The sequence below is a fragment of the Roseimaritima multifibrata genome, from assembly GCF_007741495.1.
GTDB classification, from domain to species: Bacteria; Planctomycetota; Planctomycetia; order Pirellulales; family Pirellulaceae; genus Roseimaritima; species Roseimaritima multifibrata.
Window position 1 is genome coordinate 288,358 of the sequence record NZ_CP036262.1, and the last position, 57,671, is coordinate 346,028.

At 53.6% G+C, this 57,671-nt stretch carries 47 protein-coding genes (2 of these 47 only partly in view); 21 read left to right on the forward strand and 26 right to left on the reverse strand.

Annotated features, from left to right (window positions below; translation table 11 throughout):
* On the forward strand, positions 1 to 778 hold the 3' portion of the coding sequence (locus tag FF011L_RS01115; RefSeq protein WP_145349559.1) for a zinc-dependent peptidase. It extends 215 nt beyond the left edge of the window; only the last 778 of its 993 coding nucleotides appear in the window; the start codon falls outside the window, past its left edge; the stop codon is at positions 776 to 778.
* 194 nt (positions 779 to 972) lie between these two features.
* On the opposite strand, the gene FF011L_RS01120 is transcribed toward FF011L_RS01115, so the two are convergent.
* From FF011L_RS01120 to FF011L_RS01130, 3 genes are all read right to left on the reverse strand, one after another.
* On the reverse strand, positions 973 to 2,529 hold the full coding sequence (locus FF011L_RS01120) for an SBBP repeat-containing protein (RefSeq protein WP_145349560.1): 1,557 nt from the start codon (positions 2,527 to 2,529) through the stop codon (positions 973 to 975).
* 6 nt (positions 2,530 to 2,535) lie between these two features.
* On the reverse strand, positions 2,536 to 3,519 hold the full coding sequence (locus FF011L_RS01125) for a DUF1559 family PulG-like putative transporter (RefSeq protein WP_145349561.1): 984 nt from the start codon (positions 3,517 to 3,519) through the stop codon (positions 2,536 to 2,538).
* A gap of 236 nt (positions 3,520 to 3,755) precedes the next feature.
* Positions 3,756 to 4,697, reverse strand: coding sequence for a PepSY domain-containing protein (locus FF011L_RS01130; RefSeq protein WP_145349562.1), 942 nt, complete (start codon positions 4,695 to 4,697; stop codon positions 3,756 to 3,758).
* Positions 4,698 to 5,031: 334 nt separating this feature from the next.
* Between FF011L_RS01130 and FF011L_RS01135 the strand changes: the two genes are divergently transcribed.
* Both FF011L_RS01135 and FF011L_RS01140 read left to right on the forward strand, forming a co-directional pair.
* The gene (locus FF011L_RS01135; RefSeq protein WP_145349563.1) at positions 5,032 to 5,241 is read left to right on the forward strand and encodes a carbon storage regulator; all 210 of its coding nucleotides are present in this window, start codon (positions 5,032 to 5,034) and stop codon (positions 5,239 to 5,241) included.
* Between the two features lie 466 nt (positions 5,242 to 5,707).
* A complete protein-coding gene (locus tag FF011L_RS01140) occupies positions 5,708 to 6,637 on the forward strand; it encodes a DUF6268 family outer membrane beta-barrel protein (RefSeq protein ID WP_145349564.1) in 930 nt (309 codons plus the stop codon).
* A gap of 19 nt (positions 6,638 to 6,656) precedes the next feature.
* Here FF011L_RS01140 and FF011L_RS01145 read toward each other — a convergent pair whose 3' ends face one another.
* The 8 genes from FF011L_RS01145 to FF011L_RS01180 form a co-directional block, all read right to left on the reverse strand.
* Entirely contained in the window at positions 6,657 to 8,282 is a 1,626-nt protein-coding gene (locus FF011L_RS01145; protein ID WP_246109654.1) for a TolC family protein, read from the reverse strand.
* 26 nt (positions 8,283 to 8,308) lie between these two features.
* Positions 8,309 to 9,655: an HlyD family secretion protein gene (locus FF011L_RS01150; RefSeq protein WP_145349566.1), complete on the reverse strand. Its 1,347-nt coding sequence runs from the start codon at positions 9,653 to 9,655 to the stop codon at positions 8,309 to 8,311.
* 55 nt (positions 9,656 to 9,710) lie between these two features.
* Positions 9,711 to 11,813, reverse strand: a complete 2,103-nt coding sequence (locus FF011L_RS01155; RefSeq protein ID WP_145349567.1) for an ATP-binding cassette domain-containing protein — start codon at positions 11,811 to 11,813, stop codon at positions 9,711 to 9,713.
* Between the two features lie 113 nt (positions 11,814 to 11,926).
* The gene (ppc, locus tag FF011L_RS01160) at positions 11,927 to 14,644 is read right to left on the reverse strand and encodes a phosphoenolpyruvate carboxylase (RefSeq protein WP_145349568.1); all 2,718 of its coding nucleotides are present in this window, start codon (positions 14,642 to 14,644) and stop codon (positions 11,927 to 11,929) included.
* A complete protein-coding gene (gene cysN / locus FF011L_RS01165) occupies positions 14,641 to 16,527 on the reverse strand; it encodes a sulfate adenylyltransferase subunit CysN (protein WP_145349569.1) in 1,887 nt (628 codons plus the stop codon). The genes ppc and cysN overlap by 4 nt, the downstream gene beginning before the upstream one ends.
* A gap of 105 nt (positions 16,528 to 16,632) precedes the next feature.
* Positions 16,633 to 17,571, reverse strand: a complete 939-nt coding sequence (gene cysD / locus FF011L_RS01170) for a sulfate adenylyltransferase subunit CysD (RefSeq protein WP_246109655.1) — start codon at positions 17,569 to 17,571, stop codon at positions 16,633 to 16,635.
* Positions 17,572 to 17,662: 91 nt separating this feature from the next.
* Entirely contained in the window at positions 17,663 to 20,170 is a 2,508-nt protein-coding gene (locus tag FF011L_RS01175; protein ID WP_145349570.1) for a YbcC family protein, read from the reverse strand.
* A gap of 51 nt (positions 20,171 to 20,221) precedes the next feature.
* Positions 20,222 to 21,784 (reverse strand): proton-conducting transporter transmembrane domain-containing protein, encoded by a 1,563-nt coding sequence (locus FF011L_RS01180; protein ID WP_218932926.1) that lies wholly within the window; start codon positions 21,782 to 21,784, stop codon positions 20,222 to 20,224.
* 260 nt (positions 21,785 to 22,044) lie between these two features.
* Between FF011L_RS01180 and FF011L_RS01185 the strand changes: the two genes are divergently transcribed.
* Positions 22,045 to 22,356, forward strand: a complete 312-nt coding sequence (locus tag FF011L_RS01185; RefSeq protein WP_145349572.1) for a helix-turn-helix transcriptional regulator — start codon at positions 22,045 to 22,047, stop codon at positions 22,354 to 22,356.
* Here the strand turns inward: FF011L_RS01185 and FF011L_RS01190 are convergent.
* Positions 22,353 to 23,063 carry a ZIP family metal transporter gene (locus FF011L_RS01190; RefSeq protein ID WP_145349573.1) on the reverse strand — a complete coding sequence of 237 codons (711 nt, stop codon included), beginning with the start codon at positions 23,061 to 23,063 and terminating at the stop codon, positions 22,353 to 22,355. The two genes, FF011L_RS01185 and FF011L_RS01190, sit on opposite strands and share 4 nt — an antisense overlap.
* Positions 23,060 to 23,644 carry an antibiotic biosynthesis monooxygenase gene (locus tag FF011L_RS01195; protein ID WP_145349574.1) on the reverse strand — a complete coding sequence of 195 codons (585 nt, stop codon included), beginning with the start codon at positions 23,642 to 23,644 and terminating at the stop codon, positions 23,060 to 23,062. The genes FF011L_RS01190 and FF011L_RS01195 overlap by 4 nt, the downstream gene beginning before the upstream one ends.
* Positions 23,645 to 23,873: 229 nt before the next feature.
* Between FF011L_RS01195 and FF011L_RS01200 the strand changes: the two genes are divergently transcribed.
* Together FF011L_RS01200 and FF011L_RS01205 are read left to right on the forward strand one after the other, a co-directional pair.
* Entirely contained in the window at positions 23,874 to 24,764 is an 891-nt protein-coding gene (locus tag FF011L_RS01200) for a copper homeostasis protein CutC (protein ID WP_145349575.1), read from the forward strand.
* A 172-nt stretch (positions 24,765 to 24,936) separates the two neighbouring features.
* Entirely contained in the window at positions 24,937 to 25,203 is a 267-nt protein-coding gene (locus tag FF011L_RS01205) for a zinc-ribbon domain-containing protein (protein WP_145349576.1), read from the forward strand.
* Between the two features lie 149 nt (positions 25,204 to 25,352).
* Here FF011L_RS01205 and FF011L_RS01210 read toward each other — a convergent pair whose 3' ends face one another.
* From FF011L_RS01210 to FF011L_RS01220, 3 genes are all read right to left on the reverse strand, one after another.
* Entirely contained in the window at positions 25,353 to 25,610 is a 258-nt protein-coding gene (locus FF011L_RS01210) for a hypothetical protein (RefSeq protein WP_145349577.1), read from the reverse strand.
* A 312-nt stretch (positions 25,611 to 25,922) separates the two neighbouring features.
* Entirely contained in the window at positions 25,923 to 26,783 is an 861-nt protein-coding gene (locus tag FF011L_RS01215; RefSeq protein WP_218932927.1) for an alpha/beta fold hydrolase, read from the reverse strand.
* Between the two features lie 240 nt (positions 26,784 to 27,023).
* On the reverse strand, positions 27,024 to 27,638 hold the full coding sequence (locus FF011L_RS01220) for a TetR/AcrR family transcriptional regulator (RefSeq protein WP_145349579.1): 615 nt from the start codon (positions 27,636 to 27,638) through the stop codon (positions 27,024 to 27,026).
* Between the two features lie 512 nt (positions 27,639 to 28,150).
* On the opposite strand from FF011L_RS01220, the gene FF011L_RS01225 reads away from it, so the two are divergent.
* The 4 genes from FF011L_RS01225 (at position 28,151) to FF011L_RS01240 (ending at position 35,396) form a co-directional block, all read left to right on the forward strand.
* Positions 28,151 to 31,978, forward strand: coding sequence for a CHASE domain-containing protein (locus FF011L_RS01225; protein ID WP_145349580.1), 3,828 nt, complete (start codon positions 28,151 to 28,153; stop codon positions 31,976 to 31,978).
* Positions 31,979 to 32,022: 44 nt separating this feature from the next.
* Complete coding sequence (locus FF011L_RS01230; RefSeq protein ID WP_145349581.1) at positions 32,023 to 33,087, forward strand: HD domain-containing phosphohydrolase; 1,065 nt, start codon at positions 32,023 to 32,025, stop codon at positions 33,085 to 33,087.
* A 59-nt stretch (positions 33,088 to 33,146) separates the two neighbouring features.
* Positions 33,147 to 34,853, forward strand: coding sequence for an HDOD domain-containing protein (locus tag FF011L_RS01235; protein ID WP_145349582.1), 1,707 nt, complete (start codon positions 33,147 to 33,149; stop codon positions 34,851 to 34,853).
* A 75-nt stretch (positions 34,854 to 34,928) separates the two neighbouring features.
* On the forward strand, positions 34,929 to 35,396 hold the full coding sequence (locus FF011L_RS01240; protein WP_218932929.1) for an Hpt domain-containing protein: 468 nt from the start codon (positions 34,929 to 34,931) through the stop codon (positions 35,394 to 35,396).
* Between the two features lie 130 nt (positions 35,397 to 35,526).
* Here the strand turns inward: FF011L_RS01240 and FF011L_RS01245 are convergent, their stop codons facing one another.
* Positions 35,527 to 35,958: a response regulator gene (locus FF011L_RS01245; protein ID WP_246109656.1), complete on the reverse strand. Its 432-nt coding sequence runs from the start codon at positions 35,956 to 35,958 to the stop codon at positions 35,527 to 35,529.
* Between the two features lie 318 nt (positions 35,959 to 36,276).
* On the opposite strand from FF011L_RS01245, the gene FF011L_RS01250 reads away from it, so the two are divergent.
* Entirely contained in the window at positions 36,277 to 36,486 is a 210-nt protein-coding gene (locus FF011L_RS01250) for a carbon storage regulator (protein WP_145349585.1), read from the forward strand.
* A 677-nt stretch (positions 36,487 to 37,163) separates the two neighbouring features.
* Here FF011L_RS01250 and FF011L_RS01255 read toward each other — a convergent pair.
* Positions 37,164 to 38,132 (reverse strand): metallophosphoesterase, encoded by a 969-nt coding sequence (locus FF011L_RS01255; protein WP_145349586.1) that lies wholly within the window; start codon positions 38,130 to 38,132, stop codon positions 37,164 to 37,166.
* 621 nt (positions 38,133 to 38,753) lie between these two features.
* Positions 38,754 to 39,017, reverse strand: coding sequence for a hypothetical protein (locus tag FF011L_RS01260; protein ID WP_145349587.1), 264 nt, complete (start codon positions 39,015 to 39,017; stop codon positions 38,754 to 38,756).
* A gap of 172 nt (positions 39,018 to 39,189) precedes the next feature.
* On the opposite strand from FF011L_RS01260, the gene FF011L_RS01265 reads away from it, so the two are divergent.
* From FF011L_RS01265 to FF011L_RS01275, 3 genes are all read left to right on the forward strand, one after another.
* On the forward strand, positions 39,190 to 40,272 hold the full coding sequence (locus tag FF011L_RS01265) for an exo-alpha-sialidase (RefSeq protein ID WP_218932930.1): 1,083 nt from the start codon (positions 39,190 to 39,192) through the stop codon (positions 40,270 to 40,272).
* 115 nt (positions 40,273 to 40,387) lie between these two features.
* Positions 40,388 to 42,628, forward strand: coding sequence for a transglutaminase family protein (locus FF011L_RS01270; protein ID WP_218932931.1), 2,241 nt, complete (start codon positions 40,388 to 40,390; stop codon positions 42,626 to 42,628).
* A 171-nt stretch (positions 42,629 to 42,799) separates the two neighbouring features.
* The gene (locus FF011L_RS01275; RefSeq protein WP_145349590.1) at positions 42,800 to 43,447 is read left to right on the forward strand and encodes a DUF502 domain-containing protein; all 648 of its coding nucleotides are present in this window, start codon (positions 42,800 to 42,802) and stop codon (positions 43,445 to 43,447) included.
* A gap of 179 nt (positions 43,448 to 43,626) precedes the next feature.
* Here the strand turns inward: FF011L_RS01275 and FF011L_RS01280 are convergent, their stop codons facing one another.
* Entirely contained in the window at positions 43,627 to 46,260 is a 2,634-nt protein-coding gene (locus tag FF011L_RS01280) for a GDSL-type esterase/lipase family protein (RefSeq protein ID WP_218932932.1), read from the reverse strand.
* Positions 46,261 to 47,122: 862 nt separating this feature from the next.
* Here FF011L_RS01280 and FF011L_RS01285 point away from each other — a divergent pair.
* The 5 genes from FF011L_RS01285 (at position 47,123) to FF011L_RS01305 (ending at position 50,391) form a co-directional block, all read left to right on the forward strand.
* Positions 47,123 to 47,800 carry a response regulator transcription factor gene (locus FF011L_RS01285; RefSeq protein ID WP_145349592.1) on the forward strand — a complete coding sequence of 226 codons (678 nt, stop codon included), beginning with the start codon at positions 47,123 to 47,125 and terminating at the stop codon, positions 47,798 to 47,800.
* 2 nt (positions 47,801 to 47,802) lie between these two features.
* On the forward strand, positions 47,803 to 49,224 hold the full coding sequence (locus FF011L_RS01290; RefSeq protein ID WP_145349593.1) for a sensor histidine kinase: 1,422 nt from the start codon (positions 47,803 to 47,805) through the stop codon (positions 49,222 to 49,224).
* Positions 49,225 to 49,383: 159 nt separating this feature from the next.
* Positions 49,384 to 49,605 carry a hypothetical protein gene (locus FF011L_RS01295; protein ID WP_145349594.1) on the forward strand — a complete coding sequence of 74 codons (222 nt, stop codon included), beginning with the start codon at positions 49,384 to 49,386 and terminating at the stop codon, positions 49,603 to 49,605.
* 83 nt (positions 49,606 to 49,688) lie between these two features.
* Positions 49,689 to 50,165, forward strand: a complete 477-nt coding sequence (locus FF011L_RS01300) for a PepSY domain-containing protein (RefSeq protein WP_145349595.1) — start codon at positions 49,689 to 49,691, stop codon at positions 50,163 to 50,165.
* A 7-nt stretch (positions 50,166 to 50,172) separates the two neighbouring features.
* Positions 50,173 to 50,391, forward strand: coding sequence for a hypothetical protein (locus FF011L_RS01305; RefSeq protein ID WP_145349596.1), 219 nt, complete (start codon positions 50,173 to 50,175; stop codon positions 50,389 to 50,391).
* A gap of 187 nt (positions 50,392 to 50,578) precedes the next feature.
* Here the strand turns inward: FF011L_RS01305 and FF011L_RS01310 are convergent, their stop codons facing one another.
* Positions 50,579 to 50,821 (reverse strand): RNA 2'-phosphotransferase, encoded by a 243-nt coding sequence (locus tag FF011L_RS01310; RefSeq protein ID WP_145349597.1) that lies wholly within the window; start codon positions 50,819 to 50,821, stop codon positions 50,579 to 50,581.
* A 255-nt stretch (positions 50,822 to 51,076) separates the two neighbouring features.
* On the opposite strand from FF011L_RS01310, the gene FF011L_RS01315 reads away from it, so the two are divergent.
* Positions 51,077 to 52,033 carry an acetyltransferase gene (locus FF011L_RS01315; protein WP_145349598.1) on the forward strand — a complete coding sequence of 319 codons (957 nt, stop codon included), beginning with the start codon at positions 51,077 to 51,079 and terminating at the stop codon, positions 52,031 to 52,033.
* Positions 52,033 to 52,407, forward strand: coding sequence for a hypothetical protein (locus FF011L_RS01320; protein WP_145349599.1), 375 nt, complete (start codon positions 52,033 to 52,035; stop codon positions 52,405 to 52,407). The genes FF011L_RS01315 and FF011L_RS01320 overlap by 1 nt, the downstream gene beginning before the upstream one ends.
* A 102-nt stretch (positions 52,408 to 52,509) precedes the next feature.
* On the opposite strand, the gene FF011L_RS01325 is transcribed toward FF011L_RS01320, so the two are convergent.
* From FF011L_RS01325 to FF011L_RS01345, 5 genes are all read right to left on the reverse strand, one after another.
* A complete protein-coding gene (locus tag FF011L_RS01325) occupies positions 52,510 to 52,731 on the reverse strand; it encodes a hypothetical protein (RefSeq protein WP_145349600.1) in 222 nt (73 codons plus the stop codon).
* A 134-nt stretch (positions 52,732 to 52,865) separates the two neighbouring features.
* On the reverse strand, positions 52,866 to 53,471 hold the full coding sequence (locus tag FF011L_RS01330; protein ID WP_145349601.1) for a MarC family protein: 606 nt from the start codon (positions 53,469 to 53,471) through the stop codon (positions 52,866 to 52,868).
* Positions 53,472 to 53,675: 204 nt separating this feature from the next.
* Positions 53,676 to 55,013: an APC family permease gene (locus tag FF011L_RS01335; RefSeq protein WP_218932933.1), complete on the reverse strand. Its 1,338-nt coding sequence runs from the start codon at positions 55,011 to 55,013 to the stop codon at positions 53,676 to 53,678.
* Between the two features lie 251 nt (positions 55,014 to 55,264).
* Positions 55,265 to 57,115: an AI-2E family transporter gene (locus tag FF011L_RS01340; RefSeq protein ID WP_145349602.1), complete on the reverse strand. Its 1,851-nt coding sequence runs from the start codon at positions 57,113 to 57,115 to the stop codon at positions 55,265 to 55,267.
* 51 nt (positions 57,116 to 57,166) lie between these two features.
* Positions 57,167 to 57,671, reverse strand: partial view of a hypothetical protein gene (locus FF011L_RS01345; protein WP_145349603.1) — the 3' portion only. Its footprint extends 80 nt past the window's final position; only the last 505 of its 585 coding nucleotides appear in the window; its start codon lies beyond the right edge, outside the window — the gene reads right to left on this strand; its stop codon occupies positions 57,167 to 57,169.

Consider the following 57,671-nt stretch of genomic DNA (forward strand, 5'->3'; position numbering starts at 1 on the left):
CTTGCAGGCTCAGGTCCCTTACTTTCGCATGCTGGATGAAAGCCAGCGTGAAGGTTTTCGCAATCGCATGAAAATCTTCTTGGACGAAGTCGCCATCACAGGGATTCGAACCGATGTCGACGAGGCGACGCGTGTGTTGGTCGGGGCCAGTGCGGTCATCCCCATTATGGGGTTGGAGGGTTTTGAATATGCGGGGCTGGGAGAGGTCTTAATTTATCCAGGAGCTTTTGGCGCCGATTATCAAACCGACGGTGTGGGAGATAAAAATACGTTGGGGATGGTCGGAGTGAATCACCTGAGCGGCGTGATGATATTGTCCAAGCCCTCTTTGCTCGCGGGCTTTGCCAATCCGGGTGACAAAGAGAATGTGGGGATCCACGAATTTGCACATTTGGTCGACAAAGCGGATGGCGAAGTCGACGGGGTGCCTGTGTCGGCTTCGCTTGAGGTTGCCGAGCCATGGTTGAAATGGGTTGGCCAAGAACTGAAATCGGAGGGGACGCGTGCGGGGATTCGCGATTATGCGTACACCAGTGAAGCCGAATATTTCGCGGTATTGTCGGAGTACTTTTTCGAAAAACCAGCTCTGTTGCAGGCGAAGCATCCAGAGTTGTACACGATGCTTCGCAAAATGTATCACCAAGATCCAAAGCGTCTCTTTCGCGGACGCTCAATGCGTCGAGGCCGAGTGCAACGCAACGCCCCCTGCCCCTGTGGAAGCGGCAAAAAGTATAAGAAGTGTTGCCTCCGCCGCTCAAAGCAAGGGCTGCCCAAATAAAGACAGGGGCGGCGATTGTCGCCTTTCGCTCGGGACGCAAAATTTATTGGCGACGTATTATCGGTCCAGTATGTTTCCGCTGGGAAGTAATCACTCGCACGAATCGCAAGCGGGTAAATAAACTTCCTTCCTTCCGCGAGGAAAACCGCTCACCGATGCCAAACGAGATGGTATTTAGCGGTAGCCGCCGTCATTCAGTCTGGCTGCCTTTTTAGTTTGGCTAGGATGACGTCACCGGCGTAGCAGCCTCCTTCATAGCAAAGTTCCTTGCCGCCTCCGCCGCCTGCGAACTGGGGTTGGTGGGCTCGCTTGACTGGCCAGCCAGGTCCATTGGTTGAACCGGTGAGGTAGAGATTGCCCTGCTTGTCGAGGAAACCGGCTCGGCCGTAGTCGTAGCTTTGGCCTCCTAGGTAACTGCTGAATTTCAATTGAGAGAAGTCTGCAGAAAGGAGCGTCGCGGTTGCGTCGTGAGGTTTCGCGTGCAGGGACTGCAGGGCTGTGGCGGTGATCGGGAAGTTGGCAGAGGATGTCTTGCCGGCAAAAAAGACGTTACCGTTGTGGTCGATGCCGATGCCGTCCGGTTCCTCTTCGCCGCTCCCACCGACGTACGTGCAGGCTAGCAGTCCTCCCGTGGACGTTGAAAATTTTGCGATCGCAATGTCGCTCTTGCCACCGGCAAACTTGCGTTGGAACGCCCCTTGGGTGACAGGCAAGTCGTCGCTGGTGGTCAACGTGCAGAGGTAGGCATTGCCATCCTGGTCGAGTGCCATGTTGTGAGTGCTGTTCCCCTCTTCGATTCCGCGGCTGCCAAAGTAGGTGCCGAACAGCAGTTGTGAGCCATCGGAACTTAGTTTGGCAATGAAGGCATCCCCTTCCCCGCTGTAGCTGCGGCGATGAGCTTGATCGGTCGTAGGCACGTCAACGGAGTGCGTCGAGAAGTTCAGGTAGACGTTATTGTGCTTGTCGGTGCGAAGCCCACAGTTTGGCGTTTCGTTACCGGAGCCTCCCAGCCACGTTGCCCAATGGACTCGGCTTCCATCGCCCGCGATCTTCAAGGCTCCGATTTCAACGCCGCCTGCAGGAGTCGGTTGGTAGGCGTTCGAAAACCAAGCTGCCGGTGGCAGTGGGCCTTTAGCGGTGTAATGGAGCGCGACATAGATATCGCCTTCTGCGTCAACGGAAAGGTCGCGGCAGAGCTGTCCGACGCCGACGTATGCCGCCCACTCGATTGCCGATCCATCTGGCTTTAGCTTGGCAACGAAGCCATTCTGGAGTCCGTAAATGCCATTGTCCGTTCCCTTGAATTCCGATTGGAACGAACCGTCGGTGACCGGGAAACCTGGCCCCGAGCGTCCGCTGATGTAGACGTATCCCGCCGCGTCCACTTCCACCGCATAAGCGCGATCGTAGTTGGGGCCACCAAGAAGAGTCGACCAGAGCAGTTGTCCATCGGCGTCAAATTTACTGACAAACGCATCGCAGTAACCGCCGCTTCCAATCTGGTTTCCCGATTGATCATGCTGCCGCTGAAGAACGCCCTCGGTTGTCGGGAAATCAGCGGACTGGGTTCCGCCGGTGATGTAGACACTCCCCGCTTCATCGACGAACACGTCTCGCGCGTGTTCCCAGTCGGATCCGCCCAAGTACGTCGAAAAGGCAAGTTCGTATGAATCCGCCGCGGCCGCACTGGGACCAAGCATCGCGAGAAAAGCGAACGCAAAGCAGGACGTGTAAAAAGCGATTCGTTGCATGGCCGCCTAGTAGTCGCCAATGACGTTATGGTCGTTTTTGCGACTGAGGTTCGAGAAAATATCTGGTGAGACGGTTTCGCTTAACGTTCGTGTGGAACCGTCCGCCAAGACAATCATCACGACGCCAGGGTGAAACGCGTAGGGGGATGCCTCATTATCAACATTGATGAATCGTTCGCAGGTGTCACAGCCCTTCGTCGTTCCGTCTTGCGACCAGTTGTAGATGCCGACGCCGTTGTTGCCGGCCCATGGTCCGTAGGCATAGAACTGAGCGTTGGTTGGGTCGGGTTGCTGCTTTCCTTGATTCCAGTGCTTCGGTTTTCCTGCCATTTCGAAAAGCAGAATCGTTTGGCTGGTCCCGTCAAGGATGTCAGCAAATCGGCTTCCTGTTTCATTCAGGATGCCGCAGTCCTCATCCCATACGTGGACCTTGCCGCCCGACGTCGACTGTTGCAGATGATGCAGTCCGCGAACGCCTTGATAGTCGCTTGCAATGGCCGTGATGTTTGGAAGTGCACTTACGTCGGTCGTCCAGCCAACGTTCCATCCGGAGTAGATCGGCATGACGCCATCGCTTGGTGAGGATGGGCAGGAGAAAGAGGGTACCTGTTGATTGACGGCGGGCTGGTTGGCGATGTCATCGAAGCCATAATGTTGGTTGTAGATGTCATGCAGATTCGATCCTTCCATGAAAGGAAGGACCATCGCCAAGAATCCTGTCACCACCTTGGTGGGATTACCCGTTGAGCCGATTCCATCGTAGACCAGCCTGCCCGGTGGCAAAGTGTTCAGCGAGCCGTGGTAAGTGTGGCAAGCCAAGCCCACCTGACGCAGGTTATTGCTGCACTGCATTCGGCGGGCTGCCTCTCTAGCCGCCTGCACTGCAGGTAATAACAGCCCGACCAGGACGCCGATAATAGCGATGACGACCAGCAGTTCAACCAACGTAAAAGCGTTGCGATTCGATGGTTTATGGTTGCCAAAGTGCATGGATTTCCTCTGCTATAGAAAGTTGTCAACATTAGTTGTCGCGTTCCTGGCTGGCGGAGGTGAAAGCGGGCGAACCCGACAATCCCAAGCTGGCTTGGTGCTGAAACTGAGAATTAGTCTCAATAGTAATTCCGTTGTCGCCCATTCGGCAAGCCCTTACTGCCTAAAAAGTGCTAATCAGCTAAAAAAGCGGCAATTAGCGGCTGGCAAGGGCGCAAAGCAGGCGACACGGTGCACTACAGCTTGGTGGTGGCATAGAAATGCATCATGCCGTAATACATGGTCGCCGCGGTGACCACGCTTAGCGATAGGACGATTCCTCCCAGCAGGCGCGTTCGCTTGATCTGCCACCACATCAGCAAACCGGTGACGCCCCAGGTGACCATCGCGATCGCCATTGCATCGATAAACAGAGACCAGATCCTGCGGAAATTCCAATGAGGGGGCTGGCCATGCGAGGTGTGCAGTCGCACGAAAAACGCACGAGGTGAATACCCGTCTTCGCCAGTGTATTTGGTGATGTCCACGTGCCCATCCCGAAGGACATAAGTGACGCGGACGGGGGTGTCGTCGACCTTCGCAAGGAAATTCAACTTGCACCAGCCGAGCGGTTCGATCTTTCCGTTCGATTCGATGCCCGTGTGGTTTAGGGCTGTTGGCACGGTCTGCTTGGCAATTTCGAACGGATTGGGGGCGATTTGGAGTCGATCGATTTCTTTCAGGGCAGGTTCAAAAGGTTCATGGTTCTCAGGGAATTTGGCAACCCAGGCCGACTTGTCGACGGGGTTTAGATGAACGGCATGCCTCGTTCCCCCCTCCTTCAGTTCGAAGGCGATGTCGTTGGTGAATTCGGGGGCTTGGTCGGGATTCACTTCGATAGTGGAATCGGGGGCAGCTTTGCGCATGGCCGCGAGGACTTGCTCGGCCAATTCAGCTCCGTCAGGAAAGTTCGCCCATGCGGAATCCGCCAGTTTACTCGCCTCCACCCGCGATATTTCGGCTTCAGGAAATAGCCCCGAATGATTGAGCATGGCTCCCGTAGCACCGTAGAGGAACACCCAGGGAAGGAGGAACAGGCCGATGTACAGGTGCACGCGACGCAGGATCATCAGGGCTTTACTGCGACTCTTCCGCGGCCAGCGACTTTTGGTACGCGGTGGGGCTTTATCCGTTGTCATTCACTTATCGCTCGGGTGGTGTCAGAAAAATCCAATCGCAGATAACAAGGGTTTTGCTGCGTGCAAAGTGCAAGCGGTTGGTCCCGTTTCATCGAAAATTCGCGTTTGGATGCGACGTTTCATGCGAACAAACAAAAACCCAAAAACCCAAAAGAGTTGCTGCAAGCGATTGGAGTATGCACGCCGCGAAACACATGTCAATGTTGGGAGCTCGCGACCGATTCGCGAAGCCTAGGACCTAAGTTGTCACGCCGCTGCTGATACTAATTGTGTTGGGAGGCGGCAATCCAACGAAATCACTTCGCCGCAGCAATCGAAATCAAGGAAGAATCCAATGCTAGTACTAAGTCGCAAAATTGGTGAGAAGTTGGTCATCGACGGAAATATCACGGTCCAGGTAGTCCGAGCCAAAGGAAACCGAATCACCCTGGGAATCGTCGCACCCGCCGAAGTGAAGGTCCTTCGTGGTGAACTGGAGCCATACCCTGCCAAGGAATCGTCGATCGAATTCGAACTTAACGATGAACTGTTGCAGACCTGCTAAAGCGATGGCTCGCTGGATTTGCCATTTGGCAAATTGATTTCCTGGCAAGCTGGCATGGGGCCTTTTCTCCCTGCCACACTCGCAACTTATGAATCGCACGCCCCGGAGGGCTAAAAGCACTGCACTCAGACTCGGATGGACAGGGTTGAAATCGTCACCTAGAAGTTTTTTACGTCCCGCAGGGATAGCCCATTCGCAATTCCCCTCACTCGCGAGCCACTTTCTTGGCGGGCAGTCCCGTCCTAACCTGCCCAGCTATCGACCGTGGAATGATTTTCATCAGGCCACTCCGGGATAGCACGGCCAAGTCTTTGCCCCTGTCTTTGTGTCGGGCCTGCAGGCTGTCGATTTGGAACTTCTTTTGTCCTGATTGGGCTTGTTTCCGCAATAGAATGGCATGGAGTTCCTTGGGGACTTTGGTGTACTGTTCTGCTGTTGTTTTAAGGATGCATCGCAAAGGATTGGAATGCGTCGGCTTTTTGCCTGTTTAATGGTTCTGCTAACCGTTTGTTGCTTTGCGCAGCAACCGTTGATGGACCTACGCAGCGATGACGGAATGGTCTTTGATGAAAGCGTGAACTATGACCTTGGCGATACCGAAGCGGAACTAGCCAAATTTAAGAAACAGGCACTGCAAAGCATTTCGCTAACGACCGGTTTTCTTGCCGACACGGGCGATGGCGGGCTGAGCAGTTCTTATTTGGATGCGTCGATTGGAAGTGGGATCCCCTTGGGGAGTCTGGACAATATTCTAGGCATAACGCCTCGTTTCCGAATCGATTGGATCGACGCCGATCCGTCGATCGATATTCCCAGCCAGCTATATCAGTTCGAGCTTCAGTTCTTTTATCGACGAGTCATTCACGAACGGCTTTCGGCGATCGTCGTCTTCAGCCCCTCCATTCGCAGTGATTTGACGACCAGCGACAACGCTTTCCGAATCTTCGCCCTGGGGCTATTGAATTGGGAGTGTGTGCCCGACCGTCTGACCCTTTCCGGCGGGGCCGTTGTGTTGGGGCGTGCCGATCTTCCTGTGTTGCCAGCAATCGGGCTTACTTGGACTCCCAGTCGTGTTGTCCAGTTGGATTTGCGTTTCCCCAGTTCAATGCTCGCCTACCGTTTCGCCAAAGATGGCCGCCGCAGCGAAAAGTGGGCTTATGGATCGATTGGCCTGGGGGGAAACACCTGGGCCGTTACGCGGCAGTCTTTTCAACCGGACGAGCTGTCGACGCGTGACATTCGCCTGACGCTAGGAATCGAAAAACGGTTGGATGGCGGCGGCGGTTGGTTTGCCGAGACTGGTTATGCTTTCGATCGACGTTTAGAGTACGAAAGCGACGGATCGGAACTGAATCTTGGCGATGCACTGTTCTGTACCGCTGGCTGGCGGTACTAACGTTTGAGAGGCTTGGGCGTTAGAAGCCTTCGCGTTCGTTTGGCGGTAGCTCGGCAACCATCATCGCTTGATCAAGCGGATCCAGTCCCAGGGCGTATTGCATTTCCGCTAATGCGACAAACCAAGCTCGCTGCGATTCGACAAGTTTGATTTTCGTTTCGTTTGCTTTGGTTTCAACCAAGTTAAGGTAGATCAAATCTGCCTTGCCTCTTTCAAATGCGAAACGATACAGCTCAAGCGTCTTGGTCGCTGCACGTAACGAAATATCGGCCTGCTCAACGACCTGTTGGGAAAGGACCAACGCGTTGTGCGCGGTTCTCAGTTCGGCTCCGATTTTGTCTTGAACCAGTCTCAGTTTTTCATTCAGTTGAACAATCTTCGCCGACGTTGATTGAATCTTGCCGCGTGCCTTGCGGCGTTGAATGGGTATCTCGCTCTGAAAACCAATCACTAGCTCGAATTCACTTTTGTCATCTGATTTAGTCGCCGGTGGTCCGATATCCTGCGACGCTTCGGCGACGAAATCGAATTGTGGCAGCATGTCGTTGCGAGCCAGTTGAGAATCGAGTTCCGTTTGCCGCAACGCGAACCGTATTAGCTCGGTCTCGGGACGCCGAGAAATCGCTGCCGCATAATCACTTGCGAAACTGTTCAGGTCGGGGCGTTCGATGAGCGGAAAGTGTTTCGGGATCCAGCGATCATCAGGCAACATTGGCTGACCGTTTTCATCGCGTAAAAAGAGACTTAGTTTAAAAGATGTCTCGCGGTACTTCTGTTCGGTTTCCAATCGCTTTGCACGGCGCTCCGCAATCAGTTGCTGGTTAAGAATCAAGTCGATTTCTGCAAATTTGCCTGCGTCGACACCCACCTTGAACTGTTCGCCTCGTTCTTCCGCCAAGTCAAGTAACTCGGTCTGTGCTCGTAAGACGGCCCCTGCTGCGACCCACTGCCAATAGATTGCAGCCGCGTCGAGTGACGAATCGAGAATCGTTTTTCGGACCAGAGGCTGGGCGGCTTGTCTTGCCAAAGACGCTTGGAAGACGGCGACGCGTTGCGCGTCGATTGCACGCCCCCGCAGCAGCGGTTTCGAGAATCCCAGCTTGAATTCGCCCGCTTCGTCCGTTTGACGTTCTTTGTACCAGGGTTGAAACGACCCGCGGCCTATGCGGTATCCGGCTGCCAGATATCCGCCCCACCAAGTCTGCCTAGCGACGCCGATCCCCTGCCGATAGTTCCTGTAGAAACCTGTTGGCTCTGAAAGCGAGTGGGCGTCTAGCTTCGTATCATACGCACCGTAAGCCGATAGCAATTGCCCGTCTGCGACGCGTGACTCTTGACGAATGCGGGTGATTTCCGGGTAGGATCGGTACAAGCTGGCCACGACGTCGGCAAGTGTTAGCATGTCCGAATCATCGCTCGGTTCCTCGGCTTGCTCCGATTTGGCAAGCTCTCCCAGCGGCAATTCCTCCGCGGCCGTGACGGTCGATCCCTCATCCGACTTCTTCGCCAATTGTTTGCTGAGCGAACTTTGGAATTCTTCTTGGTGTTCGATTTCACTTAGAAATTGAGAGAAGGATCCCGAGGCGTCGTTGTCGATGGCTTGCCCACTGGCATTGTGGCAACAGAGAGCAAGCAAAATGAACACGAAGCATTTGACAGGCTTGCTAGCAATCAAAGCTTGGGCAATTTCATTTTGCTTTCTTTCGCTTTCCCGTCGGGTTCGTTGGCGGCCACAACAGGTGGAAATCCGTTTAATTGTCGCCATATCTCGTAGCCAAGAGGGACTTGTTTTAGCAGTACCCAACCATTCGTGCGTACGCCCTGTCGTAAATATCGGTCGTCCGGCCATCCTGTCTCCCGCGCAAAGTGATTATCCGGAACAACTACTACTCGAAAGTTGCCCATCCCATCATCGGTTGGGAAGACTCGGTTAACTTTACCGCCGAAAGTGCCAACCGCTACGGAAGGCCATCCCACAAACTGCACCGCGGGCCAGCCCTCGAATTGCAGGCGGACGCGGTCCCCTTCGTGGATTAGGGGCATGTCATTTCCACTGACCTTCAATTCGACCGCCAAGTCCTCGGTGTCAGGGACAATGACGAACAACTGATCACCTTCTTTAATCGTGTCACTTCCTTCCAGTCCAAACCATTGTTGGATGTAGCCAGACCTGGGGGCTCGGATCTCTAGTCGATCCAATTCGCCACGCTTATTTCGCAGATCGATGATCTCTTTTTCGATGGTGTTGATTTTCTGCATCGACTCCAGCACTTTTTGGTTTGCCGTGCGATTTTTGATGTCGATATCTTGTCTCTTCGATTCAATTTCTTCCTCTTTGGAAAGCAGTGCCGCGTAGAATTCTTGCACCCCGTTTTCGGCTTTTAGGACTTTTGCTTTTGCAGATTGAACCGCTTGCCCCTTGGAGAAAAGTTCTTCGCGAGAGATCAGTCCTTTGGCGGCAACTTCTTCGGCGATCCGCAGTTGGTTTTCTTTGTCCTGTAGTTCGGCTTGCAGTGAGGTAACTTCGTTCTTGGATTGTTCCCACTTTTGTTTGGCCGCTTGATAGTCCTGTTTAAGCGATTCGGCCAAACTCTCGCCACTTAGTTGTTGTGAATTGGCGGCTTGTTGAGCCACTTCCAGACTGGACATCGCAGAAGCTTCTTTGGATTCCATCGCGATGATTTGGGTTTCTAACTGTAGAACTCCGTCGGCCGCAAACGGGGTCAGACGAAGCACGATGTCATCTTTCTCTACGAATGATCCTTCTCGCAGTCCTTCCTTGACATAGCTGACGACCCCTTTCGAAGGGCTGCGTACACGTTGTGGGCGTTCCTGAGGATCGAGGGCAATCACCGTGCCGATCCCTCTAGCCGTTTGCCGCCACGGCAAAAAGACCATCGCGATAATCGAAACCACCAACATTATGAATGTCACGCGAGCAATCAGACGAACCAGTCGCCCGGTGCGTACCAACTGCATCGCCGGAAAGTCGTCGAGGGTTTCTTGATTGTTAAGCACGTTTACACTTTGAAGAGAGTTGGTTCTGGATTCCGTTCGGTCGTGCGTTTGCCAGTTAGATTTCGATTCGTTCGTCGCAGAGTTCGGCGATTTCTTTATGATCGGTGAAAATTAGCAATGTCCACGGCGCATCGGGCTGGGCTAGGTAAATCCAGAGTTTGGCTCGCACTTGCGGAGTCAGTTCGTCCAGCAGACCATTGATGACGATCGCTTTTGGTTTGGTCACGATCGCGCGGGCGATCAGTAATTGGGTGACTTGGCTATCCGTGAGCGGGTAGCCATCGGATTGCAGGGGTGTTTGAAGCGCGTCGGGCAATCGCAGAATCGCTTCGCCCAATCCAACTTCACTTAAAGCCTCGCGAACATGGCTTGGACCGATGCCCGATCGTCCCAGGTCAATGTTTTCGCTGAGGGTTCCGTTGAAGATTTCGCGATCTCCCGCATACCCAACGATCGGGGTCTGCCGGCCGCCAGCAGCTAGGAAGGAATCATGTTCGCCAACCTGAACATAGCCATGTGATGGTTTGCATAGGCCAGCAATCGCACGAGCCAAGTCTGATTTTCCGTCCAGGTCGTTGCCTCGAATTGCGACCGTCGATCCAGCTTGGATGGTTTTAGTTGGGATTTTTGAAGTCGATTGTTTTCTCGCAAAAACCAAGTCGCTCCATTGAACCGAAATGGGACCGTCGGGCAGTTTTCCTGTCTCGCTTCTCGGGTCGGTAGGTAGGTCGATCAATTGCCCGACCTTGTCCATCCCGGCCATCAAGTCATAGAACTTCTCCAGCGACTTGCCCGCTTTTGCAAAGGCTCCCACGACAATGGTTACGACCAATTCACTGGCAACCAATTGACCAAGCGTCAATTGTCCATCAATGACCAGCCAGCCTCCAAGGACAAGCAGTGCGGTCGATGCGATCACTTGCAGACAAATCGCAAAGGCGACTTGGCGCAAAACAACGCGAAACTGACGTTGTCGCGCGGAAAGGTATTCCGCGGTCAACAGGTTCGCACGCTGGACCGCCAGCAGTTCGCCACCACCTGTTTTAAAAACGCTTGGGCAAGCCAACACGTCTTGCAACCAATGGGCGGCTTTGTACTTGATTTTGGATTCTTCGATTGCGGTTCGAATGCCTCCGCGACCAAGGATCCAGGTTATCGAAATCATCGCGATTACCAACGCGATATCAAAACCTAGTAGAAACGGGTGATAGAACGCCAAAAGAATGGAACCAAGGATCGTCGTCAGCACAATCGAAACCCCGTCCAGCAACAGGACCGCGGTCGATTTTTGAATCGTCATTATGTCGAACACGCGATTGGCAAACTCGCGGGGAAACTTACCCTTCAAGGCATCTTGGTTGGCCCGTGGGAATCGATGGGACAGATCGCTAACAATGCGGACAAATTGTCGACGTTGAATCATTTCGACAACAACGGTTTGCAAGACTCGCAACACACCCGCGATTCCCAGACAGGTTAGCAAGATCAAACCGAGCGCCAGCAATGGCTGTAAGTAGGTCCCCCAGCTAACGACATTCACTAACGATTCAACGGCAAGCGGTGTCGCCAGAGTTAAAATTCCAGCAACAAAAGCGAACAGGAATACCGTCCAAATGTCACGGCGTTCCAGCGCCAGTAGCGCAATGAATCGACGGGTCGGTGAAATGGTTTCAGATGGATGGTCATGATGACTATCCGTATGAGCCGCCGACAGGGAATCACACTCAAGCTCCTTCTTGGCGACAAAAAAGCGTTTCTCGCTGTCGTTCAAAATCCATTTTGTTAGCGTTCGCTTGCTGACCGTCTGCTGCTTAACCTGGTCCGAAATGGTTGTTGTTTCAAAGTGCTTTCCGGACATGGAATCAATGACGATAAATTTGCCGTCCCGCTGCGCAATGATGACGGGATAGCCCTCTTCAACGAACCCGATCGCTTCGCTGACCTTTTCGAATTTCGATTCCTGGATAAAGATGCCTGATCGTTTGGCACTGGCAATAAAGCCACCAAGAGGATCCGCCGGAAACGCATCGGCCGATTCTTCCGGATCCAGGATCGTCGATTGTTCGACTGAGATTTCGAACGTAAGCCCAATCTGAACAAGCAGCTTAAGAATCGTTGATTCCGTCGGAGTTTCGGCTGGGATTGAATCGTCCGGCACTGTTTTTCTTAGATAAGGATGCGTTGCTGGTCAGTGGAAACGAAATCCACCGAATCATTCTATTGAGGCGACAAGTTCGCCGCGGGTAAGCGGAGGGCGAGGTTCCGGGCACTTTACCCACTCGTTCGCAAGCCTGATGCGATACCGTTGATCGACAGTCGCGTTAAATGTCGGTGTTCTACTGAAGTGTCTTCGGATGCAATTCCTTGGTGTCGACGAAGTAGTTCCACTTGGATCAGGTTCAACGGGTCGATGAATCGGTTTCGGATTCGAATCGATTCTTTTAACCACGGCGTGCCATCAAGAAGCTCTTGTTGCCCAGTAACCGCGAGAACAACCCGGCACGATTCGTGAAACTCATCAGCGATCATGTTGGCTAGTTGCTGACAAGATTCCCGATTGGTGGCCAACTTCAAATATTCATTCGCAATTTCTAAATCCGACTTAGCAAGTGCCAGTTCAGCGTTGTCGACCAGGGCGCGGAAAAATGGCCAATCCGAATACATCGAATGCAGTTCAGCAAGTTGCTGATCACTATCGATCGTTTTACCTAAAGCGGTCCCGATCCCATACCAGGCAGGAATTAGGCATCGTGATTGTGTCCATGAAAATACCCATGGGATCGCTCTCAGGTCGCTCAGCCCACCATTCGGTTTGCGTCTTGAAGGTCGCGATCCAATTGGCAATTGTTCGATTTCCGAAATCGGCGTGACGCTGCGGAAAAATTCAATGAACCGTGGTTGCTCAAGCAGTTCGCGATATTTTACGAGCGAAGCCTTTGACACCGTCTCCATGCGTTCGTACCAACGCTGTGAATCCGAATCCTTGGGAGAGCCGGTCGCCAAAAGTGACGACCAAATGAGTTGTTCTAAGTGACGGTGAGCGATCGCGGGATCATCGTATCGGTCCGCCAGGACCTCGCCCTGTTCGGTTAATCGTAATGAGCCATTAAAAGTTCCTCGCGGCAAAGATAGGATGCTCCGTGCTGCGGGACCTCCGCCTCGGCCTAGTGATCCACCGCGACCGTGAAAGAAGGTTAGTTCAATACCGTTCTTCTTAGCGGTGTCTACCAGTGCCTGTTGGGCTTGATGCAATGCCCAGCATGCCGAGAGGTAGCCACCATCTTTTGTGCTGTCCGAATACCCCAGCATGATGACTTGTCGGTCGTCTTGTCGGCGAAGCAAGTTGCGATACGCCGGGATCGCTACCATTCCTGCCAAAATTTCGGGGCCGGCGGTCAGGTCGTCAATGGTTTCAAGCAAGGGGACGATCGGGACGCAGTCATTTGAATCTGCAGAATTGGGTTGTGTAAACTCCCACAACCACAACACGGTTAGCACATCACTCGGTGCGTTTGTCATGCTGATAACAAGCGTGCCAATTGCAGACGGAGATTCCTCTGTGGCGACTTGGTGGAGCGTACGAAACAAAGCAAGGGTTTCGGTTGCAATGCTTGACAGACTGGATTCATCGACCGGGAAACTGCGCCCCAAGGTTTTTGACAAAATGTCGACGCGCTGGGCTTCGGTCAATCGATCTGGATCAAGGGTCGCGTCCCTTTTCTGTAATAGTTCGCCCACCACTTGCGAATAGACACTTGCGTTTTGCCTCACATCCAGTCGTGCCAAATGGAAGCCGAAAGTTTCGATTTGCGTTTGCCAGACACTCAGTTCGCGAGCGATGTAATCATTGGACGGAAAGACCTCGGTCGCTTGGTGCAGGAGGTTGACGTCATCCGCTAGTTGGGATGCCGACCGATAGCCGTTCGCTTTGGTTTGCGAATCGGTTGACCGTTGTGACTGTTCTAGCTTCCAACGAATAATCGAAAGCCACCGACGAATCCATTCCGTGGGGGGAAGCGATGCTAGGCGTTCTTTCAAGTGCGGCCATCGCTTCACGGCTTTGTCGATTGCATTGGCAAGCAGATCGTCGATCGACACCTGTCGCGTTGAAATGCTTAGTGAATCGAACAACCGATCGCAGGCATTCAAGTGGAAAGTGAGCGCTTCGCGTCGGAGCCATTCGAAAGTGTTTCTGGTCACGTCTGCGGTGACGCCTGGATGACCGTCGCGGTCGCCGCCAATCCATGAACCGAACGTAATGACCGGCCGGTTGGAGCGAACCTTGTCGCCATAGTTCTCCGAGACCGCCTGAGCGATTTCATCGGCGATCCGAGGGACTTCGTTCCAGAGGACTGGTTTAATCGATAGACCGCGTGCTACTTCTTGCATTACCGAAGGTCGCCATGGCCGGATGAAATCGGTGTGCCACAGCTTTGCAATCTCGGCTTGAATCAGTCGCCTGGTTTGATCTCTTGATTCTGGAGGTTGACCCTCGTTGTCGTCGTTTAGCAGGCGCCGAATCGCTCGTAGTTTACTTCGTACCGACCGACGTTTGGCTTCGGTCGGGTGGGCAGTAAAGACAAGATCGATGTGGAGCGTATCAAGAATCTTTTGAACTTCCTCAGCCGATTTTCCTTGTGCCTTCAATTCGGCCAACGCGGCCCGAATCGATTCGGTACGCGGGTTCGGATAGACCTGCCTCGCACGTGTGTCCAGGACTTGGATGCGGCGACGGTCCTCGACCAAGTTAAACAGGTCCAGCATGATCGTGAACGCCCGGATGACGATCTCCAGTTGGTCGGGATCCAAATCCGCAATCAGCTTTTTTAGAGCCTCATCGGCACGCTCCGAACCAACTCGCCGATGCCAGGCAGCAAGCCGAATTTGCTCCACGATTTGAAACGATTTTTCCCCTGCAAACTGTCGAATCGTCTCGCCCAGTTCGGTACCAAGGAACCCAATTTCTTCTCGCATTTCTGTACTATTCATATCTTTTTCAAGATCTCCTTTACCGCTTCGTTGATGGAAGTCACGCTGGTGTCAAAGACCAGGTCTGCTTGGTTTGGTGATTCATATTCAAAGGTGACGCCTGGAAAGCTTGTGATTTCACCTGAATCGGCTGCCTGGTACTGTCCGGTTTGGTCGCGTTGGCGGCAGACCTCCGCACTGGTGCAAAGGTGGACGTGCAAAAATCGTTCTTCGCCAATCAGCTGTCTGGCTTTTATTCGGACCCAGTCACTTGGAGCGACGAAAGCGGCGATACAGATTTGTCCAGAATCGTTGATCAGTTTGGCGATCTCCGAAGCGCGGCGGAGATTCTCGGATCGTTCTTCGGCTGTGAATCCAAGATCGCGACTGATTCCCAGACGCATTGTCTGACCGTCCAAAACGATCGCGATTCGATTGCTCTCGAATAATCGTTTTTCAAGCGCCGTCGCGATGCTTGTCTTGCCGCTACCACTTAGCCCCGAAATGAGGATCGTTCGTGGCTTATTGCCGTAACGCTGGGCACGTTGATCCGCTGACACCAGGCTCTTCGCCAGTTGGGGGCGGACTACCGACGACGCGGCATCCCAATTCCCCGCTGCAGGTATTTCCGGTTTTACGACGGTCAGCATCCCTGCTGCGACGGTTTCATGATTGATTCGGTCGACTACGATGAACGATCCCGTCGCACGATTTTCGTGATACGAATCAAAGGCGAGTGGATCCCGCAAGAGGATTCGACAGCAACCGATTTCATTCAGCGACAGCGACGACGCGGTGGTCCGTGAAAGGGTATTTACGTCAACACCATAGTGGATCGTCTGAATTTCACATGACGTTCGCCGCGTAGTTTGTTTCAGCCAGTACTGTCTGCCCGGCACCAATGCGGTTTCAGACATCCACAAGATCGTTGCATCGACCCGTGTGCTGACGGCCGGAGGGGCTTTGTCATTGACAAACATGTCCCCCCGGGAGACGTCGATTTCATCGGCCAGGGTGACAGTTACGGCGTCCGTAGCGGCGGCCTCGTCAAGGTCGCCCGCCATGGTCACAATCCGCTCCACGCGTGACTTCTTTTGCGACGGGAGCACGGTGATGTCGTCGCCTACTCTCAGATTTCCTGACAGGATCGTTCCGCTGAAACCACGGAACGAAGCGTCGGGCCGGTTGACCCACTGAACCGGAAATCGAAGGGAGTTGTTGGATTGGGTGTTGGTCACGGGAGCGTCGTTTAACTGCTTCATTAGCGTGGGCCCATCGTACCAATCCGCTCGCTGGCTCGGTTGAACGATATTGTCGCCATCGAGGGCTGATAACGGGATCGCCCAGATCGTTTGGATATCCAGGTCTAAGGCAAATTTGGCAAAATCGGCTTGGATTTCCTCAAAGGTCTCTTGGTCAAAATCAACCAGATCCATCTTGTTCACCGCCAGCACCACTTGTTGAATGCCCAACAAGGAAACAATAAAAGCATGCCGGCGCGTTTGAGTGGAAACACCTTTTGTTGCATCGATCAAGAGGATCGCTAGGTCTGCGGTGGAAGCACCGGTTGCCATGTTGCGGGTAAATTGTTCATGACCGGGTGTGTCCGCGATAATGAATTTTCGAGTCGCCGAAGTGAAGTAGCGGTAAGCTACGTCGATGGTAATACCCTGCTGACGTTCGTCCTCCAGACCATCTAGTAAGAGCGCCGTATCCAGATGACTGCCAGCAGTTCCGTGCTTGGCCGATTCGGCCTGCAAAACTTCGATTTGGTCGTCGTAGATCGCGCCCGATTCAAGTAGAAGTCGCCCGATCAAGGTGCTCTTGCCGTCGTCAACATTTCCACAGGTAATGAAACGAAGCAAATCTTTCGTGTTCTGGTTGGACATCGTTTCGGCGGTCATCGTTTTTCCTGTCGTGTGATTAAGACCGGGGAGTAAGCTGCCGCATTGGGGGCGACGTGCCTGATGGAAGTAAAGCGAATTAGTTGCGACGTTTGGCAAATCGGTCTAAAAGTACCCTTCCCTTTTCTTGCGTTCCATCGCCGCCGATTCCTCGCGGTCGATCGCCCTTCCCTGCCGCTCCGAGATCCGAGTGGTCAGCATTTCCTCCACAATGTCTTCGATGGTTTCCGCGTTGGATTTAATCGCTCCGGTTACGGGATAGCAGCCAAGCGTCCGGAAACGGACTTTCATTCTTTCCGGCCTTTCGTCGGGCTCTAGTCGCATCCTTTCATCGTCGACAACGATCAGGTCTTCGCCGCGCCGCACCACGTCACGTTCTTTGGCAAAGTAGAGCGGCACAATCGGTACTTGCTCCAGCATGATGTACTGCCAAACATCCAGTTCAGTCCAATTCGATAACGGAAAGACGCGCATACTCTCGCCGGCGTGCTTCCATGTGTTAAACAGATTCCACAATTCGGGGCGTTGGTTACGCGGATCCCAGCGATGGTTGGGGTCTCGGAAGGAGAAAACGCGTTCTTTGGCCCGTGACTTCTCTTCGTCACGCCGTCCTCCACCGATGGCCGCGTCAAATTTGTAGTAATTCAACGCTGCTTTCAGAGGTTGGGTGCGCATGATGTCTGTGTAGTTGCGGCCATGGTCGAACGGATTGATGCCATCCCGCACCCCTTGGTCGTTTACATGGGCAATGACCTTCAGTCCCAGTTCTCGTCGCGCGTATTGCTCGCGGAATTCGATGACCTCGCGGAACTCCCACGTCGAATCGATGTGCACAAGCGGCATCGGTGGTTTGCTGGGAAAGAACGCCTTGCGCGCTAAGTGCAGGATGACCGACGAGTCTTTGCCAATCGAGTAAAGGATCGCCGGGTTATCGAACTCGGCAGCAACCTCGCGGAGGATGTGAATGCTCTCGGATTCCAAACGCTTGAGGTGCGTCGTGGAACCGGTTGTCCGTTGCATTGAAGCGGTAATCGAGTTTGCCATCGGGGACCTTCGTCTGTAATGTGGCCGCGATGTGCGATTCAAATCGCACATCGCGGCAAGGGAATCATTGAGCTACGCAAAGGTGAACAGGTTATGCGGCAAGTTGCTTTTCTCCCAAGACCTGCCAATGATCGCCGCCATACCGGTATTGGATTCCGTCTTCGATGACGATCAGATGAAGCCATCCGTTATCGACTAGGTTCCCAAGCAATTCATGTTTCTTGATCACTCGATCCACCGCGTCCCGTGGTGCCGCAATCACACTTTGCAGACGCATCGGTAAGTGCTGCAATTCATGGCCGGTGTGCAGCGACTGCCAGGGTAAGCCGATCATTAAATCGCCACTGTTACCCGACAGAATTCCAAACCGGCCCACTACATTGTGAACCGTTTTGGTGCCGCTGCCGAAATGATCGTTGTCGACCGTCGAAGCGTAGTACTGCATGTTGATCCAGTGGGCGACCACCATCGGTGCCGTCATGATCATTTCCAAGACGGTTCCATCGGGGTCGGTCTTATGGTCGTAACTATGTAAGAAGGATCGACCCTCCAGGTTTGCACTTTTGGTCATCGATCGAGGGCCAGCGACAAAAGCTGCGTTTCCTGCCAGTCCCCATTCAGGCCGTACCTCGGACCAGTCAGTGGCTTTTCGCATCAAGTTCGACAAGCTTTCGCCGGCCGTTGTCTTTGCCCGTTCCGAACCGGTTTGGCAGGCCGCGGCATTCGCATGAACGATTAACTGGGCAAGTTCCTGTTCGTGCGAAGCGGGGACGTCATCCAGGTCAAAAAAGGTAAGCTGATCCGTCGCCGTGTTGTGCAGTCCCGCGAGGAAATGTGTTTCCTCGGGAATCGAAATCCCGCGACTGGCCAGACCTTCGCGAACGTCTGATTGATTGAGCAACAGCGCGGCCAGTCGAGCGTTCGGTTCACCGGAGTGACCACCACAAGCGCCACAGTCAAGGCCGGCCGCCAACGGATTGTTCTCTGTTTGACTGGCGTGACCGCAGAAAACCACGATCTTAGAAAATTTGCCAATTAGACCAAGGTTCGTAAGCATTGATTCGCAGAGGTCCACTTGGTCTGAGACCGTTACGCCCTGGCACTTGAGGCTCCTCAGCGTGGGCTTTAAGTGATCGTGTTCATGTGCAGGGACGCCATCAAATTTGCTGCTGGTTTTTCCAAAATTCCAACCGACCGAATTAGCGATTAGTTTCCATCCGTAAAACAACCCAAGCGTTTCTACGAATGAGAAACAACCGACAGCCGACGTTTGAAAGTGCTTCCAAAGACTTCGCCGTGAGCGGGCGTCGGTTCGCTGTTTCAACGAATGTTTTTCCGCTTCGGCGGAGGCTCCATGCAGTCCCTCGTGCAATTGAAACTGGGGTTCCAGCAACACCGGGACATGGGAATCGCCGCAGGTCTGGCCCATCGGTACGAATTCGATTGGCATTCCAAAAAATCCTGCAAACCCAAAGGTTTCAATCCCAGCGGATTGTGATTCCAGTTGGCATCGAATCCTCTCGCTGCGAACATCGATACAGAAAACCATCTGAGCGAAGGTTTCTTGTGTGGAATCCTGTTCGGATGAGTCGGTTGATAGCGAGCCCAGCAGTTGTTCTCGGAAGGCGATTTCGCTTGCTCGAAGCAGAACGTATCGATAGGTCGTTTCCGTTTCGATGGAAGCGTCAAAGCTGGCGGATTCATTCTGGCAGATCGAATTCCAGTCAACTTGGATTCCAAAGTTCTTGCTGACGGCGACGTCGTAGGCTAACCGAATCGCAAGCAGTCCAACGAAGTCGTTGTGGTCAGCCGCCTCCGCGTCGGTCCACTGCGATTGGTAGTTCGTCCACGCACTCCACCCCAGATTGGAGAACGCTTGGCATAACAAGAACGACTTCCAAAGCGATTCAGGAACGTCTAATTCCTTCAGCAGCCAGATGATTGCAGCGTCTGCGGTATGAGGCATTTTCGCCACGAAGGCACGGAAGTTCTCCAGGCCACTCGCCTCGGGATTTCGATCGATGATCGCCATCGATCGCCATGCTTGGAACAACGGCAATCCCTTCCACGGACTCTGCCAAACCGCCTGCCCGTCATCGTAATGCGCGGCGCAAACCTTTGAAATTTCGTCACCGATTTTTTTAGACCAATTCTCCGACGCGTAAGCATCGACGATCTCAGCCATGGTTCGGACCAAGCGTTGCCGCGGTTCCGATTTTGTCTGGCCGATAAGAATAGCCTGCACGATTGACGAAGCCGTGACCGTTGAATTCAGCTCAAGTTCGGTGATTGCTAATTCAATGTTCTCTTCGGTGAATTGCTCTTGTTCGTATTGCGCTGCGTAGTATTCGATCGGCATCAGGGTTTCGCAGTCTGAAACCAGTCGTAAAAACGATCGCCCGGCCAAGAAGGAACGTGAAGAGATTCCCGAATATGGATTGACAGCGACATAGTCTTTTAGCGGCCAAACCGGAGCGACTGCTTCGGCGACTTCCGCAAGTAAGTCATCGATTTGGCGACGAACGTGGGGAGTCGAATAGGGGGCTGGAATCTCTTGCAGCGATTGGATCATGTGGTCTTCAACTTGCGGTAAAGTCATTGGAATACTCACAGAGAAAATGGCGGATAGCGATGAAGAGATGCTGGGGAACTAGTTTTTGGCCAAGGGGGCAAAGACGCGTTGCTCCCACTTTTCAAGATAGAAACCGTTGGTCGCATGGACATAAAATCGGTTCAACAGCGGGGATGTTTGACGCGATGAAAGGCGCATCTGCAGTAGGAACATTCCCGCGAAACCGGCGGCGATAATCGATCCTGATAACCACGCCATGGTTGGAACCGAACCTTCCGGTAGGCTGGCAGCGATCGTTTTGTCGACTGCGAGGAATCCGATCGCATACACAAAACAGATCATGGCTGCGGTCGCGATGACGCGGATAAGCATCCTGTCGGTGCTGATGCGGATTGCTTGGCTGACCCAGTGCGTCAGGGCTAAGCAGAGGATAGCGCCGAGCACTAATCCGCCCGGCTTGGCAGCGATGTCGATTCCGACAGTTGCCATAGCGAGTGCGAAGCAGGCAACGATGGCCAATGAAGCAAACGCCAGCTTGGGCCACGGCACCGGTTGGCTTTCTGAGGAAGTTGCCAGCGTGGAGGTGCGCTGGGCCATCACGTTGCCGCTGTTTAAGAACGCGTGTGCTTTGTACAGCGAATGGGCAAGGATGTGCAGCATGGCCGCCGAGAACGCGCCCAGGCCGCACTGCAACATCATGAACCCCATTTGCGCGATCGTTGAATAGGCAAGTTGCTTTTTCACGCTGGTTTGGGTCAGCATCACGACCGCACCCAAGCAAGCGGTGATGGCCCCGACGACTGCTAATCCCGTCAGTGCCAGAGGAGCCATCTGCAGCAAGGGACTGGTCCGGATAATGAGGTATCCCCCAGCGTTTACGATCCCTGCGTGCATTAAAGCCGACACAGGCGTTGGTGTTTCCATTGTCTGTGGAAGCCAGGTGTGGAACGGGAACTGTGCGGACTTGGTAATCGCCCCGAGGACCAGCAGGCTTCCAGCCCAGATCATGGCCGGGGATGCATCACCAACCGATTTAGATAGGGTGAACAGTTCAGAGAAATTCAGTGTCTTGAACTGCGAGTAGATCAGGGCGATCGCTCCCATCAACGCGACGTCGCCCAGCCGGCTGATCGCAAACTTGGTCCAGGCAGCTCGACGCGCTGCGCTCCGGTGACCGTAATGCATCAATAATTGGTGAAGTCCAAGGCTGGTCGTTACCCAGCACCCGAAGAACATCAGAAGGTTTCCGGAAACCACTAGCAGCGACACCGCTCCGATCGTGAATCCGGTCCACCGGAAGTAACGTCCCTGACCCGATTCACCGTCCAGGTACCGAATCGAAAATCGACAGATAACCCACCCGACCGCACTGACCATGGCCAGCATCAAGGCGGCGACCCCGTCGTAATAGATTCCAAATAACGTTGGCAGCGGTTTGAATTCGACGGCGATCGTCGGTGAGATCCCGGACGCGATGAAAACCGCCATCAGGGTTACAATTACCAATTGGCAAGCGACCAAGCCCGTGACCGCCTGTCGAAACAGGCCAGCGCGCTGATTGGCGATGCGGGAAGGAATCAAGCCCAGGGCAAGTAAAGCGAGTGCGGGAAGTACGATCGGTACGGCAATGAATGCAGGCATAAGAGCGACCCTTGTTTCGCGATTGGTGACACACGAAATGTAATGCACGACAAATGTGTCGCCAATAGCTTTTCGTGCTTTTGGCCCGGATTCTTGAGCTCCAAAGGGCGAAAGTGTTGAAAAAGCTAGTAAATCGCCTGTTTGAAGCACGAAAATATTTTCGCGAATACTTTCTCGCATCTGCTGTGTTACATTGAGTTATTGGCGAGAGGGCAGGCACGGAGCCTGCGGAATGCACTGTTTAGGCGGACGAGGGCCTTATGAGCGAAACGCGTACTTCCGCTGCTGAGACGGCAACGGCGAATCACTGGACTTTTCTTACCAATCACGCGCACGTGCTGATCGTTTTGCACGCTCAGCCCGATTTAGTGCTGCGTGAAGTTGCCGGTCGCGTGGGGATCACCGAGCGAGCGGTGCAGCGAATCGTGCAAGATTTAGAGAAGGAGGGGTTTCTGCAGCGTGAGAAAGTTGGTCGCAAGAACCATTATGAAGTCCGTACGACCGAATCGCTGCGTCACCCGATAGAGGCTCATCGCACGATCGGCGATTTGTTGAAGCTGATCACCGGTTAACCCTCCATCAGTTTTCCGATTAGGCCGAGAAGGAACCCGGCGACGGCACCCAAGGCGGGGAAGCTTTTGCTTTTCAGTTTAGCTTGAGGGGCGACATCTTCAAAAACCAAGTACAGGATTCCTGATGCGGCAAACACTTGCATCCACCCGAGTATTCTTGGTGAATCGAAAAGGAACCAGAATCCGACCGCCCCAAGAATGGGGCCCATCAGGGCAGCTGCGACGAACCAGGAGAGGATCTTTGCCTTCCCCATGCCTCCCTCGTTCAGTTCGCAAAACGAGTTAAATCCTTCGGGCACGTTTTGTAGAGCGATCAATCCTGCCAGCAGCATCACACCTCCTTCGCCAGTGGCGATCGTGGCTCCCAGTGCGATGACTTCAGGGATGAAATCCGAGAGCATCGCGACCAGCTGCGACATGGAAGACTTGCTTCGATTGAGCAACGTTTGAAGTCCCCAAAACGCTAACCCCCCCGCGGCGAAAGCGGAGATCGTTTCCCAGGTTGCGATCTTTTTCACGCTTTCAGGAATTAGCACTAGTGCGACCGCCGAGATCAACGCACCCCCACCAAAGGCGATCACGGTGTGGCGGAATTCGTCCTCCAGCCATCGCGACCCTATGTGTTCGATCGACGCGAGGAATCCACCCAGCGGAATCGCACCGCCTGCGATACAGGTAAAAACAATCAGTTCGATGATGGGACTCATGATGCTACTTTTTTCTTTGGATACAACCAACCGCGAAAACACCAAGTCAACGCCGGCAGCACCACCCAGGTCATCGACCCCACGCTGATCGCCGCCAAAGTCGCGTTGGCAATCAGCGGCGGCAAGGCGGTCATCATCGGCTTAAGGGTCGCAATTAGTGGCAGGACCGTACAAAAGACTGCGATCCAGACGACCACGAACATCTTGTACTTGGGGGGAGTTTGTGTGGATGCAAGCGATTCCGGAGCCGTGAACCAAGTTTCAAAGCCGGTCAGATGTTGGATCTCTGCAGGCTGTTGTTGAAACGGTTCCAGGTGCGAAACTTTTTCGCGTCGCTCCGCCGAATCATACCAATTTCGCATGTTTTCGACGGTATCGAATCGGGTAATCACGCGGTAATGCGGTTGATCTTCGGACTCCGGTTTCAAAACGATCGAGCCCTGATGACCAGCAAAGGACATGGATGTCCGAATCAGGTCCCCAATCGCTTGCTCCCACTGTCGCTCTTTGCCTGCAGCAGGAAACGCTGTCGCAAAAATCGTCGCCCGCAATGCTTGGTCGTTATCGATAGGCGTGTTCAAACGAAGGTTCTCCTTTCTCGTATTCAATGTCGCCTTTCGCTCGGCGAAAGAACGCCCTCTTATAGCTACGTTCGCATAGCGAAAGGCTACAGTCTTACCCCGCTTTCGATTAAATCGACAGCCCATCACGCCGCCGGCAAGGATCTGCCGCCCGCTGGGTTTGAAAATATTCCCGCGCCGAGTGTCCAATGATTTGGTCGTATGCGTTTAGGACAATGAAAGGAGAGCGTTGAACCGTCGCCTACAAAATGGAGACAAAAAGCAGGGTGAACGGAGCGGAGTGCTTGCCCACGGAGATTCATCGTCCATCGACCAGATGGTACCATTAAAATTCGCCTCGCCAGTTCCCTTTCCTGGCAATCAAAATAGCACGAACCCTACGGGGGCTACATTGACCGTCAAGAATCCGATCACGCTGGAAGTTTGTATTTCGTCGGTAGAAGACGCCGTTGCCGCCTGCGCAGGGGGAGCGGATCGTCTGGAACTGTGCGTCGCAATGGAATTGGGCGGGCTGACCCCCAGCGTTGCGCTGCTGGAGGAAGTTCTGTACACGGTGTCCGTGCCTGTTGTCGTTATGGTCCGGCCTCGTGCTGCGGGGTTCCGCTACACCCAGGTTGAGCGAAGTTTGATACTGCGAGATTCGCAGTTGCTCTTAGCGGCGGGTGCTGACGGGATTGTGTCGGGCGCTCTGCGCGAGGATGGAAAATTCGATTTGGAATTTTGGCAGGAGCTCCGGCGAAAAACCGGCGAGTGTCCCCTTATCTTTCATCGAGCGTTGGACGTGGTGTCCGATCCATCGGAAACCCTTCGGCAATTGATCGATTCTGGGACGATTCGAGTGTTGACGTCCGGCGGATGCAAAACCGCATGGGAGGGGCGTCAGCAAATCGCTCGCCTGCAAAGTCTTGCGGATGGCCGGATCGAGATACTTGCCGGGGCGGGAATCACCCCAAGTAATGCCGTTCCGTTGATAGAGGCAACCGGATGCCGCCAGTTGCATGGCTCCTTCAGCGACGTTCGGGACGACCCTGCCAGCTGCGTTGCGGCCAGTACCTATCCCGTTACCAGTGAACCTTTGGTAGCCGCAACACGGGCGGCACTTGATGAGTACCAGTTGTAGTCAGGATCGGTTTGGCGTTGGGCGTTGAATGCTGGATTACCCGTTCCCTTGTTTCAAGAGTGAGGGTGAAGGATAATTGGAGAAGTCCGCAACGTCACTCGATTCATCGTTACGCCGCCGGCCTACATTTTTACAAATATTTACTAAGTTCTCGCTGTTGGAGGTTGTTGCTTTGGGTGCACCCGGGGTTGTGGAGATGGTGTTCATTGGACTGTTGGCGGTGATGGTATTGGGGGTCCCAACGGTCGCGGTCATCGTCGCAGTGATCTTTATGAATCGCCATGGTGACGAAACGCAGGCTTTGCCTCCTCCGCCAGCATCCAGCACCTGCCCGAAATGCTTGGAACCCATTCAGCCCACCGATCAATTCTGTGCTAACTGCGGAGCTAGCTTGCAAGACGCGGGCAGCCACCCTGGCTCGAACGGCAAAGACGCTTAGTCGCTCTGGACGAATCGGTGCTGGTGGCAAAGTGACGCACACCTGCCTCGGACGACAACGCTTCCCTTTCAAACCCTGCCCCCCAGCGAACGGCGACGCGATTGCGGAGAACCGCTGAATGATCGTGTCGCAAGCAATGGGTCGCTGCGCTATTTCTTCTGTTTTGCTTTTTCGATCAGGGTTTCGATTTCCAAAACGTGCTCGTAAGGCACTCGATGGCGTCGGTACTTATTCGAGATAAGTTCATGCAGTGATTCCAGATCTTCCAACGGGATGACTGGCAATTGAGTCCACTCGACGTCAGATTTCAGGCGGTACCGAAGTTGCCACTTGCCCGCATGCCGCGTGGCGGTGACCAAGCGAGTCTCTCCCGCTTCGGTGTTCTCACGCCATTCGTGTTTCTTCATGATTCGTGTAGCCAGCAGGTCTGCGACTCAGGTGCGTCGGCGCAGTATTGGGATAATTTTTGAAGCGGATAGGATCAACGTGTCGCCAGAAATCGTATCAATCAGAGGCTTCAAAAGCTAGGCTCTTGCCTATTGGCTTGTGGCAAGCAAGGGATCGCGATAAGGAACAAACGAGCGACGGGCCCATCGCCACACGTTCCTTTTACGCTGCCGAGTCCCAGAGAAACGCTCTGCGATGGCCGGTGGAGCCGCGTACGTTGCCGCTCCATCCGGCCCTCTCTGTTTGCACCGCTCGCCTGGGCGGGCAAGAGGTCACACTGCGACCGTTGCCGATTGTAAAAATTGAAGAGTCGCTTCCGCGAACTCTTCCGGATTGTCTTGCGGTACCCAGTGAGAGCAATTCTTCATCGGATGCAGTTGCGCGTTAGGCAGGTCCTGCACCAGTCGTTCGGCCGTCGAAATCGGTTGCCAGCGGTCGTCCTCACCCCACAGTAGCAATGTTGGTTGCTGCATTTTTTCCAGTCGGCCGGTCAATGGCGTCGTGTGGTTCGTGTTCAAACTGGCCGCATTGCGCACCAAGCTGACGATCCCCTCGCGGTCCTGATAGGGCGCTATAATGCCTTCCTGGAATTCCTCCGTTAGGCGTTCTGGACGCGACAGACCAAATTGAAAACTCTCGACCAGCTTTTCGGTCATCTCTTCCGGTTGCAATTTTGCGTTGCGTGGGTGTCCCAACGCAAGCATCTCATCCACCGGCCAACTGTCGTACGCCACACTGTTCGACAGGACCATCGTTCGAACCAGATCGGGGTTGCGGTCCGCCAAAATCATGGCCACGCCGCCGCCAATGTCATGAGCCACAAAATGAGCGCTCGGGACGTTCATATGCTCGAGGAATCGTTCGACAAAGTCGGCTTGGAATTCAATCGACCGGTCAAACTGGTCACGCCGATCGGAAAACCCATAACCAATCATGTCGGGGGCAATGACTCGGTAGTTTTCTGCCAGCTTGTCAATCACGTCGTGAAAGAGAAACGACCAGGTGGGGATGCCGTGCAGCAGTAAAAGCGGTTCGCCTTCGCCGACGTCGGTGTAAGCAACGGTCAAAGGTTCGTCGACGATACCGTCAAGCGAGGTCGTTTGTTGGCGTTTTCGAAAGTCTTGAAAATTCATGAGTCTCTCCGTGAAAAGGATTTTCGGCACAATCGGAATTGGCGAAGATCGCTGCGCGACCGACATGGTCACGAATCGATCAGTGGCACTCTGCCGTTCGGTCCCTACTGCGTTTCGGGTGACTTGTTGAACGGTTGTTCAATAACAGGATGAGGAACGACCGGTGTCGTCCGCCGGAATTATTCGGGGTTGGCCCCGTCGCTCATCCACACGATTCAGACAGCCCTTCGAACTCTCTTGTCATTGTCCGAAGATAAGTTCGGAAAGTGCAGCCTGCGACTGCCGGACAGCGGTCGCGTTGCCACTGACCCGAGCATGCAAGATCGCACCATCGCCAGCAGCGACGGTAAGCCGAGCTAGCGTCAAGGCGCAAGGACTGGTTGCTATCCGTCCCGCGTCCATCGCCTGTTGGTACGCCTTGGCAAATTCGTTCACCACTCGCTGGGTCGACTTCGCCATGATGTTTGCGATAGTCGCATTTTTCGGGCCAATTTCACCACCCGTGTTGATTAGTAGACAACCGCGATGATCGTCCGCTTTCGCGTCGGCTTCCCATCGTTTCCAAACGCGAGCGATGCGTCGCTGCGGTTCGCCGTCGTCTCGAAGAATTTGAATCACTTCGCCAACACGCTGGTCGATGTAGCACTGGAGAGCCTTTTCAAAGATCGCCGCTTTGTCGCCAAATGCATTCACCAAGCTTTGGCGACCCTCTCCCGTGGCCTCTTCCAATTCCCGAAAGCTGGTTTGGTGGTAACCCAATCGCCAGAACACCTCGACGATCGCAAGCAACGTTTGATCGCGATCAAATTCACGAGGTCGTCCGATCGGACGCGACTTTTTGTTTTCAGCAGACATGGAATCCGGCAATCAAGAAATTCAGCAACCACAGTCGCGAGCGACTGGCACGAACCCAATCTTAGCGAAACAGAGCAAGCTATTTGGTAACTTTGGCATCTCAAGCACGTCACCACCGAAGTTGCCAACGCCTGCCCCCGTCCGCTGTGGATGATTGTAGCCGATCGCTAGCTTTCCCCTTTTTCGGGTGGTGACGGTCGAGTGCCGTGCGGCTGAAGCGGAGCGATTGCCTACCGGTCATCCGTCTGCCGATTTTAACGGCGTGATCCAGCACTGATTCACGGTCTATTTCCTGGAAATTTGAAGAAGGTTGCTGTTTCCCGAAATATTCATTGATTCCTAATGCGTGCTTATAAAGGGGGCCTAGGTTTCGAAAGGCAATGACCGCTGGGGTAAATATTTGGCCGGTTATACCGATTGATTGCACTGGATCATCGCAACAAATCACCTGAATTGTCTAACGACGAGTCTGCTGACTTGATAGACCCTTTGAATTATGGATGTGGCAATAAATGACCTTTTCGCAAGCTATCCGTAGCCCATTTTTGCGAACTCGAATATGGAACTGGCGAGCCTGGTCGTTGGCTGGGTTGGTGCTTGCTTTGACCATGTTCGCTGCCCACCGCATTCGCGTTGGCGAGCAGAATAGGGCAAGAGCTGGCTTTGAGAGGTTGTGCCTTGATACCCGCGAACAGATTCACGAACACTTGGAAGACCATGCTGAGTTCTTGTACAGCGGGGCGGCCCTCTTTGGGGCTTCTCAGCATGTGACGCGAACCGAATGGCGTTCGTTTATCGGCAGCCATCGTTTGCGAGGAAATCACAGTGATGTTACCGGAGTCGGTTATTCCACTTTGGTGTCGCATGAGAAACTGGACCAATACATTGACGAAATCAGGAAAGCGGGTTTTAAGGATGTCGCTATTTGGCCCGCAGGCGAAAGAAGTGACTATTCGCCTGTCGTTTACCTTGAACCAGCATCACCGCGTGCCGAATCCCAAATCGGATTTGATCTATTTTCTGAACCGATGCTGCGCCAGTCGATGGCTGAAGCACGAGACCTCAATGCAGTGACCTTGTCCGGCAGGGTGCCGTTGGATCAGAACGACAGCAAAGTAAACGATGGTGTCGTGATGTTTGTGCCTGTCTATCGTGCGGGTATGCCCCTGTCCAACCTCGCCGAGCGGCGGGAAGCCATTCAGGGTTGGGTTCACAGTCAGTATCAGGTGGAAGATCTGTTAAGAGATATCGGGTGCGCCAAGCGAGCCGACTGCAATATTGCGAAATTTGAAATATTGGATCGCCGGTCGTCTTCTGTCGAACCTGTGAGCTACACGCCTCGAGAGTTTTCCGAAGCAGAGCCTGGTGGCGTCTTTCAACTGCCGCTGGAATTTGGAGGCCAGCATTTGGCCGTTCGGTTTGCGACAGCCGATGACAACGCCCTGAAACCGGAGTTTAGTCGGGTCCCTTTGGTAATACTCAGCGGAGGAGCTATTGGCGTTTTACTGTTTTGCATCGTGCTGTTGTGGCAGGAAGCGGCTTTGCGTTGGGGAGAGCTTAACCGTACGAAGTTGGCCTTGCACCGGGTTCGCGAGCGTTTTGAACTCGCAATGAAGGGAAGCCAGGACGGCCTGTGGGATTGGAATCTGATCACGGGAGAGACCTATTTCTCCATGCGATGGATGAGCATGCTGGGGTATGAGAAGACGGAAATGGAGCCTCATATCCGAGCGGCGTTTGATCTTATTCACCCTGACGATTTAGAGCGTGTTCGTCTGGAAGTCGCAAAGATTATTAACGGAGAAGATAAGAAACTGGATTTCGAACTCCGCATGCGGCACAAGAACGGAAGCTATGTCGATGTGTTGACACGTGGGTTTGTTGTTCGTCACAAGGAAACTGGCGAACCGGTTCGAATGGTCGGCACCCACGTTGATATAACGGCACACAAGCATCAGCAGCGTGAACTGTCGCAGTTTAAGACCACTCTAGATGTGACTGCGGATTGCATCTTCATGTACCATCCCGACACGCTTCGTGTTTTCTACGTCAATCGTGCAGCGATCATGCAAATTGGTTGCCCCGCGAATGAATTGTATGAAAAGCGAGTGTTCGATTTTGAAGGAAAGCATGACGAGCAAGAGTTTCGGGATTTTGTCAAACCTCTTGTGGATGGAGATTTTTCTTCATTGCGGTATGAGAGTGTTCATCGCGACGATGAGGATAGGGAAATACCGGTAGAAGTTTTCCTCCAATACGTTGATCCCGATGATGAACCTGCCAGGTTCGTGGCGGTTGTGCGTGACATTTCAGATTACAAAGAGCATGCGATAGCACTGCGAATGGCAAAGGAGCATGCTGAACGTGCCAGTCAGGCTAAAACCGATTTTCTGGCGACGATGAGTCACGAACTCCGTACGCCGCTCAACGGTGTGGCGGGGATGACGGAACTGCTGCGAAATACGAAACTGGACCAGCGACAACGACGATTTGTGGATGCTTGTCAAAATAGCGGGCGTCTGCTGTTAAGCCTGATCAATGACATCCTTGATTTCTCGAAAATCGAAGCTGGCAAGCTTGAACTCGTCGAAGAAGAGTTTGAAAGTTTGCAGCTGATCGGAGACACCGTTGATGCAATGGCGTTTCTGGCCGAGGAAAAAGGGCTAGGCTTATTCAGCCACGTCTCGCCTGAGGTCCCTGCGCGACTTACCGGTGACTTCACAAGATTGCGTCAAATTCTTGTGAATCTGATTGGAAATGCGATCAAATTTACTGAGTCGGGCGAGGTGAATGTCCGAGTCGCGATCGTTGGTAGTAAAGAGAATCCCTTTGTTCGCTTTACGGTTTCGGATACTGGCGTCGGCATCCGTGAAGACCAGATCGACAAGGTTTACGATTCATTCACACAGGCAGATAGTTCGACGACGAGAAAAACAGGGGGAACCGGGCTTGGCCTTTCTATCAGTAAATATCTGGTGGAAAGGATGGGCGGTCACCTGGTGGCAAAAAGCGAACTGGGGGTCGGATCCGTGTTTGCGTTCGAGCTTCCTTGTCAAAGCGATTCTCTAAGCGAAGTGAAGTCTTGGCCGAAGTTATGCAATCGTCGCGCGTTGCTGCTGTTTGACGCACAAGCTGCTGCAGGAAATTTGACCGAACTGCTGCACGATTGGTCGATGTCCGTATACGTCGCACCTTCGCCTGAAGAGGCGGACAAGCTGCTTCAATTGGCGATCGATCGCGGGCAGCCCTTTGACTTTTTTGTCGCGGACGAACGTTCGTTAGGGGAAGCGAAGGCGATGAAGTCACTGCGGAAAAAGGTTTCCGATTGTCAGCCGACCAAGACGCTTCTGATCAGAGATCACGGGAAAGTTTCCTCCGGAGAAGAAGGGGAGCAGTTTGATGCGATCCTTTATACCCCGCTCAGTCAGTCGACTCTGTTAGATACGTTGAGTGAATGTCTCACGGGGCGAACGGATACCAGTCAGACGGCAAGCCAGGGTTCCGAAGCCGATCCGATGGAGTCTCTTGTCGGTTTTCGGATTTTGCTAGCGGAGGACAACACGATCAGCCAATTGTTCGCCCGAGAAGTCATGCAACAAGCGGGGCTTTTGTGCGATTGCGTTGTGAACGGGAAAGAAGCGATCGTCTCTGCCCGATCGCAGCGATACGATTTGATATTGATGGACTGCCAGATGCCGATAGTGGATGGCTTAGAGGCAACACGAACGATTCGACGGATGGAACAGGATGGCAGGATGAAAGGTCATACGCCAATCATCGCGCTGACGGCAAACGCGATTAAGGGGGATCGTGAACGGTGCCTCGAAGCTGGCATGGACGAATACATCAGTAAACCGTACTCGCCAAAGCGATTGTTGCAGATGATTAGCGACATGTTGTGCACTGCCGGTTCTTCACCGGTTGCTGAAGGTTCACACCAACACCGGGCCACTGAATCGACACTCGCAGACGAGTCGCCGTTGCCTGACATGGAAGGGCTGTTGGCGCGTTGCATGAACAATACCGCTTTTGCCTTAGAACTTCTTGTTGATTTTGAAGAAGACCTGCCCAAGCAGCTTGATGAAATCACTCGGATGGTAGCCGAAGGAAACCTCGAAGCGGCTGGAGAATCAGCACACTCGCTTAAAGGATCCGCAGGGATTCTAGGGGCAGAAAGTGTACGAAAGTGTGCATCCGCCATCGATGAAAAAAGCAAACTTGGATTGTTGGAGGATATGGATGATTTGGTTCGCGAACTCAATGACGAAATACAGCGGTTTGTGAGGGAAATGCCGAATGCGAAGCGAGAAATAGCCTCAATGTCAGGAGTAGTAAGCTAGATTTCGACGGGCAAATTTTGCAAGAAGCCAATAGGAGTACTTGCGTGAATGTTTTAGTGGTTGACGATAATTCGATCTGCCGAAAAGTGATCTGCCGGACGCTAGAAAATGGCGGCTACAATGTCATGTCGGCTAACGATGGTCGCGCTGCATTGGAGCTGTTCCATCAACACAATTTTCAGATTGTGGTCACGGATTGGCTGATGCCGTATATGAGTGGCATCGAACTTTGCCAAGCCATGCGGAGAGCCAGCGGTGGACGATACGTCTACTGCATTATCGTATCCAGCTTAAAACAGTCGGCCGATTTGGTTCGAGGTTTCGAAGAGGGAGCCGACGACTATTTGACGAAGCCATTCAATCCTCATGAGTTGCTGCTGCGAGTCGGCATCGGCCGCCGTACATTGAATCTGAAGCCAGCAAATCTGACCATCTTCGCGCTGGCGAAACTTGCTGAAACGCGAGACCCCGAGACGGGATCTCATTTGGAACGGGTGCAGTGTTATTGCCGCGTCCTTGCTGAGTATCTCGCGAAACATCCGCGATTCGCTGTTGAGGCTGACCATAACTTTGTTGATCTTATTTATCGAACCAGCCCCCTGCACGACATTGGCAAGGTAGCGATACCAGACGACATTTTGCTCAAGCCAGGACGGTTGACCGAAGAAGAGTTCGAGATCATGAAGTCGCATACGACGTATGGTGCGGACGCTATTCAGTCGATGCTGCAAAATTTTCCCGGCCTTCCTTTTCTCAAAATGGCTCTCGATATTATTTTGACTCACCATGAAAAATGGGACGGCAGCGGCTACCCGAAGGGCCTAAAAGCCGAACAGATTCCGCTCTGTGGCCGAATCATGGCTGTCGCCGATGTCTATGACGCATTGACGTCGAAGCGTGTCTATAAAGATGCGTTCAGTCATGAGCGTGCAAAGTCAATCATTCTGGAGGGGGCAGGTACGCATTTTGATCCAGAAATGGTGGAAGCGTTCATTAACATTGAACAGGACTTTATTTCAATTGCGTCGGGAATCGAAACCGCTGCCGATGATTCCAGTGTTCGCGGTTCATTGCTTCACGAAGCTAAGGTCGGTTGCGTCGTAGCCTAAGCAGTATTTCGTCAACATTTAATCAGCATTCAAAAACGTAAGAGGGGGAGGTGGGGCATATGTACGAGAGTATTCGAGCGCTTGTAGTCGATGATGAGGTGATTTCCAGAAAAGCCGTAATGTTCGCATTGATCCAAGAAGATTTTTGCTGTGATTACGCGTTGGATGGTGTGGATGCGCTGAACAAACTAGAGGAAAGCTCTTACGATTTGGTGGTCACCGATCTATGCATGCCAAATAAGCATGGGCATGCACTGGCCGTCGAGCTTCTAGAGAGAACCCCTTGCCCGGTTATCGTGGTTCACACCGTGGTCGATAACCCCAAGATTACCAAAGACCTGATCATGCGCGGTGTCAGTGACATCGTCTATAAGCCGACGAACTATGCGGCCTTCGCAGCAAAAGCGAAAGCGATGGTTAGGTATCGACAGGACCATCCAGGTGTTGCCGGAAAAGGGATCGACGGTGCCAGCGAGGGGAAAACCGAAACCGATCCAGAAGATCCGGTCTTGAACGCAATTCCAGAAGGGGGAATTGAATCCTCCGTGACAATGGCTGACATCGAAAGCCGAATTCCCCTTGTCTCACGAATCCTCCCAGTTTCGAAGACTGCATTCGAAGTCTACGAGATGACTCGTAGTAATGCAGACGCGGCGACGCTGGGATCGGCAATTCAGCATGACGCGGCCTTAGCGGCTGAATTTCTTTCGATCGCAAATAGCAGTTTCTATAATCCATCGGGTAAGCCGATGACCGATATGGAAAAAGCGGTCGTTCGCATCGGTCAACGCCGAATTGGCGAAATGGCGTTAGCGGCCGCAACCCTCTCTGCGCTCACAGCACGTAAGCTGCCATGGATGGACATGCAAGTTGTGTGGCGTCAAAGCATCGCTGCCGGAGCGGCCATAGAACATTTGGTTGCACAAGGCAAACACAGCAAAGTAAGCGAGAACTTGGTTCTGACGGGGATAATGCACTCGCTTGGACGTGTTGTCTTGGGGACACTCTACCCGGCACATTACCAGGAATTGATTAAGCGTTGCTCCGACGGTGACCTCGCGTTGACCGATCAAGAAGCGACGGTGTTTCCTGAAACGCACGCTCAAATAATGAGCCGGTTGTTGACCGAGTGGAATGTTCCTGCGGAAACCAGCGAACCGCTACAGCATGTCCTGACGCCCTACCATTTGCTGTCTCAGCTATCCAACGAGTTGCGCATCCGAGTGGAATTGGTCAAGGTCGCGATCTTTGTCGGGCAGCTCTCGACAAACGCTTGGCATTCGTGGGACCTTGTTGAGATTCCCCCAACTTCCGTGCTGGAGCGATTAGGCATTGCCGACATCGGGCGAGTTATCGAACGAACCCAAAGTGATGCCAAGGCAATTATCGATTTTAAAGCGGAGAATTCCGGAGACAAAGATACTAAAAAGAAACCCGATTTGGCGACTGATAAACCAGAGCCAACGGCCTACTATCGAAATGGCTCCACCAGTAAATACGACTTCCTGCAGGCATTGATCAGTGGTATGGATTTGTCCCTGACCGATATGCCAAGCGACGGCAAACTCACGTTGCCAACCGTCTTTATTAACTGCATTGGCGCCGGCCGCCATACACCCATCGATCCTGCGTTTGAAGCGGACGTCGAGAAAGTGGTGATTACCGACGGAGACTTGCCACCTGCTTTCGATTCGTCGCTTAGAACCGTCCGGACTCCGCTCACCTACGGAAAGATGGTCAAAGAGTTGTCAACGACTGCGAAGTAGGGTGATCGTTAGAGCGTGTTTGCCTATCGATGCGGCTCGTTCATATTGAATGAGTCGGTTGCACCCTGGAACCTGATGTCGGAATACGCGTTACGGAACCAATTGATGGGAACCGAGAAATTGGAATCGATCGATCGAATTAAGAAGAATCCTGTAAGTCAACATTCGGGGGTGAATGGTTTGTCGCACGAATCCGTGCCGATCGATGCTCCGCCTCTGCTGGAAATCTGTGGTGGAAGTGTTGAATTAGCCTGCGAGCTTTTGGATGAACTGGAGGCGACCGGGTTTCAGTATGTGGAACGGATTCAGAAGTCTGTTTCTGAACGGGACATGGTCGCCACGGCGGACATTTCCCATTCGCTAAAAGGGTTGGCTGGCATTCTTTGCGCCGAAGAGATTCGGAAACGGGCCGATGAAATCGAACTTGCCGGGCGATTGTCAGACAGCAACCGTATCGAATTCCATGTGTCGCAGCTCGCTGCGGAGATGCAACGGTGCGTCGATTACTTGCCCGAACTACGGCAGGAACTTGCCGGGAAGTAGGAGTTGGGAGTTGGGAGTTGGGAGTTGGGAGTTGGGAGTTGGGAGTTGGGAGTTGGGAGTTGGGAGTTGGGGAACGACGCGAAACTCTCGGCGGTTCGGTCAGAACGGACCGCAGCACAACGAGGCGGCTTTAGACGCGTGCGTTGACGCCTGACGATGCCTTCTCAAGGTGTTTTTCCAGCATCGCTTGCAGTTGTGCTGCGAGCAGCGGCTTTGTCAGATAGTCGTCCATGCCTGCGTCAAGGCAGCGTTCGCGATCGCCTTTGAGCGCGTTGGCGGTGAGTGCGATAATCGGTAGTTGTTCTGGAAGTTCGCCGACCGATTGGAGGCGGCGGATTTCCCGTGTTGCCGTGAATCCGTCCATCTCTGGCATCTGACAATCCATTAGGATCAGGTCGTAGCGGTTTTTCTGTAAAGCGTTCAGAGCCTCATCGCCGTTTTCGACGACGTCGCATGTACAACCCAAATACTTCATCAATTCAGCGATGTAAAGTTGATTGATATGGTTGTCTTCGGCAATCAGAGCGTGGCAGGAAAATGCCGCCTTAGGCTTGTCGTCCACCGCTGCAGGTTCTAAGTGCGACGATTCATGAGGAGACGCGATGGTTACACTGGGGGGGCTGGGGGTGTTGTGTTCCGTCGCTGTTCGTAGGTGTTCGGGTGTCGCTCCAAGGGTTGCGTTCTAGCGCGAAAGCCAAGCTCACGCACTGGATGGAACGCGTGGTCTGCTCTTGCACCCCGCCAGGCTATTTGCCTTTTCATTCTTCCCCTGTGACCTAAGTTGTCACTCCCCATGCGGATAATAAAAGTGTTGGCAAGCGGCAACCGACAAACACTCCCCCCTCATTTGCCGCAGCAACCGAAATCAAGGAAGAATTCAATGCTAGTTCTAAGTCGAAAAGTTGGTGAAAAGCTGGTCATCGATGGCAATATCACCGTCGAAGTGGTTCGAATCAAAGGCAACCGAATCACGCTTGGCATCGTCGCTCCAGAGGAAGTGAGGATCCTGCGAGGCGAATTGGACCAGTTCTCCGCTCAGGCGATGGCATCGGAAACCAAAATAGATGAAGGGCAAATGCAAGCGTGCTAGGACAGGCCTAACGGACCGGCCGATTGTCGCCTTTCGTTCGAGATGTGAAATTTATCAATCACGGTATCTGAGCAGGTTGTCGCTGTGCGGCAATCCATCAGGAAATCCCAACTCGCTGCGTAGGCGAGGGTTTGCGGCCTGCTCTTTCGGTCCCTCGCTTACGCAGCGGGTTAGGATCTTGGCTGCCCTAGGCCCGAAGGGGCGACACAATCTCTGCCGAGGGTGAGGCCCCCGGAACAGGAATGGATTGCGAGCTCTTGTTGGCTTCCGCCTAGTTCGTTGGGTTGTGCGATAAATAAGTAGTGAGTGTGGCAGGGAGAAAAGGCCCCATGCCAGCTTGCCTGGCATGAAGCCAAGATTTGAAATTAGTTCGCATGGCTCTAGGAAAACGCATCCCGTTCGGATTGCCGCTGAAAGCGGCAATCCGAACGGGATGCGAAAACCGTGGGGGCAACCACCTCTAATTTCAAATCTTGCGTTCCTGTCGGGTAAACCGACGAGGGGACGTGGCGCTTGGATGTCTGGGCAGGTGCCAGCTGCTGTCAAACCGTCAACTTATATATCGCACGTCCCTCCGGGCGATACCGCGTTTGGCGGAGAACCGTATTTTTTGCCGGAGGGCATACCCGCCCGTATCGAGAACGAGCGGTTGCATGAGATGAATTTGCGTCTGCAAATCAACCGGCTTTCCGTTTCGCCGTGGTCATTTCGTAATCTAACGAGAATGTTTCGTGTTCTTCCAGATTGGTTTTATCCAATAGAGGCGAATACGTTTTGACGTGGATCTTGTTTTCGGCGGGCACGAACTGTAGCGAACGGAGCCAGCCGTCGCCGCCGTTGGGAAGCCCTTGATAGTCGGTCAGCATTTCCAGTACCTTTCCGCCGGCATCGTTCACGCTTGTCTGCAGTCCCACACCCAGTACATGCCCACTGACAACGAGAAAAATATTTGGTTGCTTGCGAATCAGTTTTTGCCAGATCTGTTCGCCACTGTTGCCGGCTATGTCGTAGGCCGTTGCACAACTGGTGTCTCGACCCTTGGGACGCATGTAGCAATGCGTCGCGACGATCACGCGGTGATCAGGAAATCGCTTCGCTATGCCCGCCGCCCATTCCAGTGTTTCATCACGCGGAGCGAATTCAAGGTTAATGATCATGAATTTCATGCCATTCGCCTCAAAGAAGCAGTAGTTGTTGTCGTTGGTTTCGCCCATGTGCCCGCCGTACCACTGTTTGCCTTCGAATCGTGCGGGTGAGTAGTACTGGTTGTACAGCGTTGAATCGCGGTTCTTTAACAGCATGTCATGATTGCCTGGTGCCACACTGTAGGGCACGACACCGTCCAGAAGCCGCATGGCGCGATCGGCGTTTTCCCATTCGGGTTTTTGCGTCGGTGTTTGCACGATATCGCCCAGGTGGATGACAAATTTGATGTTGTCTTTCTTGACCTGTTGCCGAATCCAAAGTGCCTGCGAGACGTATGTGTCTGGGTATTTTTCAGAGTAGTTTTGGGTGTCGGGAAGCAACACTACCGAAAAACTTTGCTCGGTATTTTTGTCATCCTCTGCGAATGTGACAGAATGATGTCCGCAAGCAATCGCCAATAAGCAGACGGTAAATATCGACTGTCGAAATAGATTCTGCATGTTTTAAATTCCAGGAGAGTATGGTTTCGACATCATCATACTCACCGGAAAGAATCGCCGAAAGCAAAACGGCCTCCGCCCATTTAACTGCCTGCCCTCGCAAATTGGTTTGCCGCCGAAATTTGGAACAGTCAATGTTGCTCGGTTCTCCGAACCGAGAGCGCGGGGGGACGACGACTTTCGGCTAGGAGAGCTGATCGACAATCCGAATGCGTTGCACGACCGCTTTCGGCTCGGGGGACATCGAAAAGAATAAGTAAAGAAAATCTGGCTCCCCTCGCCCTCAAAACAAGCTCCCTTAAAACAGTTTTGATATTGGATCAACAGTTCGTCAGCTGGTCCAATCGACTGCAATTCAAGGGCTTGTTTTGGGGGAGAGGGGCTGGGGGAGAGGGGGTCGACAGAGGCAGGGCAAGGAGTGACGCAAACGCTTAAAACACAAGGCGTTAACCGGGCGTGCGCGGCAAAATCGCCTCGCGGAAATTCCCCCTCACCCCCAGCCCCTCTCCCCCAAGCAAGCTCCGCAAAATCAGACAAAAAGGGAGAGATGACGCAATGATCGCGCCAATGTTTCTTCCGCAACAACGAGCTTGCTTAGGGGCGAGGGGAGCCAGACTTTCGTCACTTATAAACTTCACGTCCCGAGATCCGAGCGACAATCCTTATGCCTTTTAGAGGTAGCGGAGCCGCGCGAGCGACCCGGTGATCCGCTGGGTTTGAGTCGCCGTAACCGGATGGCTCGTGCTGTTCGGCTACCTTGCGTCCATCTTCCCGAAAGCAAGGTGAAGCGTAGGTGCCTGCCCCATCGATCCGTGGGCGTCGAGTAAAGTGATAACCGTCGAACATTCCTTGGAACAAATGCAATTCGATCAGAGAGGTTTGCAACGTTTCAGGTAGAATCCTCTCTCCCTCCTACAACTGGCAAGATAAAATGATCCCGTTCTACCGTTCACTTGTTCTCGGCGCATTCCTTCTTGCTGGCATGATGCTCTCGGCCACGGCGGACGAATCGGATTATTCCTTTCCGCACCCGGAGAAGGCCCCGGAAAGCAGGTTGATGCTGAACTTGACGACCACCGGGACCGATCCCAAGAAGATTGATTTCAGCAAACTTCCCCACGTCCCTTCGCAGCATTCCATCCTTAGTGATGTTCGCGATAAAGGTGGCACCTGGGTCCATCAGCATGCTTACCTTGCATATTACGACGGACGCTACTGGGCGATGTGGAGCGACGGCCCCGGCGTTCCGCATAGTGGCGTCTCCCCCGCAGCGCATCGCAATCGGGTGCCCGGTCATGATCGCCCCGGCACGCGGAACTCTTACGCCACCAGTGTCGACGGCGTCCATTGGAGCAAACCGGCCGACCTCACCGGTCCGCCTCGCACCGAAGGGTTCGGCTGGATCGCTCGTGGCTTGTGGGTTCGTGACGGAGACCTTCTCGCACTCTCGACCCACTTCAACGCACCGGGCTACTCCGGCGCTGGCCTCAGCTTAGAGGCCTTTCGCTGGGATAAGGATTCGAGCAAGTGGCAGGATCACGGTACCGTTCTGGATGATTCCATGAATAACTTTCCACCTAAGAAACTGCCGAATGGCGAATGGATGATGACCCGCCGGGACCACAAACGCCAAGTCTCCGTCATGGTCGGCGGCGTCGACGGTTTCGATCAGTGGGCGGTTCACCCGTTGGCCAGTTACGATGGGAAGGGGCGTCCCGAGGAGCCTTACTGGTACACCCTTCCGGATGGGAAAAATATCGTCGGCTTGATCCGCGACAACGGTAATTCCAAACGCATGCTACGGACCTTCTCTACAGACAATGGCAAAAGCTGGACCCGGATCGCACGCACCAACTTCCCCGACGCGACTAGCAAGTTCTTTGCCCTCCGCACCTCGCGCGGCTACCACGTCCTTGTTTCCAACGCCAATCCAAAGGCTCGCGATCCGCTCACTCTCGCGATTAGCGCTGATGGCCTTGTTTACACTCATCTCTTTAATCTCGTCGGCGGTCGCCACGTCGACTACCCCCACATGATCGAACACGACGGACACCTTCTGGTCGCTTTTTCCGGCGCAAAGCAAACCATGGAAGTCGTTAAGATCTCGCTGGACGACATCGACGCTCTCGTCGCCGACTGAATCAATTAGCGGGCCAGATCTTATGAGAGCGTCCCAGCGTTCGAACCAGCTGGATTGAATTGTCCGCCGCGTTGCCCAGCGGTTAAGATGGGAGCGTCACATTCGAGGAATGAATATGTTGCGATTATGCTTGGTTTTGATCTTCACTATGGGCTTTGCCCCGCTAAGCCTGCCAACGTTGTGGGCGGACGATGAAGAAAACGCGGGTACACACGATGAATCTTTTCAGCCGCTGATCGAAAAGGTGCGACCGTCGGTGGTCACCATCAAAGTGCGCGGACGCGATGGCGATCAGATCCAGATGGGAACCGGATTCGTGATTGACGCGGCCGGTTTGATCGCGACCAATTTTCACGTGATCAGTGAGGGCAGGTCCTTCACGGTTGAAACGCGAGCCGGCCGGAAATTGCCGGTGACCGCGGTGGAGGCTTCGGACCGCACGGGTGACTTGGCATTGATTCGGGTTGATGTTTCCGGCGATCCCCTGCCCCCCTTGTCGCTGGCCAGCGGTGAACTGCCCCAACAGGGTGTGCGGGTTCTGGCTTTCGGAAATCCACTGGGGCTGCGCGATAGTGTGGTGGCCGGAATCGTTTCGGCGGTCCGTGAAGTAGAAGGACGCGAGATGATCCAGCTGGCGATACCGGTCCAACCTGGAAACAGCGGCGGCCCGCTGGTCGATACGCAAGGATCGGTGGTCGGAATCATTAATATGAAATCGGCGATCGATGATAATCTTGGATTCGCAATTCCGATCAGTCAGCTTGTTGCTCTCCGTGAGAACCCGAATCCCGTCAGCATTGACCGCTGGGTGCGGCTGGGAAAAATCAGCGAAAAAAAATGGACGCCGCTTTTCGGTGCCACTTGGCAGCAGCGTGGGGGATTGGTTACCGCTCGCGGTCTAGGAAACGGTTTCGGTGGCCGGTCCCTGTGTCTGAGCAGCGAGACGCCAGATGAATCGCCTAAGGAGATTGCCGTGGAAGTGCGGCTGGACGATGAAGCCGGTGCGGCTGGGCTGGCCTTTCATTCCGACGGCCAACATCGCCACTATGGTTTCTACGCAAGCAACGGAAATCTGCGTTTGACCTGCTTCAAAGGGTCATCGGTTTATTCCTGGCAGGTTCTGGAAGAGCTGGGATCCGAGCACTATCTCCCCGGTCAGTGGAACCACCTGCGTGTGCGATTTGAACCGGGCCGATTGAAGTGTTTTGTGAATGGGCACTTGGTGATCGAATCGACCGACCAACAGCTGACATCGGGCAGGTTTGGCTTGGTGAAATTCCGTGACACCAATCCGGATTTTAAAGGTTTTCAATTTGGAGAGAATCTTCCGGATCTGTCTCTTTCCGAACCGGCCAAAGAACTGCTTGACGAAGTCGTCGCACAGCCCGATCCGCTGTCCATGGTCGACGCTTCCCAGGTTTCGCTTCTTGGTCAATCGGGCGACGCCGTATCACGCGAACTTCATCGTCAAGCGGTTCAGTTGGAACAGCAAGCCGAACACTTGCGCAAGCTGGCGGCCGATGTGCAAGCATCGCCAACATTGGGGCGTTTGGCGGCGTTGTTGGCCGATCCATCCGACGCCGATTCACAGCTCTTGGAGGGAAGTTTGCTGATCGCAAAACTGGACAATCCCGACATCGACGTTGACGCGTACGTCGCTCGAGTCGATGCGATGGCCGAGGAGATTCAAGAGGATTTGGCAGCCGACGCCGATGCGGTTGCCCGTCGGAAAGCCCTGCACCGTTATCTGTTTGAAGAGAACGGATTTCATGGTGGACGTGCCGAATATGATCACCCCGCCAACAGCCATCTGAATAGTGTGATTGACGACCGCGAGGGGCTTCCGATCACACTGTCGATCCTTTATATGGAGTTGGGAAAACGTCTTGGTTTGTCCGTCGAGGGAGTCGGCCTGCCCGGACACTTTGTTGTCAAGCATGTGATTACCGACGACGAAGAACAGTTGGTCGATGTCTTTGAACGCGGCAAGTTGCTGTCTCGCAAAGATGCCGAAGCTATTGTGGCTGCCTACGTGAACCGGCCCATGACGGACGACGACTTGCGCGGCCAAACGGTTGACCAGATTCTTGCGCGTGTGCTGAATAACTTGATCGGCGTCGCCGGTCGAACTCAAGACGGCGAATCGATCCATCGCTACTGTGGAGCTCTGGTCGCTGTTCGCCCTGAATCGATTGAGGCGAGGATGATGCGATCCCAGGTCCGTGCGATGACCGACCGGCGTGGGGGGGCGATCGAGGATCTGGATTGGCTGATCGATCGGAATCCCCCAGGGTTCGATCATGATTCAGCGATCCGGTTGCGTGAAGCGCTGCTCCGTCAGGAATCGCTTCAGTAGGGGCTGCCTGTAGGCGGGTATTTGGCAAGAAAATGGGGGCAGGAAAATGGGCAGTGCGGTTGCTGACCATTTGATTTTTCTGCTTCTTGGTCCAAAAGAGAAAGCGAACCAAGTTTCTCTGTCGATTCTGCACTATCCTTTGTGAATCACCTTTGGAAAGCGAATCGCAGTATGAAAAAGCACGTAATCGGTCATCTTTCGTTTCTTCGCGCCACGGCGATTGGGGGAATTTTTTTTCTGTTACCTCTTGTCGTGCTTCTGTTCTTTCTGGGGCAGATCGGACAGGTGGTCTTTGCGGTTGCGGTTCAGGTTCAACCTTTGCTGGGGGAATACCTTGGAATCAATGATGCCACCGGGTACGCGCTTGTTTTCGCAATCGCGGTGCTGCTTATTGTGCTGGCCTGTTTCGTTGCCGGAATCTTGGCCGGTCGTTCGGTCTCCCGTCAATTCACTGGATGGGTTGAGAAATACCTGCTGATGATGTTTCCCCGCTACGCGATCTTTAAAGAACAGCTGAGCGGAAACATCGGTGGCGACATCGCAAAGAATCGGCTCAAGCCCGTCAAGGTTCATTTGGAGGGCTATTCACGCTTGGCGTTCGAAGTCGAGCGATTTCCCGAGGATGCGTCGGACGCTTCCGCTTCGGTAACGCTGTTTTTACCCGGCGCTCCCGACCCGTGGTCTGGAACGGTGATCTATACAACGGGCGATCGAGTCGAACCGGTCACCGCCCCTTTTCCCGACGTGTTGGGCGCCTTTGAGAAACTAGGAACGGACACACAAAAGATATTGCAAGGTATTTCCGTCCATGAGTCGTGATCAATACCCACAGCCTCCCACGAAATCGGGCAAGAAAATGGGGGCAAGAAAATAGGAGACTGTAGAAATATTGCGTTCAACGTTTTGGTTGTTTGACGCTGCTCTCGTCTATATTTTCTTGCCCCCATTTTCTTGCCAAAATCACTTTCCGCTCTCATGCGTAGCAGAGCTTCTATAGGTTAGTTCGCTTGGTCGAATCGTTGGTCAAGCCGACGGTCAAACACGAATGGTTGGTCTGGATTTCCAGTAACTTGAACCTGTACTGGCGGAAAAGCTCCATTGACGACATCCAGTTGGACACGTGTGATGTTTGCCCCATACTTTCCCGGTTCATTCATCCATTGATGGCCATCGGCGTGCAGATACAAAATGGGTTTCTCGAATTCGGTAGCGGCTTGGACAAGAGATTCCTGAAACGTACCGATCTTGGAAGAGGCGCTTGCCTGCGCAAAGATTACGGCGGAATGGACTTCATCCTGATGAGCCGTCAACTGTTTTGCAATCCATTCGCCATTTTGCTCTAAACGTTTTTCCCATTCCTCCTTGTCGTGGACCTTGCCGCCAACTTTGTTAATGCCGATAAACAAGACTTGGTCCATTTGAAACGCGAAGTTTTCGGGGCGAGTGGACTGCCGCTCGACTTGCTCCGTCCCTGTGGGCAAATCCCATCTCTCATCAAACTTCATGAAGTGGTTTTGCCAGTAACCCCAGTGGCGATCTGGATCGACCTGGTCATTCCATTCATTGTCACCAGGCACGATGAAAGTCGGCAATCGGTTGCCAGTTGCTAATAGGTCTGCCACTTTCTCATATTGTGATTCCGGCCAATCTTTGATCTTGCCCGGCACGATGTCGCCACAATGAACAATGAATCGGCTGGAAGGATCGACGTTTTCCCGTTCAATATATTTCTTCAATGCCTGTTCCGCCGCAGGGGAATAAGGTCCGCAGCCCATGGCCGTGAAGGCAACCGGTTCGGTCGCTTGTGCCTGAACGCGAGCGAGGAACAAGCTGCCGTCCGCGCCATGTTCCTTGACTTTGTCTGTGATGTGTCCTTCACCCACAGTCACCCACGATTCATTGTCGTTGATGGACGCCACTCCGAAATTGCCCAGCGTCGCTCCACGTTCAGGGACAGCCACTTTTTCGGTCGACCGAATCAGATGAAGTCGGTCGGGATCTACTTGTGCGACGAACAGTGGGGCTCGATGTCGCATCACGTGGTCGTTGTTTGCTCCACGGCGTGTGTAAACCAGAAACAGGCCTTTTCCTGTTTCCAGCCAATGTGCTTGGGTGTTGTAGCTGCCCAGGTCGCTTCCGTCGTCAAAGGTCCATGCTTTGATCGGTCGGTAGTTCAAACCGTCGTCGGAAACTGTGACATAAGCACGCAAGTCATTTCGCATCGTCAAGAAATAGCGGCCCTGGTATTTGATGATCGACGGTTCATACAGTCCCCGTTTGACGTCCAGCTGAAGGACTTCACCATGTTCACGATAGCGGATGGTCTCGCCATCGAAGTCGCACCGAACGATCGTTGTGGCAAAAGGGGCCGAGTTGCCGCTGCGAATATAGAACGGAAGCAGCAATGAACCGTCGTCCTCGATGGTCCATTGGGCGCAAGCGCTCCGAGCGAAATCGAATTGTTCATCCTCGGGCATTTCCAGCCGCTTCCAAGAGGACCACTCGCCGCTGGGCTGCCGGATGGCGTACGCGGTTTGGTGGGATCGTTTCTTGTCGTTCAGTTGTTTTCCGTCTTCGCTGTATCGTACCTGGGCGCCAATCGCCAGGAAGCGACCGGTCGGCTGATGAAATCCGGGCGTCACGTCGGCGACGGCAACATTGATTCCTTCCGGTTCCGTCACCCAGTCAAGTCCCTGGTGCTGAGTTGGGCCCTGCCAATGTTTTCCAAAATCCTTGGTCTGCATCGTGCTAAGCCCGGAGAAATGGTCCGAGCGTCCCAGAAACTTTTGAACGGTCATCACAATTTCGTTTTCGTTTCCGATCGCCAATCGTGGATGAAACCATAGGGTTGGGTCTTTCGGATCTTCACGTTTGAGGACCGTTTCCAGCTGGATTTTGATCGGAACCAATTTTGTGTTGGGCGTCCCAATAGCTCGTAAAGTTTTCAGCACCAGTTTCGCAACCTCTTTATGTCCGACAGGGTTCGGATGGCAACCATCGGTTGTCCAGCTTGCTAAATCTGTCCCGGCCGCTTCGGCGTCGCTCCAATGTTCGTAAAGATCGATCAGTGGCAGGTCATTCTCCATCGCAACCTGGCGACATGCCTTTACGAATTCCTGAAGCGAGATGTTTGGAGATTCGCCAATTCCATTTACCGCTGCATTGGGCGCCAAAGGCGGAGGCGTCATCAAGATGGGCTCGATGCCCTCCAGGAGCAGTCTGCCGGCCAGTTCCTCTAGGTTTTTCTTGTAGGCAGCGACGGTGATACGGCTTTCGGTTTTTCCTTTATCGATGTAACTGTCATTCGTGCCATACATGATTAAAACAAAACGCGGCCGCAGGGCGATCACATCTTTGTCCAGTCGTTTCAGCGCCTGATCGGTTCGCTCGCCACCAATCCCCACGTTCAAAACTCGTTGCCCATGTTCCTTGCCTAAAATCGAAGCGAAGGTCTGGTTTGCAGAGACTCCAGGTCGAACACCTTTGGTGATCGAATCTCCCAACGTAATGATTGTTGGTCGCTCGCCATCCGTTGTCTGTGCAGGCAAGTTCCCGCATGCAAAAGTGAAGAGCAACGCGGTAGCAAGTGCAGTGAGCGTCGCACGTTGAAAGCGGTTTGTCGAAGGATTCATGGAGCTCTCGAGTGGAGGTTTAGGTGCGGCCTCGTTGCAAAATTTCATGTCCGCCTTTTTCAGATCCAAATTTCAGGATCCAGGCATTGCGGGACCGCACGTCATAGCCGTCATATTGTAGCCGCTCAAAACCAACATTCACGCTTCCGCCACAGGAGGGGACGCATTCACCACCGTCAAGCGAACCGATTGGTTCTGAAGTGATTGTTAAAGCTACTGCCTCACAGTGAATCACTGGGGCTACGCTTCCGGTTTTGAATGGATGTGCTTTCTCGGTGTCCCTTCGCGGTTCAAATTTCTCGCCATCCATAACGCGGGGGGACGGGTCCGCTACCGGTTCTGTCGCTTGGGGGGAGCCTTCAAAGAAGAGTGCGTTTTCTTGCACTGATCGCGGCTGATTGTCACGTTTCCGTTTCCGCCGTTTTTTATTTTTTCAAAAAGCGTTCCATTTGCCAAGCATTCGCCAACGATCGCTGCCTCAATCTTGCTGTGATCGGGGGGTGGTATGTGTAGAGGAATCAATTTGCTCTTTTAGGGAACCGGCGAAGCAAGCCAAAATCAGCACTGCGGAAGTGAGGACGGCGATGAATTGGACGGCGAACACGAAACTTGACATGGTTGTCTCCAGTGATCCGGTATCGGGGGAAAGTGTCTGTTGTCACTATCGCACCGCGACATAATGCTTCACTGAAGGGAACTTAAAAACGACTTTATCTCGGACAAGAACATTTATCTGGATCTTGAGTATCGCTTTTGTCGCGTCGTTGATAAAGAAAACTTTATCTCTGGCTTATGGTTTGCTTAGGTGGTTGGCTTATATTGAAATTCAAGTACCACTTTAACGTTTTGTTTCGAGTCTAAGATGAGTGTCCGAATACTGGTGATTGAGGATGAACCCGGAATCGCCGATTTCCTGGTTCGCGGTTTGGCCGAGGAAGGTTATGCGGTCACTCACGTCGCCGACGGCAATCACGCGTGGTTGCGACTGCAGTCGGAGACTTGGGATCTGGTGATTTTGGATTGGTGGTTGCCGGGCGAGGACGGGCTGCAGATTTTGAAACGGTTTCGGCAAAAAAATCGCACCACGCCGGTGCTGTTCCTGACCGCACGTGATGGGATTAGTGAACGCGTGACGGGACTGGATGCCGGTGCTGATGACTACTTGACGAAACCGTTTGCGTTTGAAGAACTATTGGCTCGCGTGCGGACGCTGTTGAGGCGTCAGGGGCAATCGGAATCGCTGCATTTGGAATACCAAGACATCCGGATTGATTTGGGGCAGCAACGCGCCACGCGTGCCGAAATGCCGCTTGACCTAACGGCCAAAGAATTGTCGCTGCTGACGATGTTCGTGCGGCATCCTGGGCGTGTGCTTTCGCGAACTCGGATTTATGAAACCGTTTGGGATGAAAACTTTGACGGAATGTCCAACACGCTTGAAGTGCATGTCAAAGATCTTCGTCGCAAACTGGAAAAGAACGGTCCACGAGTGATTCAAACACGGCGCGGTCAGGGATACATTCTGGAAATGTCACAATAACCATGAGCCTTACCAATCGCGTTAGTGTTTTCTTTCTGGCCGCGCTGGGCATTATCTTGGTCGTGTATTCGTTGGTGTTCTACACCGTGACACGCAAGCACATCGATTCACAGTTTGCCGGTGAATTGCGTGATGTGCTCGGTTCCCTGGTTGCGGCCGCGGAAGTCGAAGAGACTGAGGTGAAGTGGCAACCGCTGGAACATTCGATCGACTTTGGCGTTCATGACGAATTTGGTGAGATCCAGTGGGCCGTATTTGGCGATGACCATCGAATTGTCGAGCAATCTCGGTCGGCCGGTAACGACTTGTTTTCTCTCGCGGCGACTCGGGCGTACCTTAGGATCGCCAACACGACCAATACGGTGACGACCAGCAACGAAGGCGATTTGGTGTTGATGGGCGAACGAGTGGCGGCGCCTCGTCCGGTTCGCCTGCAACGTGAATTGGACGAATTCGACCAGCTTACGATCGTGGTTGGGCGTTCCACCGTTCCCCGCGATGCGATCCTATTTCGGCTTACCTCATTGGTGATGCTTCTTCCGCTGCTGGCATGGTCGATCGCGGCGATGCTGGGACGCTGGGTGGTTTCCAGGGCGCTTCGCCCGGTTGCCGCAATGGCCGACCAAGCCCAAGCGATCACCGGGAAGGATTTTCAATCAAGGCTGACGCATAGTGATGCTGGCGACGAACTGACGGAGCTTGGGACGGCGTTCAATCGCTTGCTCGATCGACAGCAGTCGGCGTTCGAACAGCAGAGTCGGTTTACAGGCGATGCTGCTCACGAATTGCGGACGCCGATCACGGTATTGCTGGGCCAGATCGACGTGACATTGCGTCGCCCACGAAGCGAACACGAGTACCGAGCGAATTTGCAGTTATTGCGTAATCAAACTCAGTCGCTGCAAGAAATCGTCGAATCGTTATTGTTTCTTGCTCGCAGCAACGCCGATTCCGCTTCGCCGTCGCTACGAAATATCGCCCTGAAATCATGGCTGGAAAATCAAGCGGACACCTGGTCAGCCCACTCGCGATTCTCCGATCTGCAGCTTGAAAGTCGGCTTGAGGAATCCACATTGGTTCGTGCGACACCGGCGCTGCTGGGGCGAGTTGTCGACAATTTGGTATTCAACGCAATGAAATACGGCGAAGCGGGAACTCCCGTGGTCGTCCGCTCGTTTGAAAAAGATAGCCAAGCGGTCATTGAGGTGGGCGATTCAGGGCCAGGCATCGCCGAGCAAGACTTGCCATTACTCTTCGATCCATTTTTTCGGTCCAGCGAAGCTCGCCGTCGAGGAATCGCTGGCACCGGCCTGGGACTGGCAATCGCCAGCCGAATCACTGAAACGCTCGGTGGCAGCTTGGAATGTGCGAGCACTCTAGGCCAGGGCAGTTGCTTTACGCTCTGTTTGCCGGTCGCAAATTAGCTAGCGTCCTAACCTTTTCTGCATGATGAACCCGATTTTATCTTCGCTTCAGGGTTCCCTTAACTGTCAAGGCGATACTTCTTTCAGACGCTGACACAGCGCCAGCATCGGCCGCGTTTATGCGGTCCCGTAAACACACTCTCCTGAAAGAGGGCCACCATGTTACGCTCGATCAAAGACGCGGTTTTACGTTACCTCACCGAGATGCCAGATCCTCGCGACGTTGATGCGATGTCGATGACGCTTCATCACTGCGTTCGCTTGGTTTACCCACAGCCGCAAAGTGAATCCATTTCATCAACGACACCCGCTGAGCAACGGACAGCGAATATGAAGTGGAATTTAGATTCACCTCAGCCACGCTTCATCAAGCCCGCCTAGTATTCATTTAGGTGTCCTGAAGCACACAAGTCGTTTGTGTGTGCAGAGCATCGACAAATGAATCCTTTTAATGGAGCCCGAACATGAATGCATCACTACTTTACTCGCTCGCCGCTGTGGCAATGATTCCCGTCGGCGCAATCTCTGCAGTCAGTGCGGTCGGCGAATCCCCCAACCGTCAAGTACTTTCGATGGTTGAAATCGTGCAGGGTTTGGAGAAAGAGGGTTATGGACCGTTCGCCGAGTTGTCGAGGGACGACGGCAGATGGGAAGTCGAGGCTCGCAAAGGAAACGAATCGTTGGAACTGACCGTTGACCCTCTCACTGGCAAGGTGCTTTCGCAGCACCGTGACGATCCGGAGCAAGCACCACCCGCCGAGTCGATGGCGTTGTCAAAATTGCTCCAGTCCGTTTTGGATCATGGCAGCTACAGGAACTTTGAGGAAGTCTCGTTTGAGCGGCGTTACTGGGAAATTGAAATTTACAAAGACGGACAAAAACGCGAATTGCACGTTGACCCCATAACCGCCAAAGTCATCGCCGATCGAATCGACGATTGATCGTATCGTGAGTAAAACCCTCGCGGCGGTGCCGGCTGTGGCAACATTCATCTTCAGTCTGGGGGATCGCAGTAGGCTCCTCGATAAGGATCCGTTCAGTCGCCCCCTGCTCTTCCGGGTGCTGGAAATCGGAATCCAGTGGTTGCCGATTTCAGCCTGGCGAATCGTACGTCCGGCGATCGAGGAATCGAATCGCGCTCGGCATCGTCGCGTCAGCCGAAGTTAGAAGCCTACAAGGTGAATGAGGCAATTGGCTGACTCAAGCGTTAGCGTAGAAGAGCGAGCGTCTGTAACAACGTTCGCCAGGGCGTGGAGATTTTTCCGCTGACTGGCGACGGCAGCTTCGGTCGTCAAATCCTCTCTGTGGCTACGCCGGCTAGAGCTTGGGATCGACCGGCACGGCACTTCCGGGCTTAAAGAGTGCGGGCTCGGATGCGAGTCCCATCGTCGCTCAAGGCGAATAGAGGTGGGTCTTGCCGGGTCAGTACCTGTTGGATCAGGTCCGCCGTGATCGTTTTGCCCGATGCATTGGCTTTTTCGACCAATTCGTCGATGGGAAGATACCCCTCTTCGTCCAGTTTTAAACCGATCGAATGGGGTTCGTGTCGCAATATATAAGTCAGGTATTTGCTGATTCGGCGGAGTCGTTTGTTCATGTTGGGTAGTCTAGCGGAAACGATGAGGACAGGAAACGACGGGTAGAACCGACGGTGAACCGTTCGGAGGGCGGCGATTTTGCCAATGATCGCCCTCCCCTTTCGTCGAAATCCCGCTCTCCGCCGAGCCGATCGTCGCTAGGGAGCAAGCCGCTAAATGGGACGGTCGATTCCGGACGCAGAGCTGACTGTTTTCGGTTTGCCGGCGCGAGGGTACATTTTACGTTTTCCCGAAAGTGCTCACAGGAGTCAGACGTGCCTCATTTCGATGTTTTTAATGGTGATGCGGATGGGATCTGTGCCCTCCATCAGCTTCGTCTCGCCCAGCCACGCGAAAGCACGTTAGTCACGGGGGTCAAACGCGACATCAATCTGCTGAAACGCGTCCATGGACAATCGGGCGACACGGCGACGGTGCTTGACATTTCGCTGGATAAAAATCGTGACGATCTGATGCGTCTTCTTGGCGAAGGCGTCCGCGTCGAGTATTTCGACCACCATTTTGCTGGCGAACTGCCGGAATCCCCGAACCTTACCGCACAGATTGATACCGCCGGAGACGTTTGCACGGGGCTGCTGGTCAATCGTTTCCTTGACGGTGCGTACCTTCCGTGGGCTGTGACCGCCTTGTTTGGCGACAACCTGCACGATGCGGCTCGGTCCGCCGCGGCTCCGCTTGATTTGAGTGAATCGCAACTGGGGCAGCTTGAAACGCTCGGCACGCTGTTGAACTACAACGGCTATGGAAGCACGATCGAGGACCTTTACTTTTCGCCGGATGATTTGTATCGCAAGATCCAACCCTACGCGGATCCGTTCGAATTCATCACTTCGGACACGACCTTTCAAACACTGCGTGACGGGTACGAGAGCGACATGGCACGTGCGGGGTCGATCGATCCGGTTATGGAAACCGAGCGTTGCGCTGTCTTCTCGTTCCCAAATGAATCGTTCTCGCGTCGCGTTAGTGGTGTCTACAGCAACCAATTGGCCCGCGACAACCCGCACCGCGCCCACGCGTTAGCCAGTTTGCTGCCATCGGGCGAATTCTTGGTCAGCGTCCGTGCACCGTTGGAAACCAAATCGGGTGCCGACGACCTGTGCCGACAATTCCCAACCGGCGGCGGACGCAAGGCGGCTGCAGGAATCAATCAGTTGCCGGCGGATCAGTTCCAGCCGTTTCTTGACGCAATGCAAAAGCAATTCAATTGATGGGTATTAAAGACTCGCCCCACATCCTGGCGCTGGGGACGATGACGGTGTTTTACGTTCCGTCACACAAGCTAGACGACCCGCGGTTTTTCCACGGGACGCAGACGGCGCGCTCGGCGATCCACGAATTTTTGATGCATCGCTACCGTGCCTACACGCATTCGCCTACGCCGGTCAAAGGCTACTGGATCGACCAATCCGCCCAGATCAATCACGACGTGATGGAGCGTTTCGAAGTCTCGTTTAACATCGAAAAAGAATTCAATCGCCTGATCGAATTCCTTGTCGATCTTTGCCTGCGATTAAGCGAAGACGCTATTTACGTCACCCGAGGTAACCGCAGCTATTTGGTGACAAAAGAAGCAAGCGAGTAGCCTGAGCCCGTGTCGGGCGGGAGCGACGCTCCATTTCTTTGTCTTGAGGCGGAGCTGTTTGCGAGCAAGCGGAGGGGGGCGATTGCTTCGCCCCCCTGCTGTTTATTCGGCAACCATCGGCACTTCGGCTTGGTCCACGTCGGTGGGCGCCATCGCCTCGTCAAGAGACAAAACATAAGCAACCATCGCCAAAATCATCAGCGTAATAGCGGTCCAGAACCGCCAGTCGTGATGAATCATCTTCTTTTTGCTGGCGGTGGAATGATCGGCATTGTGGTGCCCGTGACGATGGCTGTTCTGCTTATGATCTTTTTCTTGCGACATCTGTGTGACAATTATCGAAAAGAGTTATTTGCGGTTTCGCTCTCGCGGTCACCTTGGCGACTGTGCTACGGCGGGTTAATCATATCGCTCAAAGAGGTTCTGAACCACTCCTGGTGAACGCTCTCTCCGCAAGATTAACCGGGCGCTGTTGCTGCGTTCGCGAATGCATGAAAACCGGTTAGTGCAAACTGCACGCCCATCGCCAGGACGATCAATCCCATGAAGCGTGTCATGGTGTCCCGCAGGAATCCGCCCTGATTTTGGGAACCTGCGAAGCGGGCAGCCAGCAGCATCACTAACCAAGTGCAGAGGGTCGAAACGGCAATCGACACCAGGGCGGTGACCGGAAGTTTCAATTGTGTGTGTGCGGCCGAAAGGGTGATGACCCCGGTAATCGTGCCCGGACTTGCCGCAAACAGGATCAAGGGTGTCAGTGACCGAGGCGAATTAGAGGCGTCTGCATCGGGGTGACGATTGAGCATGGAGAATCCCATCCACGCCAGCACACCGCCCCCCGCGACCATGAAGGCATCCAGGGAAATGCCAAACATATGCAGCAACTGCGTTCCGACTAAAGCAGCGATCGAGAGGATCACAAGGATAGCCAGTGATGCCTTGGTGGCGTCGGACACCTTTTCGCCAAGGGATCGTTCTGTTTCTGCCGCAGTAAACATCGCTGCACAGATCGCAGGGTTCATCAACGAAAGCACGGTTGCGATAGCTTGAATTTGCTCATTCATTTTCAGTAGTATTCCTGTTAAGCGTCTGACTGGTGCGTTTCGAAACCCCAGCGAACGTTACGTTACCACGCCGATACGTGCGGTCGCGAAGAACCAAAGGCGGATGGATGTTTCAAGGGTGCCGGTCAAGAGAGGCATTCGAATCACGCGATTTCTAGGGGCTAAGCGATTGCCGCGGCAGCCTCGGTCCGTCGACAACCAACGTTAGCCAACTTCGTTTACATCGCTGGAAGTAGGCACCCTTCTCAGCTGAATTTTCCGTCCGGTGACGCCGCGGTAGACGATCTCAATTGCCAACGAAACGACGATCATGCCCACCAAGATCCACAGATGGTTTCGAGTCGCCGGATTCTCGTCGACCTTAATACACAGCAAAATCATAGCAATCAGCGTACTGAGCGCCGCTAGCCCGGACAACCACGCGTAGCTGTTGGTCTGTCCAGCTAAATGCAAGTTGGCCACGTTGACAGCCAAGAACAACAATAGAAAACCGGCACTGCCCATCGTCGCGATCGCATCTAAGGGCACAAAGTTCGCGACGACCAATGCCAGAACCGCGGTGATCAGTGTTCCTTCCAAGTGTTGGCCTCGAAACGATCGCTTCAGTTCCGACGGCAGTTCACCCGTCTTCGCGATGATGTATGCCAATCTTCCAGTGCTGTAGAACGTGGCGTTGATCGCCGAACTGGTCGCCAGCAATGCGGCAATCGCAATGGCGATGTATCCGGTCCTTCCCAGCACGTCCTGTGCAGCGACGGAAAGTGCGGTGTCGCTGTCCTGGGCCACATCCGCGAAACTAAGGTGGCCGACAACCACTATCACAATCAGCATATATATCGCGATCACGATAAGGACGCCGCCTAGATAGGCGATCGGCAGTGAGCGTTTGGGATTGGCCACATCCTTGGAGGCGTTGGCAATCAGTTCAAAGCCTTCGTAGTTCAAGAAAATTAGCATCGCTCCGGCGACTAAACCCATCGGCGATACGTAGTGCTCCGTCCCCAGTCGACTCCATTCCATTGGAGTGGCCAGGCCGGCCACGATGAAGCCGGCCAGAAGCAAGATCTTAACGATATTGAAAACATTTTCCGCTCGGACGACCAAGCTTCCCCCCAAGGCGTTGACGCCTACCAAGCCAACGATCACGCCGCTGATCAGCGTGTGAGTCCAGAAAGGTCGATCGGCCTCTGGGAAGAAGCAAGCTCCGTAACTGCCGAAGGCATAGGCATAAACGGCGACCAGCACGACGTAACTGAGCAGCAACAGGATGTTCGCTGCTCCGGTAAAGATGCCGTTGCCGAAAGCCCGGTTGAGGAAATCGACCGTACCGCCTACGCCGGGATACCTCAGCGTCAGTTTTAGATACGAGTAACTGGTCAACAACGCCACGATCCCAGCGATCAAGAACGCGATCGGTGCGCCACCTTTGGTGACGGTGATCGTCAGTCCGGTGACCGCGAAAATTCCACCCCCCACCATTCCGCCGATGCCGATGGATAGCGTGGAAAAGGTACCGAGTTTGGGCTCGTTGCTAGACGGCACAGAGGTGGAATCCTTCACAAGATTGAATTAAGAAACGAGATTCAAGGATTCTACCAGCGGCTATAAAAACCGGGCACCCTTTGCTGGTAAGCATGCCAGTTTTATCAATTGGGTTACGAGGATATCGGTCGTGGAGAAGCTGTGGATTGACTTTAATGAGCGCTCAATGCCATCTGCGTTCTTGTCGTTTACAGATCAAATGTTCGGCAAAGCATGTTCAGGGCACTCGAAGTGTGTTTCGGTGACTTGGCCTACGCTTCGCTGGTTTTGGGACTGTGGTCAGGTTCGTAGATTCCGGGAATGGGCGAATCCAGCAGTACTACTCGGATCAAGTAGATGGCTACCGGTACGCCCAACACCAATCCCCACATGCCGAAGAAGTGTTCAGCGATCAACAAGATGGCAATCACCAGTACGGGATGCAGATGGCCGATTTTGCCAATGATCCGCGGTGACAAGATCATCCCTTCGATCAAGTGAATGATCGCGATGGCCCCGATCACCTGCACCGCCATTAACAGCGATCCGCCAGGTTGCAGAATGGCCATCCCACAAAGTGGAATGCCCGACAAAATCACTCCTGCCACAGGAATGAAACTGAACAGAAACACGACCAATGCAAGGATGAATTTGTACTCGACGCCGATCAGCCACAGGGCCAACAGTGTCAGGCATGCGTTGATCACTGCAATGATCACTTGTCCCTGAAACGTTTTGCCGATCAGCTTGCCCAGTGCGATAACCCCCGGCGCAATTTCATCATAGATCGATCGCAACCGTGTGTTTCGAATGCTGGCCACGCCCGACTTCACGCCCTGCCATTCAAACAACATGAAAATGGACAACAGCAGTGCGGTACCGATCTGGATCGGGATTCTTAATAAGTGGCTGAGTCCTTGATCGATTCGATTCACACCTGCTTCGAGTATCTTGGGGCCGTCTTCGGTTGCATGGTCGCGCACCCAGTCCGCTGTAGGGCTGGTGGCCCACCACTGCTGCCCCAGTTCTAGTTTTGTTGCCGATTCAAAATCGAATCGCTGGTGCGCCGGTGACTCCTCGGCGGTCTGGTCGTGCTGGTCAACCGCTTGCAAGAAGGCTTGCTTCCCCTGCGGGTAGGCCGCTGCCAAAGTTTGAAAGTAGGTGTAGTCGATCGGTATGTTGTTGGAGTCGTCGGCAAATTGCGTTTCGTAGAACTGTTTGAATTGAGCTTGGTATGCAGGAGATTCGCGAAACTCTGCCCATTTCTGAGTCGACATCGCTTGTGCCCACTCGCTCCTGAGTTGCGCTAGCAGCACAGGATCGGCGTTGACGTCGGCCCAGATTCGCTGCCGGATTCGTTCGTCACGGTAAGATTCAGAATCGGTCGGCTGCGATGGGGGTGCTGGTTCATCCGTATTTTCTTCAGACGCTTGAGTCGCTTGCCAGCGCGAAACGTAGTAGTCGTGTTTTGCATCGAAAATATCTGGTGCTTTGAATTCCATGAACCATTTTTGAAACGGCACACTCGCCCCGGTCTCTTGGGACTGTAAGTGAAGCACTTGAGCCTTTTCGTAGTTGACTTCAAATTCGGCTTTGAGCCTTGAGTCAAGTTTAGGGAATTCTTGGTACAGCCCTACACCGCTGCGGCCAGCAGCGCGGAACTGGCGGAGTCCTTCCTGATAGCGTTGGTCAGCGGGGGTACCAAACTGGTGATCGAAATTCCATGTTCCGACCGTATTGGCCAACAGAGTGTTTTGCACCTGGACGGCACTGGTGTCTTTCATCTGTACGAGCAGGCTCTTCCCTTCGTGTATCAGCGGAGGCACAAAGAACCGCCCAAGTCCGTACAGCGACAAACACAGACACAAAAAAATGGCCAGCGTCAGCAGCAAATCAAGCCTGCGGTCATGAATGCGATGAGTCGCGAGGTGGCGGGTTATTAACCCCACCATGCTGCGGACAACGAAGCAAAACAAAAACGTCAAAAATCCAATCAGAAAGAACTCTCGCAGCGTGTAGAGCAGCACCAGGAACACACCCCAGATCAGTGGCTTGTGCCACCAGTTCTGCTGAACAATTGATCGAGGTGACTGGGCGGTAAGATTCGATGGATCGCTGGACATAAAAAAATTGCGTAGGGAAGCATAGCCGTGTCAGAACAACAAATCGCAGAACTATTTGAGGGGCTTAACCGCTAAGTTTTCGCGTTTTGATTTGAGATAGAAAAAACCGACTGCCAAGCAAGCGACCAGAATCATGATAATCCAAGCGGATAATTGCTCCAGCATCGCCATCGATAACAGCATGATTGTTAAGGATATGCCAACGACTAACAGCAGCCAGTCGATGTGGACTCCAGCCAAGCAGCAGGTCAAAGCCAGTAGCATCACTGCGAAGTAAGAAGCGGAATCGCGATTGATGATCTCGCGACGCTCCAGTAGCAGCAGAGCCGCTAGGAAAGCAAGCAACGTCGCCCAGTGGGATAGTTCTTTGGCGATCGATTTTTTGATGGATTGCCCCGATTGCTTGGCGCTGCGTGTGCTCCTCCAAAGCCCCAGGGCCGCGTAAACCACAATTACAAACAGCCAATACTCCCAAGCGCCCGATTCCGTTGCCTGAGTGAATCCGATCCCAGCCAATGCCAGAACCAACATCACGCACAGGGTGATAAACCGAACT

Coding starts and splice junctions, on each gene's coding strand:
- FF011L_RS01120 (WP_145349560.1), bottom strand. CDS start 2,529: ATGCAACGAATCGCTTTTTACACGTCCTGCTTTGCGTTCGCTTTTCTC.
- FF011L_RS01125 (WP_145349561.1), bottom strand. CDS start 3,519: ATGCACTTTGGCAACCATAAACCATCGAATCGCAACGCTTTTACGTTG.
- FF011L_RS01130 (WP_145349562.1), bottom strand. CDS start 4,697: ATGACAACGGATAAAGCCCCACCGCGTACCAAAAGTCGCTGGCCGCGG.
- FF011L_RS01135 (WP_145349563.1), top strand. CDS start 5,032: ATGCTAGTACTAAGTCGCAAAATTGGTGAGAAGTTGGTCATCGACGGA.
- FF011L_RS01140 (WP_145349564.1), top strand. CDS start 5,708: ATGCGTCGGCTTTTTGCCTGTTTAATGGTTCTGCTAACCGTTTGTTGC.
- ppc (WP_145349568.1), bottom strand. CDS start 14,644: ATGAATAGTACAGAAATGCGAGAAGAAATTGGGTTCCTTGGTACCGAA.
- cysN (WP_145349569.1), bottom strand. CDS start 16,527: ATGACCGCCGAAACGATGTCCAACCAGAACACGAAAGATTTGCTTCGT.
- cysD (WP_246109655.1), bottom strand. CDS start 17,571: ATGGCAAACTCGATTACCGCTTCAATGCAACGGACAACCGGTTCCACG.
- FF011L_RS01175 (WP_145349570.1), bottom strand. CDS start 20,170: ATGACTTTACCGCAAGTTGAAGACCACATGATCCAATCGCTGCAAGAG.
- FF011L_RS01180 (WP_218932926.1), bottom strand. CDS start 21,784: ATGCCTGCATTCATTGCCGTACCGATCGTACTTCCCGCACTCGCTTTA.
- FF011L_RS01185 (WP_145349572.1), top strand. CDS start 22,045: ATGAGCGAAACGCGTACTTCCGCTGCTGAGACGGCAACGGCGAATCAC.
- FF011L_RS01190 (WP_145349573.1), bottom strand. CDS start 23,063: ATGAGTCCCATCATCGAACTGATTGTTTTTACCTGTATCGCAGGCGGT.
- FF011L_RS01210 (WP_145349577.1), bottom strand. CDS start 25,610: ATGAAGAAACACGAATGGCGTGAGAACACCGAAGCGGGAGAGACTCGC.
- FF011L_RS01215 (WP_218932927.1), bottom strand. CDS start 26,783: ATGAATTTTCAAGACTTTCGAAAACGCCAACAAACGACCTCGCTTGAC.
- FF011L_RS01220 (WP_145349579.1), bottom strand. CDS start 27,638: ATGTCTGCTGAAAACAAAAAGTCGCGTCCGATCGGACGACCTCGTGAA.
- FF011L_RS01225 (WP_145349580.1), top strand. CDS start 28,151: ATGACCTTTTCGCAAGCTATCCGTAGCCCATTTTTGCGAACTCGAATA.
- FF011L_RS01235 (WP_145349582.1), top strand. CDS start 33,147: ATGTACGAGAGTATTCGAGCGCTTGTAGTCGATGATGAGGTGATTTCC.
- FF011L_RS01240 (WP_218932929.1), top strand. CDS start 34,929: ATGTCGGAATACGCGTTACGGAACCAATTGATGGGAACCGAGAAATTG.
- FF011L_RS01250 (WP_145349585.1), top strand. CDS start 36,277: ATGCTAGTTCTAAGTCGAAAAGTTGGTGAAAAGCTGGTCATCGATGGC.
- FF011L_RS01255 (WP_145349586.1), bottom strand. CDS start 38,132: ATGCAGAATCTATTTCGACAGTCGATATTTACCGTCTGCTTATTGGCG.
- FF011L_RS01265 (WP_218932930.1), top strand. CDS start 39,190: ATGCTGAACTTGACGACCACCGGGACCGATCCCAAGAAGATTGATTTC.
- FF011L_RS01270 (WP_218932931.1), top strand. CDS start 40,388: ATGTTGCGATTATGCTTGGTTTTGATCTTCACTATGGGCTTTGCCCCG.
- FF011L_RS01275 (WP_145349590.1), top strand. CDS start 42,800: ATGAAAAAGCACGTAATCGGTCATCTTTCGTTTCTTCGCGCCACGGCG.
- FF011L_RS01280 (WP_218932932.1), bottom strand. CDS start 46,260: ATGAATCCTTCGACAAACCGCTTTCAACGTGCGACGCTCACTGCACTT.
- FF011L_RS01285 (WP_145349592.1), top strand. CDS start 47,123: ATGAGTGTCCGAATACTGGTGATTGAGGATGAACCCGGAATCGCCGAT.
- FF011L_RS01290 (WP_145349593.1), top strand. CDS start 47,803: ATGAGCCTTACCAATCGCGTTAGTGTTTTCTTTCTGGCCGCGCTGGGC.
- FF011L_RS01295 (WP_145349594.1), top strand. CDS start 49,384: ATGTTACGCTCGATCAAAGACGCGGTTTTACGTTACCTCACCGAGATG.
- FF011L_RS01300 (WP_145349595.1), top strand. CDS start 49,689: ATGAATGCATCACTACTTTACTCGCTCGCCGCTGTGGCAATGATTCCC.
- FF011L_RS01310 (WP_145349597.1), bottom strand. CDS start 50,821: ATGAACAAACGACTCCGCCGAATCAGCAAATACCTGACTTATATATTG.
- FF011L_RS01320 (WP_145349599.1), top strand. CDS start 52,033: ATGGGTATTAAAGACTCGCCCCACATCCTGGCGCTGGGGACGATGACG.
- FF011L_RS01325 (WP_145349600.1), bottom strand. CDS start 52,731: ATGTCGCAAGAAAAAGATCATAAGCAGAACAGCCATCGTCACGGGCAC.
- FF011L_RS01330 (WP_145349601.1), bottom strand. CDS start 53,471: ATGAATGAGCAAATTCAAGCTATCGCAACCGTGCTTTCGTTGATGAAC.
- FF011L_RS01340 (WP_145349602.1), bottom strand. CDS start 57,115: ATGTCCAGCGATCCATCGAATCTTACCGCCCAGTCACCTCGATCAATT.